Annotated in this window: 58 protein-coding genes, 1 tRNA gene and 3 riboswitches (1 of these 62 running past the window's edge); of the genes, 49 read left to right on the plus strand and 10 right to left on the minus strand. The window is 58.9% G+C overall.

The features are described from left to right. A partial coding sequence (locus GKG34_RS08655; RefSeq protein ID WP_154256007.1) for a helix-turn-helix transcriptional regulator occupies positions 1–516 on the minus strand: 516 nt, incomplete at its 3' end. Positions 517–763: 247 nt separating this feature from the next. On the opposite strand from GKG34_RS08655, the gene GKG34_RS08660 reads away from it, so the two are divergent. The 4 genes from GKG34_RS08660 (at position 764) to GKG34_RS08675 (ending at position 4597) form a co-directional block, all read left to right on the plus strand. Continuing rightward, complete coding sequence (locus GKG34_RS08660) at positions 764–1372, plus strand: CHC2 zinc finger domain-containing protein (protein ID WP_154256008.1); 609 nt, start codon at positions 764–766, stop codon at positions 1370–1372. Between the two features lie 72 nt (positions 1373–1444). Next, the gene (locus GKG34_RS08665; RefSeq protein ID WP_154256009.1) at positions 1445–2761 is read left to right on the plus strand and encodes a phage/plasmid primase, P4 family; all 1317 of its coding nucleotides are present in this window, start codon (positions 1445–1447) and stop codon (positions 2759–2761) included. Between the two features lie 376 nt (positions 2762–3137). Then, the gene (locus GKG34_RS08670) at positions 3138–4403 is read left to right on the plus strand and encodes a plasmid recombination protein (RefSeq protein ID WP_154256010.1); all 1266 of its coding nucleotides are present in this window, start codon (positions 3138–3140) and stop codon (positions 4401–4403) included. A 17-nt stretch (positions 4404–4420) separates the two neighbouring features. Then, positions 4421–4597 carry a hypothetical protein gene (locus GKG34_RS08675; RefSeq protein WP_243139235.1) on the plus strand — a complete coding sequence of 59 codons (177 nt, stop codon included), beginning with the start codon at positions 4421–4423 and terminating at the stop codon, positions 4595–4597. 97 nt (positions 4598–4694) lie between these two features. Here the strand turns inward: GKG34_RS08675 and GKG34_RS08680 are convergent, their stop codons facing one another. From GKG34_RS08680 to GKG34_RS08690, 3 genes are all read right to left on the minus strand, one after another. After that, complete coding sequence (locus GKG34_RS08680; protein ID WP_154256012.1) at positions 4695–4946, minus strand: DUF6061 family protein; 252 nt, start codon at positions 4944–4946, stop codon at positions 4695–4697. Between the two features lie 152 nt (positions 4947–5098). Continuing rightward, a tRNA-Tyr gene (locus GKG34_RS08685) sits at positions 5099–5183 on the minus strand. A gap of 44 nt (positions 5184–5227) precedes the next feature. Further along, positions 5228–5557 carry a hypothetical protein gene (locus GKG34_RS08690; RefSeq protein ID WP_154256013.1) on the minus strand — a complete coding sequence of 110 codons (330 nt, stop codon included), beginning with the start codon at positions 5555–5557 and terminating at the stop codon, positions 5228–5230. Between the two features lie 25 nt (positions 5558–5582). Here GKG34_RS08690 and GKG34_RS08695 point away from each other — a divergent pair, with 25 nt between their 5' ends. From GKG34_RS08695 to GKG34_RS08800, 22 genes are all read left to right on the plus strand, one after another. Next, positions 5583–5903 carry an Hpt domain-containing protein gene (locus GKG34_RS08695; RefSeq protein ID WP_338428051.1) on the plus strand — a complete coding sequence of 107 codons (321 nt, stop codon included), beginning with the start codon at positions 5583–5585 and terminating at the stop codon, positions 5901–5903. 105 nt (positions 5904–6008) lie between these two features. Continuing rightward, a riboswitch (cobalamin riboswitch) is annotated at positions 6009–6221 on the plus strand. Between the two features lie 167 nt (positions 6222–6388). Then, positions 6389–7621: a sirohydrochlorin cobaltochelatase gene (locus GKG34_RS08700; protein ID WP_154256014.1), complete on the plus strand. Its 1233-nt coding sequence runs from the start codon at positions 6389–6391 to the stop codon at positions 7619–7621. Positions 7622–7738: 117 nt separating this feature from the next. Next, a complete protein-coding gene (locus GKG34_RS08705) occupies positions 7739–8590 on the plus strand; it encodes an iron transporter (protein ID WP_154256015.1) in 852 nt (283 codons plus the stop codon). Between the two features lie 107 nt (positions 8591–8697). Next, entirely contained in the window at positions 8698–9837 is a 1140-nt protein-coding gene (locus tag GKG34_RS08710) for an ABC transporter substrate-binding protein (protein WP_154256016.1), read from the plus strand. A 30-nt stretch (positions 9838–9867) separates the two neighbouring features. Then, positions 9868–10884: an iron ABC transporter permease gene (locus GKG34_RS08715; protein WP_154256017.1), complete on the plus strand. Its 1017-nt coding sequence runs from the start codon at positions 9868–9870 to the stop codon at positions 10882–10884. Then, positions 10881–12830, plus strand: coding sequence for a cobalt-precorrin-5B (C(1))-methyltransferase CbiD (gene cbiD, locus GKG34_RS08720; protein ID WP_154256018.1), 1950 nt, complete (start codon positions 10881–10883; stop codon positions 12828–12830). Before GKG34_RS08715 ends, cbiD begins: the two co-directional genes overlap by 4 nt. Next, a complete protein-coding gene (cobI, locus tag GKG34_RS08725) occupies positions 12818–13522 on the plus strand; it encodes a precorrin-2 C(20)-methyltransferase (protein WP_154256019.1) in 705 nt (234 codons plus the stop codon). The genes cbiD and cobI overlap by 13 nt, the downstream gene beginning before the upstream one ends. A 4-nt stretch (positions 13523–13526) precedes the next feature. After that, the gene (gene cobM, locus GKG34_RS08730; protein ID WP_005943270.1) at positions 13527–14288 is read left to right on the plus strand and encodes a precorrin-4 C(11)-methyltransferase; all 762 of its coding nucleotides are present in this window, start codon (positions 13527–13529) and stop codon (positions 14286–14288) included. Then, the gene (locus GKG34_RS08735; protein ID WP_347563446.1) at positions 14285–15280 is read left to right on the plus strand and encodes a cobalamin biosynthesis protein; all 996 of its coding nucleotides are present in this window, start codon (positions 14285–14287) and stop codon (positions 15278–15280) included. Before cobM ends, GKG34_RS08735 begins: the two co-directional genes overlap by 4 nt. Beyond that, positions 15273–16040 carry a precorrin-3B C(17)-methyltransferase gene (gene cobJ / locus GKG34_RS08740; RefSeq protein ID WP_154256020.1) on the plus strand — a complete coding sequence of 256 codons (768 nt, stop codon included), beginning with the start codon at positions 15273–15275 and terminating at the stop codon, positions 16038–16040. The genes GKG34_RS08735 and cobJ overlap by 8 nt, the downstream gene beginning before the upstream one ends. Beyond that, positions 16037–16783 (plus strand): precorrin-6A reductase, encoded by a 747-nt coding sequence (gene cobK, locus GKG34_RS08745; RefSeq protein ID WP_097781490.1) that lies wholly within the window; start codon positions 16037–16039, stop codon positions 16781–16783. Before cobJ ends, cobK begins: the two co-directional genes overlap by 4 nt. Next, a complete protein-coding gene (gene cbiE, locus GKG34_RS08750) occupies positions 16771–17967 on the plus strand; it encodes a precorrin-6y C5,15-methyltransferase (decarboxylating) subunit CbiE (protein ID WP_154256021.1) in 1197 nt (398 codons plus the stop codon). Before cobK ends, cbiE begins: the two co-directional genes overlap by 13 nt. Next, the gene (locus GKG34_RS08755; RefSeq protein WP_154256022.1) at positions 17964–19301 is read left to right on the plus strand and encodes a cobyrinate a,c-diamide synthase; all 1338 of its coding nucleotides are present in this window, start codon (positions 17964–17966) and stop codon (positions 19299–19301) included. The genes cbiE and GKG34_RS08755 overlap by 4 nt, the downstream gene beginning before the upstream one ends. Before the next feature lie 5 nt (positions 19302–19306). Then, entirely contained in the window at positions 19307–20371 is a 1065-nt protein-coding gene (cobT, locus tag GKG34_RS08760) for a nicotinate-nucleotide--dimethylbenzimidazole phosphoribosyltransferase (RefSeq protein WP_097781493.1), read from the plus strand. Continuing rightward, entirely contained in the window at positions 20365–20886 is a 522-nt protein-coding gene (locus GKG34_RS08765; RefSeq protein ID WP_154256023.1) for a bifunctional adenosylcobinamide kinase/adenosylcobinamide-phosphate guanylyltransferase, read from the plus strand. The genes cobT and GKG34_RS08765 overlap by 7 nt, the downstream gene beginning before the upstream one ends. Continuing rightward, the gene (locus GKG34_RS08770; RefSeq protein WP_154256024.1) at positions 20883–21635 is read left to right on the plus strand and encodes an adenosylcobinamide-GDP ribazoletransferase; all 753 of its coding nucleotides are present in this window, start codon (positions 20883–20885) and stop codon (positions 21633–21635) included. The genes GKG34_RS08765 and GKG34_RS08770 overlap by 4 nt, the downstream gene beginning before the upstream one ends. Beyond that, entirely contained in the window at positions 21632–21952 is a 321-nt protein-coding gene (locus GKG34_RS08775; RefSeq protein ID WP_005943245.1) for a bifunctional adenosylcobinamide kinase/adenosylcobinamide-phosphate guanylyltransferase, read from the plus strand. Before GKG34_RS08770 ends, GKG34_RS08775 begins: the two co-directional genes overlap by 4 nt. Next, positions 21946–22545: a histidine phosphatase family protein gene (locus GKG34_RS08780; RefSeq protein ID WP_005943240.1), complete on the plus strand. Its 600-nt coding sequence runs from the start codon at positions 21946–21948 to the stop codon at positions 22543–22545. Before GKG34_RS08775 ends, GKG34_RS08780 begins: the two co-directional genes overlap by 7 nt. Beyond that, the gene (cbiB, locus tag GKG34_RS08785) at positions 22542–23495 is read left to right on the plus strand and encodes an adenosylcobinamide-phosphate synthase CbiB (protein WP_154256025.1); all 954 of its coding nucleotides are present in this window, start codon (positions 22542–22544) and stop codon (positions 23493–23495) included. Before GKG34_RS08780 ends, cbiB begins: the two co-directional genes overlap by 4 nt. Further along, a complete protein-coding gene (locus tag GKG34_RS08790; protein ID WP_097775037.1) occupies positions 23492–24559 on the plus strand; it encodes a threonine-phosphate decarboxylase in 1068 nt (355 codons plus the stop codon). Before cbiB ends, GKG34_RS08790 begins: the two co-directional genes overlap by 4 nt. Next, complete coding sequence (locus GKG34_RS08795) at positions 24556–26052, plus strand: cobyric acid synthase (protein ID WP_154256026.1); 1497 nt, start codon at positions 24556–24558, stop codon at positions 26050–26052. Before GKG34_RS08790 ends, GKG34_RS08795 begins: the two co-directional genes overlap by 4 nt. Then, positions 26049–26723 (plus strand): precorrin-8X methylmutase, encoded by a 675-nt coding sequence (locus tag GKG34_RS08800; RefSeq protein ID WP_005943225.1) that lies wholly within the window; start codon positions 26049–26051, stop codon positions 26721–26723. The genes GKG34_RS08795 and GKG34_RS08800 overlap by 4 nt, the downstream gene beginning before the upstream one ends. Positions 26724–26885: 162 nt before the next feature. Here GKG34_RS08800 and GKG34_RS08805 read toward each other — a convergent pair whose 3' ends face one another. Continuing rightward, on the minus strand, positions 26886–27122 hold the full coding sequence (locus tag GKG34_RS08805; protein WP_154256027.1) for a hypothetical protein: 237 nt from the start codon (positions 27120–27122) through the stop codon (positions 26886–26888). A 186-nt stretch (positions 27123–27308) separates the two neighbouring features. Next, positions 27309–27416, plus strand: a riboswitch (TPP riboswitch). Positions 27417–27705: 289 nt separating this feature from the next. Here GKG34_RS08805 and thiW point away from each other — a divergent pair. The 5 genes from thiW (at position 27706) to GKG34_RS08830 (ending at position 33317) form a co-directional block, all read left to right on the plus strand. Beyond that, positions 27706–28221, plus strand: coding sequence for an energy coupling factor transporter S component ThiW (gene thiW, locus GKG34_RS08810; protein ID WP_005943210.1), 516 nt, complete (start codon positions 27706–27708; stop codon positions 28219–28221). 15 nt (positions 28222–28236) lie between these two features. Beyond that, a complete protein-coding gene (gene thiM / locus GKG34_RS08815; RefSeq protein WP_005943207.1) occupies positions 28237–29058 on the plus strand; it encodes a hydroxyethylthiazole kinase in 822 nt (273 codons plus the stop codon). Beyond that, positions 29045–29680 (plus strand): thiamine phosphate synthase, encoded by a 636-nt coding sequence (gene thiE / locus GKG34_RS08820; protein ID WP_154256028.1) that lies wholly within the window; start codon positions 29045–29047, stop codon positions 29678–29680. The genes thiM and thiE overlap by 14 nt, the downstream gene beginning before the upstream one ends. A 202-nt stretch (positions 29681–29882) precedes the next feature. Continuing rightward, the gene (gene thiC, locus GKG34_RS08825) at positions 29883–31193 is read left to right on the plus strand and encodes a phosphomethylpyrimidine synthase ThiC (RefSeq protein ID WP_044953845.1); all 1311 of its coding nucleotides are present in this window, start codon (positions 29883–29885) and stop codon (positions 31191–31193) included. Positions 31194–31931: 738 nt separating this feature from the next. Further along, positions 31932–33317, plus strand: coding sequence for an alanine/glycine:cation symporter family protein (locus GKG34_RS08830; protein WP_005943194.1), 1386 nt, complete (start codon positions 31932–31934; stop codon positions 33315–33317). 52 nt (positions 33318–33369) lie between these two features. Here the strand turns inward: GKG34_RS08830 and brnQ are convergent, their stop codons facing one another. Next, positions 33370–34650 (minus strand): branched-chain amino acid transport system II carrier protein, encoded by a 1281-nt coding sequence (gene brnQ, locus GKG34_RS08835; RefSeq protein ID WP_154256029.1) that lies wholly within the window; start codon positions 34648–34650, stop codon positions 33370–33372. 355 nt (positions 34651–35005) lie between these two features. On the opposite strand from brnQ, the gene GKG34_RS08840 reads away from it, so the two are divergent. Next, on the plus strand, positions 35006–35773 hold the full coding sequence (locus GKG34_RS08840) for an ABC transporter permease subunit (protein WP_005943183.1): 768 nt from the start codon (positions 35006–35008) through the stop codon (positions 35771–35773). Further along, positions 35767–36342 carry an ATP-binding cassette domain-containing protein gene (locus GKG34_RS08845; RefSeq protein ID WP_097781505.1) on the plus strand — a complete coding sequence of 192 codons (576 nt, stop codon included), beginning with the start codon at positions 35767–35769 and terminating at the stop codon, positions 36340–36342. Before GKG34_RS08840 ends, GKG34_RS08845 begins: the two co-directional genes overlap by 7 nt. 112 nt (positions 36343–36454) lie before the next feature. Here GKG34_RS08845 and GKG34_RS08850 read toward each other — a convergent pair whose 3' ends face one another. Beyond that, on the minus strand, positions 36455–37213 hold the full coding sequence (locus GKG34_RS08850; protein ID WP_173015240.1) for a M23 family metallopeptidase: 759 nt from the start codon (positions 37211–37213) through the stop codon (positions 36455–36457). A 329-nt stretch (positions 37214–37542) separates the two neighbouring features. Next, positions 37543–38253, minus strand: coding sequence for a Bax inhibitor-1/YccA family protein (locus tag GKG34_RS08855; RefSeq protein ID WP_097775049.1), 711 nt, complete (start codon positions 38251–38253; stop codon positions 37543–37545). Between the two features lie 111 nt (positions 38254–38364). Here GKG34_RS08855 and hemW point away from each other — a divergent pair, with 111 nt between their 5' ends. From hemW to GKG34_RS08905, 11 genes are all read left to right on the plus strand, one after another. Further along, positions 38365–39447: a radical SAM family heme chaperone HemW gene (gene hemW / locus GKG34_RS08860; protein ID WP_154256031.1), complete on the plus strand. Its 1083-nt coding sequence runs from the start codon at positions 38365–38367 to the stop codon at positions 39445–39447. An 86-nt stretch (positions 39448–39533) separates the two neighbouring features. Then, positions 39534–40826, plus strand: coding sequence for an NAD(P)/FAD-dependent oxidoreductase (locus GKG34_RS08865; RefSeq protein WP_154256032.1), 1293 nt, complete (start codon positions 39534–39536; stop codon positions 40824–40826). A gap of 346 nt (positions 40827–41172) precedes the next feature. After that, complete coding sequence (gene cmk, locus GKG34_RS08870) at positions 41173–41850, plus strand: (d)CMP kinase (RefSeq protein WP_097775052.1); 678 nt, start codon at positions 41173–41175, stop codon at positions 41848–41850. Then, entirely contained in the window at positions 41847–42458 is a 612-nt protein-coding gene (locus GKG34_RS08875) for a lysophospholipid acyltransferase family protein (RefSeq protein WP_154256033.1), read from the plus strand. The genes cmk and GKG34_RS08875 overlap by 4 nt, the downstream gene beginning before the upstream one ends. 3 nt (positions 42459–42461) lie before the next feature. Beyond that, positions 42462–44372 carry a bifunctional 4-hydroxy-3-methylbut-2-enyl diphosphate reductase/30S ribosomal protein S1 gene (locus tag GKG34_RS08880; protein WP_097775054.1) on the plus strand — a complete coding sequence of 637 codons (1911 nt, stop codon included), beginning with the start codon at positions 42462–42464 and terminating at the stop codon, positions 44370–44372. Between the two features lie 244 nt (positions 44373–44616). Continuing rightward, the gene (locus GKG34_RS08885) at positions 44617–45237 is read left to right on the plus strand and encodes a GtrA family protein (RefSeq protein ID WP_154256034.1); all 621 of its coding nucleotides are present in this window, start codon (positions 44617–44619) and stop codon (positions 45235–45237) included. Between the two features lie 59 nt (positions 45238–45296). Continuing rightward, positions 45297–45431, plus strand: a complete 135-nt coding sequence (locus GKG34_RS16070; protein ID WP_005944717.1) for a hypothetical protein — start codon at positions 45297–45299, stop codon at positions 45429–45431. A 15-nt stretch (positions 45432–45446) separates the two neighbouring features. Next, a complete protein-coding gene (gene deoC / locus GKG34_RS08890) occupies positions 45447–46112 on the plus strand; it encodes a deoxyribose-phosphate aldolase (RefSeq protein WP_154256035.1) in 666 nt (221 codons plus the stop codon). Between the two features lie 240 nt (positions 46113–46352). Then, positions 46353–47528 carry a GGDEF domain-containing protein gene (locus GKG34_RS08895; protein ID WP_154256036.1) on the plus strand — a complete coding sequence of 392 codons (1176 nt, stop codon included), beginning with the start codon at positions 46353–46355 and terminating at the stop codon, positions 47526–47528. A gap of 76 nt (positions 47529–47604) precedes the next feature. Then, positions 47605–47703: riboswitch (SAM riboswitch) on the plus strand. A gap of 118 nt (positions 47704–47821) precedes the next feature. After that, positions 47822–48976: a methionine adenosyltransferase gene (gene metK, locus GKG34_RS08900; RefSeq protein ID WP_005944710.1), complete on the plus strand. Its 1155-nt coding sequence runs from the start codon at positions 47822–47824 to the stop codon at positions 48974–48976. A gap of 459 nt (positions 48977–49435) precedes the next feature. Further along, on the plus strand, positions 49436–50578 hold the full coding sequence (locus GKG34_RS08905) for a ribose-phosphate pyrophosphokinase (RefSeq protein WP_044954082.1): 1143 nt from the start codon (positions 49436–49438) through the stop codon (positions 50576–50578). Positions 50579–50649: 71 nt separating this feature from the next. Here GKG34_RS08905 and GKG34_RS08910 read toward each other — a convergent pair whose 3' ends face one another. Both GKG34_RS08910 and GKG34_RS08915 read right to left on the minus strand, forming a co-directional pair. Then, positions 50650–51984 (minus strand): MATE family efflux transporter, encoded by a 1335-nt coding sequence (locus tag GKG34_RS08910; protein WP_154256037.1) that lies wholly within the window; start codon positions 51982–51984, stop codon positions 50650–50652. A 20-nt stretch (positions 51985–52004) separates the two neighbouring features. Then, positions 52005–52919 carry a pyridoxal-phosphate dependent enzyme gene (locus GKG34_RS08915; protein ID WP_097781517.1) on the minus strand — a complete coding sequence of 305 codons (915 nt, stop codon included), beginning with the start codon at positions 52917–52919 and terminating at the stop codon, positions 52005–52007. 224 nt (positions 52920–53143) lie between these two features. Between GKG34_RS08915 and GKG34_RS08920 the strand changes: the two genes are divergently transcribed. From GKG34_RS08920 to rimM, 5 genes are all read left to right on the plus strand, one after another. Further along, positions 53144–53524 carry a sigma factor-like helix-turn-helix DNA-binding protein gene (locus GKG34_RS08920; protein WP_097775061.1) on the plus strand — a complete coding sequence of 127 codons (381 nt, stop codon included), beginning with the start codon at positions 53144–53146 and terminating at the stop codon, positions 53522–53524. Positions 53525–53548: 24 nt separating this feature from the next. After that, a complete protein-coding gene (gene ffh, locus GKG34_RS08925; RefSeq protein WP_120080934.1) occupies positions 53549–54904 on the plus strand; it encodes a signal recognition particle protein in 1356 nt (451 codons plus the stop codon). Positions 54905–54996: 92 nt separating this feature from the next. Further along, entirely contained in the window at positions 54997–55239 is a 243-nt protein-coding gene (gene rpsP / locus GKG34_RS08930; protein WP_005944692.1) for a 30S ribosomal protein S16, read from the plus strand. Between the two features lie 17 nt (positions 55240–55256). After that, the gene (locus GKG34_RS08935; protein ID WP_005934928.1) at positions 55257–55490 is read left to right on the plus strand and encodes a KH domain-containing protein; all 234 of its coding nucleotides are present in this window, start codon (positions 55257–55259) and stop codon (positions 55488–55490) included. A gap of 60 nt (positions 55491–55550) precedes the next feature. Continuing rightward, positions 55551–55805, plus strand: partial view of a ribosome maturation factor RimM gene (gene rimM, locus GKG34_RS08940; protein WP_005944690.1) — the 5' portion only. The gene runs 282 nt beyond the window's last position; the window shows 255 of its 537 coding nt (coding positions 1–255); its start codon is at positions 55551–55553; its stop codon lies off the right edge, out of view.

Below are 55805 nucleotides of genomic sequence, written 5' to 3' on the forward strand. Positions count from 1 at the left end.
GTACACAGGCTTTCTCCGAAGGTTGATGTCTTTTGCAGCCTTGGCTGCTTCCGGGGTCTTGACCTTTGTGCGCAGCAGGGTGCTCAATGTCGTGAGCATGGCGTTCTGTGCCGCGATACCGGATGCAAAGGTATCATCAAAATACTGCGCTATGCGGTAAGTAAGCTCTGCAAAGCGGGCGTTTTCCAGCAGCAGATTGACCACCTCTGTATTGACACGCCCTGTGTAGAGGTTCTTTGCAGCCTCTACGGACAAGCCCAGTTCGGCAATGTCGTAGTTCTTGCGGTCGGGGATGTTGGTTTCTCCCAGCAGAAAATCCGTGGACACGTTGAACAGCCTTGCAATCTTCAGCACCTGCTCATGGGTCAGGGTTCCTTTCGCACCACTGATAAAACGGCTGATAGTGCTTTTGGAGCAGCCGATTTCCTTGGCAAGCTCCGGTTGGCTGATGTTGTGCTCTTTCATCAAGTCCGCAAGACGGACGTTGGACGGTGCAGGCAGATATTCCTGTGCCATGTGGTCGGCCCTCCTTTTTGAGTTTTTTCCTCATTATAATACGCTCTGCCGTTTTGTTCAATATACGGTTTCCTCTCCGCCCTTGCTGTTGCAGCCCTGCAACCAGTAAGGGCTTTTTTCTTTTTCCGTTGCAGTTCTGCCGCTTTTTCGCCCTTTCCGCAAAATTCTCCGTATATTCAGGCACAAGGCAAAAACACCAGAGTTCCCACTTTGGGGTCTCTGGTGCAACGCACGAAACAAAGGAGGAATGCCCTTGAGCCTGTATCAAACTGTCAAGTCCGCCATCACCGTTCGGCAGGTGGGAGAAATGTACGGCATGGAGCCAGACCGCCATGGCATGGTGTGCTGTCCATTCCATTCCGACAGCGACCCCAGCATGAAGCTGAACGACAACTATTATTATTGCTTTGGCTGTGGAGCCAACGGCGATGCCATCGACCTCACCGCCAAGCTGTTCGACCTGAACCCACGGCAAGCCGCCGAGAAGCTCGCAAGTGACTTCGGGCTTGACCCGGATAAGCCGCCCGCCAATGCCATCGCCCTGCCGCCGCCCAAGCGTGGCCTGACGGACGAGCAGTGGGCAGACATCGCCTACTGCCTGCGGGTGCTGACCGATTATCTCGACCTGCTGCACGACTGGCGAGAGCGTTACAAGCCCGCCACCCCGGAGGAACCGCATGACCCACGGTTTGAAGAAGCCCTCCACATGACCGAGACCATCGAGCACCTGACGGACTGCGTTGCATTTGGGACGCCCCAGCAGAAGGCCGATGCCGCTGCACGGCTGCTGTCCGGGTCGTACCTGCTGATGCTGGAGGAGCGCACCGACCGCCTTGCTCTGGCAAAGTGCGCCTAATAATTTATTCACCCGAAGTGGTGGGTCTCACCGTGAGACCCACCACTTCACTTTTCTAAAGGAGAACCCCCTATGAAGAAAAACATTTCCCGCAATCCCTTATGGCCGGACTGGTACAACGGTAAGAAGATCGATGAAGTCCAGTTTGGACGTGCCTTTCTGGAACAGTGGCCGCTGAAATGCGTCAACGGAACGCTGTACACGCTGGACGGCCCGGTGGAGGACGAGAGCGAGATCAAGCAGCGCATCTTGGAGAACATCGAGGAATATGTCACCTCCGGCCTGTCAAAAAAGGTCACCAACATTCTGGAGACCATCAAGCTGCTGGCCTTTTCCGACCCGTTTCCCATTGAACAGGACTGCATCCACCTCCAGAACGGCGTGTACCATCTGCCGGACGGCTCTTTTCAGGAGAGCCGCCTGTTCTGCCAGAACCGCCTGCCTGTGAGGTACGACCCCAAGGCAGCCAGCCCGGATCGCTGGCTGACCTTTCTGCACGAACTGCTGGACGATGCCGACATCCCCACCTTGCAGGAATATCTGGGCTACTGCCTGATCCCCAGCACCAAGGGACAAAAGATGATGCTCATTGTCGGCAAGGGCGGCGAGGGCAAGTCCCGCATCGGGCTGGTGCTGAAACGGCTCATGGGAGATGCCGCCAGCAATGGCAGCGTCCAGAAAGTCGAGAACAACCGCTTTGCCCGCGCCGATCTGGAACGCCGCCTGCTCATGATCGACGATGACATGGACATGAACGCCTTGCCCAAGACCAACTATATCAAAACGATTGTCACTGCCGAAGCCAAGCTGGACTTGGAACGCAAGGGTGTCCAGAGCTACCAGCGTGACATTTACGCCCGGTTCCTCTGTTTCGGCAACGGTGCGTTGACCTCGCTGTATGACCATTCGGACGGCTTCTTTCGCCGCCAGCTCATCCTGACCACCAAGGACAAGCCTGCTGACCGCACGGATGACCCCTTCCTTGTCGAAAAGATGTGCGCCGAATTGGAAGGCATCCTGCTGTGGTGTCTGGAAGGGCTGCACCGGCTGGTGCAGAACAACTTCCGTTTCACGGTCAGCGAACGAGCCGCTGCCAACGTGGACACCATCAAGCGCAGCAGCAACAATGTCATCGACTTTATGGAATCCGAGGGCTACTTCCGTTTCAAAGCGGACTACTCCATCAGCTCCAAGGAGTTCTACGACATTTATAAGCAGTGGTGCGAGGACAATGCCTGCCACAGCGTATCTGCTATCCGTTTCAGCGCCGAACTGCGCCAGAATGACCGCCGCTATAACCTTGAAGCCACCAACAACATCTACCTGCCCGGTGGCCGCAGGGTGCGGGGATTCGTGGGCATTGAGCCGCTTGTCCCCCCCTGCCCGTAAAAAGTGCATTTTTTCACAGAAGAAGTTCGTACAACCTGTACGGTCTGTACTTGTACGCACCTGTACGGTAGATTTTAAGAAAATCAAGCGTTTTATCGCTTGTATTTTGCTTGCCTGTACACCGTACGAACCGTACAGGTTATTTGAACTCCGTACGCAATTTTTTCAGATGCGTACGGAGCAATCAAGTTCGCATTGTGCGAACTTGATCGTAGCTCTCCCGCAGGAGACGTTCCCCCTCGGAGAGTCCTCGAAGAGCCCACTACACTTTGCAGCCCATAGGGATGAAAGTGTTATAGTGGGTTATTACACTTCCGAAGAAGTGCATCTTCGTTCCCCATCACCTCTCGATGAACCTTGAAAGGAGGGATGCCCTTTGGCAAGAAACGATGGCGTTGACCGCACCAGTGTCCGGAATCTCGCCGTTTCGGACAAGGCCGTTGGCAACACTCAGCAGCACAACGAGCGCGAAAAGGACAGCTATCGAAACCCCGACATTATCCCCCAGCGCACCTCATGGAACGTCCACTTCAAGAAGCCTGCCGCCAGCTACACTGACCTGTTCGCCCAACTGGAAGCCGTTGGAACCATTTCCACGCGCGGCCTGAAGCCGGATGCCACCCACTACTGCGAACTTGTCTTTGATGTCAACTCGGCCTACTTTGACAATCACGGCGGCTACGAGTTCGCCAAGCAGTTCTATGAGGATGCCTACAAAGCTGCTGTGCAAATCGTGGGCGGTGAGCAGTATATCCTCTCGGCAGTCATGCACGCGGATGAGATCAACCACGCCATGACCGAAGCACTGGGCCGGGAGGTCTACCACTACCACCTCCATGTGGTCTATGTGCCTGTGGTGGAAAAGCAGATCCTCTGGTCGAAACGCTGCAAGGACAAGGCACTGGTCGGCACCGTCAAGGAGACCGTCATGCAGGTCAGCCGGAGCAAGAAGTGGGCATCCAAACCTCTGCTGGACGATGCCGGAAAGCCTATCCTGCAAAAGAACGGCAAGCCAGTCCTGAAGAAGTCGTACAGCATCCTGCAAGACGATTTCTTCAACTATATGCGTGCTGCCGGGTACACCGATGTGGAGCGCGGCGAGCGCGGCAGCACCGAAGAACACCTGACCGTCACCCAGTTCAAAGTTCAACGGGAGCAGGAGCGGCTGGACAGCCTGACCACCCAAGCCGACCAGCAGGCACAATCGCTTGCTAAAACCAGTCAGACCCTCTCCCAAAAGAAGAAAGAACTTGCCGCTGTGCAGAAAAAGGCCACGCTCACGAAAGAAGCCCTCATTCATGTGCGCGATCTGGATTATATCGGCAAGCGCACCTTTCTCGGTAACTACTCGCTGACCGAAGAAGAATTTTCCAAGCTGAAAAAGCAAGCCGACCACGGCTATATGATGGACGTGGAGAACCGCCGCCTGAAAGAAGAACTTTCCACCGCCAAGAAGGAAGCTGCTCATTGGGGTCAAAAGTATCATGAGCTCTGGTATGAAGTGAAGCCCTATCTGGACGCGCTCTACCGTGCGCCTGAACTGGTGTGCAACTTTCTGGAAAAGATTCTCGCCCTCAAGCAGGAGCGCACCATGAATGTGCTGCAGAAAAACCGCAAGCGTGGGCAAGATATGGAACTTTGATTTTCGGAGGATACCATTTGAACAAAAAGAAGAAGTCAAACAAATCCGGCTACCCGGATGAAGCAATCAAGACCCTTGCACGTTGCTTTTATCCCTCCATAGTTGAGTTTTTCAACAGCGAGGAAGGCCAGCGTGAATATGAGGAATGGCTGAAAGAGCAGGAAGCTCTACAAGCCTTGCCTGTTGCAGCATAAAAACAGCAGGACGCTCCCGATGAAAGGAACGCCCTGCCTTACATAGATGTATCTCACCGAGGTGTGTCCAGTTGGGCACACCTCTTATTTTTTGTCTTTAATCTTCTAGCCCATGGCTCCCGGCTGCATTTTTCAAATATTCCTCCGGGTCACCGTTCAGAATCAAATCGGCATAGCTCAGCGGGTCATTGTAGATAAGGTAGTCCAGTTCGGTTTGCTGTGCCATGGTCACGTCCAGCGCATCCTCAACCCCGGTACAGTCGATGGAGATTTTTCTCCCATCTTGGAGAGTCATCTCCACACACCCGGTATCCATGTTAAACTTGCAGGCTCTTGCATCGTACTTCATAATCGCATCCTCCAAATCTTGTTAGTGGCTTACGGTCTATGACAAGGTATCGGAGTTTTGCGCCGTCCACAGGAACCTTCGTTGTTGTACCCGAAGAAAACGAAAAATCCGAACCCTTCTCCAATCGGAAATAGGTTCGGATTTCTCTTGTTTGGTGGGCGCGGGTGGATTCGAACCACCGAAGCTGAAAGCAGCAGATTTACAGTCTGTCCCCATTGGCCACTCGGGAACACGCCCATATTCACTTTTTGTGTCCTTCGCCGGACGACTTGTTTATTCTATCATGCAGAAAGGCTTTTGTCAACTGTTTTTTTACCTTTTTCTTCAAATGCGTTTTCCGTGCAGAGAAACGGCGGGAAAAGCCCTGCAGCCATGCAGGCACGGCAAAGTCGGAGAAAAAAGCCAGCCGGAAGAAATTGATAGGCAAATTGCAAGAAAAACTCGTGACAATATGTGAAAAGTGCAAGACTTTTTGTCTCTGCATTGAAAAACGCAGGAAGGCGTGATATATTAAAAACGCAACAAAGTGCAACAAAATGGATGGCGCTTTTGTCACTCTGTGGCAAATCAGGCGGGATCAGTAGAAAAAGAAAGGCATAGCGACAAACCATGACGATTCAGGAATGTTATAGACAGATGGGCGCAAATTATGAGGATGTGCTCAAGCGGCTTTACAACGAAGGCATGATCTGCAGATTTACGCTGATGTTTTTGAACGACGACAGCTATCCGAAACTGGAGCAGGCATTGAAGGAAGGAAATGTGAAGGAAGCATTCCGTGCGGCACACACGCTCAAGGGCGTGTGCCAGAACCTGGGTTTTACCAACCTGTATCAGCCCACCTACGATTTGACCGAGGTGCTGCGCACAGGCACACTGGAAGGTACCAAAGAGCTGTTTGACAGCGTGACCTGCCAGTACAAAATCACCATCAATGCGATCCGTGCGCTCCAGTAAGCTCCGCATTTGGCTCGATCTCCAAACGGCATCCTTCCTTATAAAAAGGCAGGATGCCGTTTTTTATTGCATTCTGCGCAGTTTTATGATATAATGCCGGACGAACTGAACAGAAAAACAGCAGGTGCCTTTTGCCGATGCACTGCACGGCGGAAAGGGTAAAAGGGAAGCGGGTGCAGATCCCGCACGATCTCGTCACTGTGATAAGGGAGTCCGCATCAGGGTGCTTTGCACCAGCCACTGGAGCATTGCTCCGGGAAGGGGATGCCGGGCGGCGATCTTTCAGTCAGGAAACCTGCCTGCTGTTGGTACGGGGGTGCAAACCCCAGATCACGAGGAATTGGTTGTACCAAAAAGCCCTGAAACAACAGAGGTCTTTTTGTCATGCCATCCGCAGGACAGAAGGGCCTCTTCTTTCATCTTTCTTTCCTGTACCCTTTGTTTGGTTCAAACCGCAATTTATCCAGCAGGAAAGGACAAGAACAATGAGAAAGATCGAAACCAAAAAGCTGGCCGCAGCTGTTACGGCTCTGGCTCTGTGCGCCGGCGTGCTCACCGGCTGCGGCGGTGCTGCTTCCGGCACTGCATCCAGCACCGCTGCGCCTGCCGCTTCCAGCGAAGCGAGCAGCGAGGAGGCTGACGAAATGGCAGCAAAGAATGTGGCAGACCTAATCGATGCCATCTATGTGCAGGAGCGCAATGATGACACCGACGCTCAGTGCGAAGCTGCCAAGGCTGCATGGGATGCTCTGACCGACGCCCAGAAGGAACTGGTGGAAGGCGAGAACGCCGACCCCGACTACTTTGGCCGTGACACCGGCGATGCCTCCAAGGACGATGCCCGCAATCAGGACGACATCGGCGACAACGAGCTGCTGGTGGTCTCCTTCGGCACCTCCTTCAACGACAGCCGCGTGAAGGACATCAAGGGCATCGAGGATGCCCTGCAGGCCGCATACCCGGACTGGAGCGTGCGCCGCGCCTTCACCGCACAGATCATCATCAACCATGTGCAGGCCCGTGACGGCGAAAAGATCGATAATATGCAGCAGGCCATGGACCGCGCTGTGGCAAACGGCGTGAAGAACCTTGTCGTCCAGCCCACCCACCTGATGCACGGCGCTGAGTATGACGAAATGATGGAAATGATCGACACCTACCGCGACAAGTTTGAATCTGTCGCTGTGGCTGAGCCCCTGCTGGGCGAGGTCGGCTCCGATGCCACCATCATCAATCAGGACAAGGAAGACGTTGCCAAGGCTGTCACCGCTGCTGCCGTGAAGGAAGCCGGCTACGACAGTCTGGATGCCGCTGCTGCGGACAAGGTCGCCTTTGTCTTTATGGGCCACGGCACCTCGCACACCGCAAAGGTGAGCTACAGCCAGATGCAGACCACTATGCAGACTCTGGGCTACGACAATGTGTTCATTGGCACCGTTGAGGGCAAGCCGGAAGAGACTGCCTGCGAGAACGTGATCGAGGCTGTTAAGGCTGCGGGCTACACCAAGGTCATCCTGCGCCCGTTGATGGTGGTTGCCGGCGATCACGCCAACAACGATATGGCCGGTGAGGATGCCGACTCCTGGCTGAGCCAGTTCAAGGCTTCCGGTGCTTTCGACAGCATCGACTGCCAGATCGCTGGTCTGGGTGAGATCGAGGATGTCCAGAAGCTGTATGTCGCCCACACCAAGGCGGCGATCGATTCTCTGAACGGTTGATCAAACGAACCCTCTCCGTCTCGCGGCCGCTTTGCGGCATCCGGTGGAGAGGGTTCATTTTTTATCTGAACAATGGTATAATAAAAGCTGATTTCTTATAATGTAGAGGTATTTCCTATGAAACGCGTTTTTTCCTGTGTTGTCGCTGCTTCTCTGGCACTGAGTCTGCTGGTGGGCTGCGGCGCTTCTTCCACGGCATCTTCTGCAGCTTCCAGTGCTGCTTCTTCCGAGGCGGCATCCTCTGTGGCTTCTTCTGCCGCTGAGACCGCCGCTTTGCCGGATGGTGTGTATACCGCCGAGTTTGACACCGACAGCAGCATGTTCCACGCCAACGAAGCCTGCGACGGCAAGGGCACCCTGACCGTGGAGAACGGCCAGATGACCTTCCATGTCAGCCTTGCTTCCACCCATATCGTCAACCTGTATCTGGGCAAGGCTTCCGATGCCGCCGACCACGAGGCCGACTGGCTGCAGCCCACCACAGATACCGTCACCTATTCCGACGGCACCTCGGAGGAGGTGTACGGCTTTGACATTCCGGTCACTGCTGTGGATACGGACTTTGATCTTGCCATTCTGGGCACCAAGGGCAAGTGGTACGACCATGTCGTCAGCGTGCGTGATGCCGTGGAAAAGGCTGCGGAAGCCGAGACCCCGGCAGACGGCACCTACACCTGTGAGGTGACGCTGGAAGGCGGCTCCGGCCGTGCCACCGTGGAGAGCCCCGCCGCCCTGACCGTGGCAGACGGCAAAATGACCGCCACCATCGTGTGGAGCAGCCCGAACTATGATTATATGATCGTGGACGGCGAGAAGTATCTGCCCACCAACACCGAGGGCAATTCCACCTTTGAAATTCCGGTATCGGCGCTGGATACCGCACTGGATGTCACCGCCGACACCGTTGCCATGAGCACCCCCCACGAGATCGAGTATACGCTGACCTTTGATTCTGCAAGTCTGAAGTGACTCCCCCAGTCACCTTCTTTGGCAAAAAGATAAACTTTACCGTACTGCCAAAGCCTCCCTCTATGAGGGAGGTGGCACGGCGTAAGCCGTGACGGAAGGAGTTACCTATGAAAATCACTCGCAACCAATTTCTGAAACTGATCCCCGCTACGGCGCTGACGCTGACCGGCTGCGGCAGCAAGGCTCAACCTGCCAATACGAAAAGTCTTATTTTCTCCCATCATTACCAGCTGGACTATGCACAGCAGTTCACAGCGGACTGCTATGAGGGCGGCTATACCATGCTGACCATCGCGGAGTCGGATGCACGGTTCCTTGTTGTGCCGGAAGATGCCGCGGAGGTGGACGGTCTGCCTGCTGATGTGACTGTGCTGCGCCAGCCGGTGGAGAATATTTATCTGGTCTCCACCTCGGTGATGGATCTGCTTTTGCATCTGGACGCACTGGACAGCGTGGCCTTTTCCGGCACCAAGGCCGAGGGCTGGTATCTGCCCGCGGTGCAGCAGGCCATGGAAGAGGGAAAAATCGCGTATGCAGGCAAGTACAGCGCCCCGGATTACGAGCAGATCCTGGCAGCGGGCTGCTGCCTTGCCATTGAGAATACCATGATCCTTCACACGCCGGAGGTAAAGGAGCAGCTGGAGCACTTTGGCATCCCGGTGCTGGTGGAGCGTTCCAGCTACGAGAGCGACCCGCTGGCCCGCATGGAGTGGATCAAGCTTTACGGCATCCTGCTGGGCAGGGAAGAACAGGCCGAGCAGGTGTTTTCCGCGCAGGAGACAGCCGTTCAGCCCATCCTCTCGCAGAAACCCACGGGAAAAAGCTGCGCCTTCTTCTCGCTGACCACCAACAACCTTGCCACTGTGCGCAAGGGCAGTGACTATGTGGCCCGCATGATCGAAATGGCAGGCGGCAGCTATGTCTTTGCGGACCTGACGGACAATGGTAACAGCCTTGCTACCATGAACCTGCCGCTTGAGGACTTCTATGCAGGTGCAAAGGATGCCGATGTGCTCATCTACAACAGCGCCATCGAGGGCATGATCGCATCGGTGAGCCAGCTGACCGAGCGTTTCCCACTGTTGAACGAGTTCAAAGCGGTGCAGAACGGTCAGGTGTGGTGCACCACCCAGAGCCTGTTCCAGCAGAGCATGGAGCTGGCAGACTTGATCGTGGATATGAACCGGGTGTTTACCAAGGGCACACCTGCCGCCAGTACCCTGAAATTCCTCACCCATGTGGATTAAAGAAGGAAAATTTTACAGAAAGGAAAGCCTATGACCCGTACCAGACGCCTCGCAGCCGCCTATATTGCCCTTGCGGCAGCCGTAGCTGTGCTCTTTGCGCTGAACCTGTTCTGGGGCAGCGTATCCCTTGCACCGGGTGCGGTGCTGACGGCGCTGCTGGGCAAGGGCGGCGATGCGCTTGCGGGGAATATCATCCTGCAACTGCGCCTGCCCCGCGCGGTCATGGCGGCGCTGTTGGGGGCAGCCCTCAGCGCGGCAGGCTACCTGCTGCAGACTTTTTTTGCAAACCCCATTGCCGGGCCATTTGTTATGGGCGTTTCCAGCGGCGCAAAGCTGGCGGTGGCCCTGACCATGGTGGTGTTTCTGGACCGCGGGATGCTGACCAGCTCGGCCACGATGATTGCGGCTGCCTTTGCGGGTGCCATGGCTTCCATGGCCTTTGTGCTGGCGGTGGCCCGGCGGGTGCAGCGCATGAGCATTCTGGTCATCTGCGGTGTGATGATCGGCTATATCTGCTCCGCCATCACCGATATCGTGGTGGCCTTTGCGCAGGATTCCAACATCGTCAACCTGCACAACTGGTCGCAGGGCAGCTTTTCCGGCGTGACATGGGCCAATGTGCAGGCTGCGGCACTGGTGGTGCTGCCTGCGCTGGCGGCATCCTTTCTGCTTTCCAAGCCCATGGCCGCCTACCAGATGGGCGAAGCATATGCCCGCAGCGTGGGCGTGAAGGTCAAGCCTTTCTCGGTAGCGCTGGTGCTGCTATCCAGCCTGCTGGCGGCCTGTGTCACCGCCTTTGCGGGGCCGATCTCCTTTGTAGGCATCGCGGTGCCGCACCTTGTCAAGCAGCTGCTGGGCAGCGCAAAGCCGCTGTATGTGCTGCCGGGGTGCTGCTTGGGCGGTGCGGCTTTCTGCCTGTTCTGCGACTTGCTGGCCCGCAGTCTGTTCGCGCCCACGGAGCTGTCCATCAGCTCGGTCACGGCGGTGTTCGGCGCACCGGTGGTCATCTGGCTGCTGGTGCGGCGCAGTCAGGAGGGTGCACGATGAAGGAACATTTTTTGTGCGGCGCACAGGGTCTTGCCATCGGCTACGGCAAGACACCGCTGCTCTCGGATATTTGCCTCGGGGTGCAGCCGGGGCAGATCCTGACCTTGATCGGGCCCAACGGCGCAGGCAAATCCACCTTACTGCGCACACTGGCGGGCCAGCTGGCCCCCATGGGCGGCACGGTGCTGCTGGAAGGCAGAAACCTTGCCGATTACACCGGTACCCAGCGGGCGCAGAAGCTGGCCCTCATGGCCCCGCATAGCCGCCGGATGGAGCTGACCACCTGCTTTGACTTTGTTTCGGCGGGGCGCTATCCCTACACCGGACGGCTGGGCATTTTGTCTGCCGAGGACAGGCAGCAGGTGCACAGAGCTTTGGAGCTGGTGGGCGCGGCACACCTTGCAGACCGGGATTTTAACCGCATCAGCGACGGCCAGCGCCAGCGCATCCTGCTGGCCCGGGCACTGTGCCAACAGCCGGAAGTGATCCTGCTGGACGAGCCGACCTCTTTTCTGGATATCAAGGGCAAGATCGAGCTGCTCACCATTTTAAAGGAGCTGGCCCATACCGGTCAGCTGGCGGTGATCCTGAGCCTGCACGAGCTGGAATTGGCTGAAAAAATAGCGGACACGGTGGTGTGCGTTTCGCCCGGTGGTGTTTCCGGCGTGCTGACCCCGGAACAGGCGTTTCAGCCGGAGAACATCCGCACCCTGTACGGCCTGACCGAACAGCAGTACACGGCTCTGTTCGGCACACCGGAGCCGGAAGCCGAAAAGGCACCCGCCGGAAAACCTCAGTTTGAGCATTACGTCCGCAGCGGGCAGAAGTTGCTGCGCTGCGGCTATACCACCGGCACCTGTGCCGCGCTGGGGGCTGCAGGGGCGGCGCGTCTGCTGCTGACCGGCCGCGAACCGGAAACGGTGGCTCTGCGCACGCCCAAGGGCATTGTGGTGGAGGTGGCTCCCCTCTGGTGCCGCAGCACGGACACAGGTGCCGCATGTGCCATCCGCAAGGACGGCGGCGACGATGTGGATGTGACTACGGGCCTGCCGGTGGTCGCATCAGTGGTACTGGAACCGGATGCCCCCGGCGTGCGCATCCTTGGCGGCGAGGGGGTGGGCCGGGTGACGAAGCCCGGCCTTGACCAACCCGTAGGCGAGGCCGCCATCAACCATGTGCCCCGCCAGATGATTGCCGAAGCGCTGGAACGGGAAGCTGAAAATGCTGCCTACACCGGCGGCTTTGCGGTGACCATCTCTGTGGAAGGCGGTGCCGAGACGGCAAAGCGCACCTTCAACCCGCACATCGGGGTGGAGGGCGGGCTTTCCATTCTGGGCACCAGCGGCATCGTGGAACCCATGAGCCAGCAGGCCATTCTGGATACCATCCAGCTGGAAATGAATCAGGCCGCACTGCGCGCAAAAAATGCCCCCGGCCCCCGGCGGCTGGTGCTGGCCCCCGGCAACTACGGGCTGGATTATCTGGCCAGCGCTCTGCCGCAGTTCGAGCGGTTCCCGGTGGTCAAGACCTCCAACTTCATCGGGGATACGCTGGATATGGCTGCCACGGCCAAATTTGAGGAAGTGCTTCTGGTAGGCCACGTGGGCAAGCTGGTCAAACTGGCGGCAGGGGTCATGAACACCCATTCCCACACGGCGGATGGCCGTGCCGAGGTGTTCTGTGCCCATGCGGCGCTGTGCGGGGCCCGGCGCGAAGTGTGCGCTGCCCTGATGGATGCCGCCACCACGGATGCCTGCCTTGACATTCTGGACGGCGCACAGCTGCGCGGCCCGGTGCTGGAAAGCATCCTTGCCGCCATCCAGATGCATCTGGACCGGCGGGCAGGCGGGGCCTTCCGGGTGGGCGTGGTGCTGTTCTCCAACCAGCACGGCCCGCTGGGCGAGACAAAAACGGCAAAGGAGCTGATGCAGGAATGGCAGAACTGAAAGGTACATTTTACGGTGTCAGCGTCGGCCCCGGCAACCCGGAGCTGATGACGCTGCAGGCTGTGCGGCTCATCCGGCAGTGCCCGGTGCTGGCCGCGCCGCAGACTGCTTCCGGCCAGATGCTGGCGCTGGACATCGCCCGCAGTGCGCTGGGAGAAGCGCTGGACGGCAAGACCATCGTCCCGCTGTACTTTGCCATGAGCCGTGACCCGGCTGCGCTGGCGGCTTCGCACGAAAAAGCCGCCGCCGCGGTGCGGCAGTATCTGGATGCCGGGCAGGACGTTGCCATGCTGAACATCGGTGATGTTTCCATCTATGCCACCTTTGGTTACCTGCAGGAGATCTTGCAGGCCGGGGGTTATGCCACCGCCATGGCGGCAGGCGTGCCCAGCTTTTGTGCGGCGGCGGCGCGGCTGAATGTGCCGCTGACCGGCGGCATGGATACGCCGCTTACCATTGCGCCCGGCGGCTGGACAGACCGCGTGCTGGAAATGCCCGGCACCAAGGTATTGATGAAAGCCGGCAGGCAATTGCCTGTCTTATTGGATACCCTGCAGCAGGCAGATAAGCTGAAAAAAAGCGCACTTGTGTGCAACTGCGGTCTGCCGGACGAGCGGGTCTACCCGGATCTTTCCCTTGAGCGGCCGCAGGAACAGGCCGGTTATTTTGCCACCGTTTTGGTAAAGGAGTAACGTTATGGTACATTTTGTTGGTGCAGGCCCCGGCGCACCGGACCTCATCACCCGGCGGGGCGCGGCCCTGCTTCAGAAAGCCGACTGCATCATCTATGCGGGCAGTCTGGTGAACCCGGCCCTGCTGGGCCTTGCAAAGGCAGACTGCGCCATTTATAACAGCGCTGAAATGACGCTGGAGCAGGTGCTGGATGTGATGCGGCAGATGGAAGCTGCGGGTAAGATCACCGTGCGCCTGCACACCGGCGACCCCTGCCTTTACGGTGCCATCCGGGAGCAGATGGATGTGCTGGATGCCGAGGGCATTCCCTACGATGATACCCCCGGTGTGTCCAGCTTCTGCGGTGCAGCGGCGGCACTGAATGCAGAGTACACGCTGCCCACCGTGAGCCAGACCGTCATCATCACCCGCATGGAGGGCCGCACCCCGGTGCCGGAAAAAGAAAAGCTGGCAAGCCTTGCCGCCCACGGGGCAACGATGGTCATTTTCCTATCCATCGGCCTTGTGGACAAAGTACAGCAGGCACTTCTGGAAGGCGGTGCCTATACGCCGGATACCCCGGCAGCGGTGGTGTATAAGGCCACATGGCCGGAAGAAAAAACGGTTCGCTGCACCGTAGGTACGCTGGCGGAAAGCGTTCATGCAGCGGGCATCACCAAAACGGCGCTCATTGTGGCAGGCGGCTTTCTGGGCCGGAATTATGAGCGCAGCAAGCTCTACGACCCGGCCTTTACCACCGAGTTCCGCAAGGGGACAGACCAGTGACCCGGGCCTACCTTGCCTTTACGGCAAAGGGCCTTGCACTGGCCCAAAAACTGGCGGCGGCATATCCCGGCAGTGTGACCCGCTGCGGCCATGAAGCCGGGCAGGTGCACCTTGCCGATTGGACGGCCCGCCAGTTTGCCGGGAGCGATGCTCTTGTTTTTGTAGGTGCTGTGGGCATTGCGGTGCGGGCCATTGCGCCCCACTGCCAAAGCAAGGCGCAGGACCCTGCCGTTGTGGTGCTGGACGAATGCGGCCGCTTTGCCGTGCCCATCCTCTCAGGCCACCTGGGCGGTGCCAACGACCTTGCCCGGGCGCTTGCCGCTGTGTGCGGTGCGGTGCCGGTGATCACCACAGCCACCGACGCAAACGGTGTGTTTGCGGTGGACGAGTGGGCAAAGCACCAGAACTGCACCGTGCTGGAGCCGGAGCGCATCAAGCTTGTCAGCGGTGCACTGCTGGCGGGCAAAACGGTGCAGTTTGCATCCGACTGGCCCATTGCGGGTGCACCGCCTGATGGGATCACGGCGGGAGATGCCCCGGACTTTGCCCTCACCCTCTGCCCGGCGGGGGATGCGCTGCATCTGGTGCCGCGCATCGGCGTGCTGGGCGTGGGCTGCAAACGCGGCACCAGCACCGAAACGCTGGCCGAAGCCTTTGCAGCTTTCTGTGCCCAGAACCGCCTTGCGCCGCAATGCATCACGGCGGCGGCAAGCATCGACTTAAAACAAAACGAGACGGGCCTGCTGACCTTCTGTAAGAGCCACAGCTGGCCGGTGCAGTTTTTCACAGCGGAACAGCTGCGTGCCGCCCCCGGCAGCTTTACGCCTTCGGCCTTTGTGCAGAGCGTTACCGGCGTGGACAATGTCTGTGAACGGTCGGCAGTGCTGGCCGCAGACGGGACACTCGTTTTTCACAAATATGCCCATACCGGCGTGACCTTTGCGCTGGCCGTGCGGCCCTATGCCCCGGACTGGAGGTGGCAGAATGTTTGATCCGATGAAATTTGAAATCGACGAACCGGAAAAGGTAGTCTACGTGGTGGGCATTGGCCCCGGAGATGTTTACTACCTGACGCAGGAAGCCCAGAACGTTCTGGAACACGCAGATGCCATCTGCGGCTATAAACTTTATCTTGATCTGATCGAGCCGGAGTTCCCATGTGAGGAATATTATTCCACCGGCATGACCAAGGAGATCGACCGCTGCCGCTGGGCGCTGGAAAAGGCGAATACCGGTAGGCGCGTGGTGATGGTGTGCAGCGGCGACGCAGGCGTTTACGGCATGGCCAGCCCTGTGCTGGAACTGGCGCAGGATTACCCGGACGTTGCCGTAGAAGTGGTGCCCGGCCTTACGGCCGCCCTCAGCGGCGGGGCTGTGCTGGGCGCGCCGCTGGCCCACGATTTCTGCGTGATCTCCCTTTCCGACCGGCTTACCCCGTGGGAGGTCATCGAAAAGCGGCTGGCCTGCGCAGCGCAGGGAGATTTCTGTGCTGCACTCTATAATCCTTCCTCCAAGGGCAGGCCGGACTACCTGCAAAAGGCAGTGCGCATCCTGCGCGCAAACGGCAAGGCGGATGATACCGTCTGCGGCCTTGTGCGCAACATTGGCCGCGAGGGCCAGAGCGCCCGGGTGCTGACGCTGGCCGAGCTGGAAAACACGCCGGTGGATATGTTCACCACCGTGTATATCGGCAACAGCAATACCCGCGCCCTTTCGGGCCGGATGGTCACGCCGCGGGGGTACCGTAAGTGAAGGCGGTCGTGTTCAGCGGCACCACCGAGGGCCGTCGCTTTTCCAAAAAGCTGGCAGAGCTTGGCGTTGCGGTAACGGTGTGCGTGGCAACGCCGCTGGGGGCCGAGGAGCAGGGCGAAATGGCGGGCATCACGGTGCACGCCGGGCGGCTGCAGCCGGATGCCATGGCGGCATTGCTGGCGGGAGCTGATCTCTGCGTGGATGCCACCCACCCTTATGCAGTGGATGCCACCAGGAATATCCGCGCTGCAGCGGTGCAGGCGGGCGTGGAATACCGCCGCCTGCTGCGTGCGCAAAGCCCCTTGCCGCCCGGCTGTGCGGTGTTTGAAACAGCAGCGCAGGCTGCAGAATATCTGGCCGGGACAGAGGGCAATATCCTGCTTGCCACCGGTGCCAAGGAGCTGGCTGTGTTTGCCGGGCTGGAACCGGCGCGGCTTTACCCGCGCGTCCTGCCCACGCCGGAGGGCATTGCCGCCTGTGAAGCAGCCAATGTCCCGCACCGGAACATCATTGCCATGCAGGGACCGTTCAGTCTGGCGCTGAATAAGGCGTTGATAACACAGTTCCAGATCCGGTACCTCGTCACCAAGGACGGCGGCGCAGCGGGCGGCTTTGCCGAGAAGGTGCAGGCCGCTGCCGATACCGGCGCACAGCTGGTGGTGCTGCGCCGCCCGCCGGAAACTGGCGAGACGGAAACACAAATTTTAGCGTATTGCAAGGAGATTTTGCAATGGTCACACTGATCGGCATGGGCAGCGGAAAATGGGAAGCCCTTTCGGCGCAGGCACAGCAGGCTGTGCGCAGCGCGGGCCTTGTGTTCGGTGCAAAGCGGCTGCTGGCGGGCCTGCCTGCAGACTGCACGGCCCGGCAGTTCGCGCTCTACCAGCCCGCTGACATTCTGGAAACGCTGGCACAAAACCCTGGGCAGGATGCTGCCGTGCTTTACAGCGGCGATACCGGATTTTACTCCGGTGCGTCCGGTCTGCTCACGCCGCTGCGGGTGCTGGGCATCCCCGCGCGGGTGTATCCGGGCGTTTCCAGCATCCAGCTGCTTTCAGCGGCGCTGGGCCGACCGTGGCAGGACTGGAAGCTGGTCTCGGCCCATGGCTGCGCCTGCGACCCGGTGGCCGAGTGCATGATGAACCGTTCGGTGTTCTTCCTCACCGGCGGCACTGAAACGCCCGCCTCTCTGTGCCAGAAGCTGACCGATGCCGGTATGGGCGAAGCCCACGGCGTGGTGGGCGAAAACCTTGGCACCGAGGCGGAAGCCATCCGCTACGGCTCTGCTGCAGAGCTGGCGGGGCAGAGCTTTGCACCACTCAGCGTGCTTCTGGTGGAAAACTTTGATCTGCCGCAGCTGCGTGCGCCGGGCTTCCCGGACGAAAGCTTCATCCGGAGCGAGGTGCCCATGACCAAGCAGGAGGTGCGCGCTGCTGCGCTGGCAAAGCTGGCGGTAATGCCCACCGACACTCTGTGGGATGTGGGTGCAGGCACCGGCAGTGTGAGCGTGGAGCTTGCGCTGGCGGCACCCAAAGGCCGCGTTTACGCCGTGGAGTGTGAACCGGATGCCTGTGAACTGATCCGTAAAAACCGGGCAAAGTTCCATGCTTGCAACCTCATCCTCATCGAGGGCCGCGCACCGGATGTGCTGGCAGACCTGCCTGCGCCGGATGCCGTGTTCATCGGCGGCACCAAAGGCGGCATGGAAGCCGTGCTGGATGAAGTGCTCGGCAAGAATCCGAACGCACGCATCTGCATTTCGGCCATTGCGCTGGAAACGCTGGGCGCTGCCATTGCCGCCCTCACGGCCCGGGGCCTGACCGCAGAGGTAACGCAGATCGCCGTCAGCCGCACAAAACCGGCGGGCCGACTGCACCTGCTCATGGCCAATAACCCCATCTTCCTCATTACGGGTACACGCAAATGATGCAATTCCTCATCGCAGCGCCTTCTTCCGGCAGCGGCAAGACCACTGTTGCCTGTGCAGTGCTGGCGGCGCTGAAAAAGCGCGGGGCCGACCCCTGTGCGTTCAAAAGCGGGCCGGACTACATCGACCCCATGTTCCACCGCTCGGCTCTGCAGGTGGACAGCCACAATCTGGATCTGTTTCTTTCCAACAGGGATATGGTGCGTGCCATTTTTGCCCGTTATGCCGCCGGGCATGGTGCCGCCGTGTGCGAGGGCGCTATGGGCTTTTATGATGGTCAGGGCCTGACCACCCGTGCCAGCGCTTGGGAACTGGCGGATACGCTGGGCCTGCCGGTGCTGCTGGTGGTACAGCCCAAGGGTGCCAGCGTGACGCTGGCCGCACAAATTCAGGGCCTTGTGAACTTCCGCAAAAACAGCCATGTTTCGGGCATCCTGCTCAATGATTGTTCCGAAAAGCTGTATAAAATGCTCAAGGCCCTGCTGGAAAGGGAGACCGGCCTGCCAGTGCTGGGCTATCTGCCCCATTTGCCGCAGGCAGCGGTAGAAAGCCGACACCTCGGCCTGAAGACTGCAGATGAAATTGCCGACCTGGAGGAAAAGATCGCCCTGCTGGCCGATGCACTGGTGCTGGATTGGCAGCGCCTTGCCGTGCTGACCGAAAAGCCTGCGCCGGAAGCTTTGCCGGGAGCAGCTGCACCCACATCCGTCCGCATTGCGGTGGCAAAGGACGAGGCGTTCTGCTTTACCTATGCCGAAACGCTGGACACACTGCGGGATGCCGGGGCGGAGCTTGTGCTTTTCAGCCCGGTGCAGGATGCGGTTTTGCCGGAAAATATAGGTGGGCTGTATCTGCCCGGCGGCTACCCGGAGCTGTACGCCAAAACTCTGAGCGAAAACAAAACCATGCTGGCTTCCATCCGGCAGGCCGTGCAGGCGGGCCTGCCCACAGCGGCCGAATGCGGCGGCTTTTTGTATCTGGGCCGGAGCCTTGAGGATGCCGACGGTAAGGCGTGGCCCATGGCAGACGTTCTGCCGGGCGATGGCATCCGGGTGGGAAGGCTGGTGCGCTTTGGCTATGCCGAAATGACCGCCAAGGCGGACAGTATGCTCTTCTGCGCCGGAGAAACGCTGCCCATCCACGAATTCCACCACTGGGATTCCACCGCAAACGGCACTGCATTTACCGCCTGCAAAAACGAAAAAATGCAGTGGGAATGCGGCTATGCAAACGAGAATTTCTATGCGGGCTTCCCGCATTTATACTGGGCGGGCACGCCCCTGCCGGGCCGCTTTGTGCGCGCGGCAGAACGATACAGCAAAACAAAAGGATGACCAAAATGACCGAAACTGAACTGAATGCACTTTTGGCGGGTATCACCCCGGCCAACGAAGCCGCCCGTGCGGCGGCACACGCCCACTGGGCCAGCCTTGCAAAGCCTCTGGGCGGGTTGGGCCGGCTGGAGACCATGCTGGAGGATGCCGCCGCCCTTACCGGCAGTGCGGAGCTTGATCTTTCCCGCCGGGTGGTGGTGGTGCTCTGCGCGGATAACGGCGTGGTGGCGCAGGGCGTGAGCCAGACCGGGCAGGAAGTGACCCGTGCCGTGGCCGAAAACCTTGCCATGCGGCGCACCAGTGTGTGCCAGATGGCCCGCACGGCCCACTGCGATGTTCTGCCCGTGGATATGGGCATGGCAGGCGAACCGGTGCCCGGCGTGCGCAGCTGCCGCATTGCCGCAGGCACGGCGGATTTTACCCAAGGCCCTGCCATGAGCCGGGCCGAGGCCGTGCAGGCCGTTGGGGAGGGCATTGCCCTTGCCCGGGAACTGGCAGAGGATGGCTACAGGCTCATCGCCACCGGTGAAATGGGCATTGGCAATACCACCACCTCCAGCGCGGTTGCGGCGGTGCTGCTGGGCCAGCCCGTGGAGCTTATGACTGGGCGCGGTGCGGGCCTCTCGGACGAAGGGCTTGCCCGCAAGGTGGATGCCATCTGCCGCGGCATCCTTTGCAATGAGCCGGACCCGGAAGACACATTGGATGTTCTTGCAAAGCTTGGCGGCTTTGATATCGCGGGCCTGTGCGGTGTGTTTCTGGGCGGTGCACTGGCCGGTGTGCCGGTGCTGGCAGATGGCTTTATCAGCGGGGTGGCCGCGCTGTGCGCCGTGCGGCTGTGTCCGGCGGCGGCAAAGGCTGTGTTTGCAAGCCACTGCTCGGCAGAGCCTGCCGCGCGCATCGTGCTGGAAGCACTGGGCAAGGCACCCATCATTACGGCGGGGCTGCATCTGGGCGAGGGCACCGGCGCGGTGGCCAGCATCCCGCTGTGGGATATGGCGCTGGCCGTATACGGCGGGTGCTACTCCTTTGCGGAGGGCGGCATTGCGCCGTATACGCCCCAATGCTGACGCTGGTTCTGGGCGGTGCAGCCAGCGGCAAAAGTGAATACGCCGAGAGCCTTGTGCTGAAAACCACCGGCCCGCGCTACTATCTTGCCACCATGCAGGTGTGGGATGCCGAGTGTGCCGCCCGGGTAGAAAAGCACCGCAAAATGCGGGCCGCAAAGCAGTTTGAAACGGTGGAGTGCCCCTTGCATCTGGACAATGTGCGCCTGCCTGCGCGGGGCACCGCCTTGCTGGAAGACCTTGGCAACCTTGCCGCCAACGAGCTGTACGACCCGGCGGGAGCAGGGGAAAACGCGGCCAAAGCCATCCTGCACGGGCTGGAAAGCCTTGCAGCCCAGTGCGAAAACCTCATCGTTGTTTCCAACGAGGTGTTCAGCGGCGGGGCCGACTATGCCGGTGACACAGGCCGCTATCTGCTGGCACTGGCGCAGGTAAACAATGCCTTTGCCGCCCGGGCAGATGCGGTGGTGCGGGTGGTATGCGGCATCCCCGTGTACTATAAAGGAGTGGAAAAATGATCGTTTTGCAGACCATTGCGGTGGCCTTTGCCATGTTTTCGGCCATCCCGGTGCCGCAGTTCGACTGGAACGAAAAAAATATGCGCTACGCCATGTGCGCCTTCCCGCTCATTGGTGTCGTTATTGGTGCGGCGTGGTGTGTGTGTGGCGCGTTGCCCCTGCCGGGCCTTGCCAAGGCGGCAGGCTTTGCGCTGATCCCGGTATGGATCACCGGCGGCATCCATCTGGACGGCTATGCCGACACCTGCGATGCCCTTTCCAGCTACGGCGACCGAGAAAAGAAGCTGGAAATATTAAAAGACCCCCATTGCGGTGCCTTTGCGGTCATCCGACTGTGCAGCTATTTTCTGGCCTATTTTGCCCTGTGCACCTGTGTGAGTTTTACACCCCGCGTGGGTGTGCTGTGGGTTCTGGCACTGGTGCTGGAACGGGCGCTTTCGGGCCTTGCGGTGGCATCGTTCCCCATGGCAAAAAACACCGGTCTTGCACACACCTTTGCCACTGCAGCAGACAAAACTGTGGTGCGCCGAGTGCTGGCGGTGCTGGCCGCAGTGCTGTGCGTGGGTATGGCGGCGCTGGGCGGCTGGGCGCTGGTGCTGGCAGCGCTGGCGGTGCTCTGGCGCTACCATGCCGTGAGCCGGAAACAGTTCGGCGGCATCACCGGCGACCTTGCCGGGTGGTTTTTGCAAAAGGCCGAGCTCTGGATGCTGGCGACACTGTGTGCCTGCCAGTGGGGAGGGCTGCTATGATCTTTATTACCGGGCCGCTCTACAGCGGCAAGCGCACCTTTGCGCAAACACTTCCCGGCAAGCGTCTTTCGGATGTGCAGGTATTGGCTGCCGATGCCGCCGACCTGCCTGCCTTGGCAGACAAGCTTGCCCATGAATACGATATCCTCATCGCCACCGAGGTAGGCGGCGGTGTTGTGCCGATGGATGTCAAACAGCGCGCAGACCGCGAGGCGGCGGGCAGGCTTGCCTGCCTGCTGGCCGCACGGGCAGAGTGCGTGGTGCAGATGTTCTGCGGCATCCCCACGGTTTTGAAAGGAGAATTGTCTCAATGCTGATCTATCTTCTGCGTCATGGCCAGACGGAATACAACGCCCAGAAGCGTTATCAGGGCCAGCGCGACATCCCGCTCTCACCCGAAGGCGCTGCTCAGCTGCGCCGGGCAGATTTTGACCCCGATGTGGTCTATGTTTCCACCCTGCAGCGCACCAGCCAGACGGCGCGCATCCTGTTCCCGGAGGCAAAGCTTGTGCCGGTGGACGGCCTGAAAGAGATGTGCTTTGGCAGCTTTGAGGGCCGCAATTTCATCGAGATGGAAAAGGACCCCGAGTATCAGGCATGGGTGAAGGCCAACTGCGAAAGCCCCTGCCCGGATGGAGAGCGCAAGACGGATTTTTCAGACCGCATCTGCCGCACCGTGGCAGAGCTGATCGATAAAGCTCTTGCCGCAGGCGAAGAACGGCTGGTCATTCTGGCCCACGGCGGCACCCAGATGGCCGCCATGGAGCGGTTTGCCGTCCCCCACAGGGACTATTACGCATGGTGCGGACCTAACGCGGGCGGCTTTGTGCTGGATGCAAAGGACTGGACGGAAAAGCATCTGCTGTATCTCGTGAAGACCGTCCAGTACACAAAGGAGAGCAGGGCATGATCCTTCAGGCAGTTGTCGGCGGTTTTGTGCTGGACGCGCTCTTCGGCGACCCGGCGTGGCTGCCGCATCCGGTGGTGCTTATGGGCAGATGCATCTCCCGGCTGGAAAAGTTCCTGCGCGCCCGCCTGCCCGGCACCCCGCAGGGCGAGCTGCTGGGCGGTGCCGTGACGGCGTTCTGCCTGCCGGTGGGCACCTTTCTGGTCACGAGCCTTGTGTGTCTGGCGGCGGCAAAGCTCAGCCCGTGGCTGGGCCTTGCGGTGCAGATGTTCTGGTGCGGGCAGGCGCTGGCGGCAAGGGGCCTTGCGCAGGAGAGCACAAATGTGTATAACGAGCTGGTCCGGAACGACCTGCCCGCCGCTCGCAAAGCCGTGAGCCGCATCGTGGGCCGCGACACCCAGAACCTGACCGCAGAGGGTGTGACCAAGGCTGCGGTGGAAACGGTGGCCGAAAATGCCAGCGACGGCGTCATTGCGCCGCTGCTGTATATGCTCATCGGCGGGGCACCGCTGGCGCTGACCTACAAGGCTATCAATACCATGGACAGCATGCTGGGCTACAAAAACGAGAAGTATCTTTACTTTGGCCGCGCAGCCGCGAAGCTGGACGACCTTGCCAACTACATCCCCAGCCGCCTTGCCGCCCTTTTGTGGGTGGCGGCTGCGGCCTTTACCGGCAACGATGCCAAAGGCGCATGGCGCATCTGGCGGCGGGACCGGCGCAACCACGCCAGCCCCAACAGCGCCCAGACCGAAAGCGCCTGCGCCGGTGCACTGGGCGTGCAGCTGGCCGGCCCGGCTTACTATTTTGGTGAATATTACCCCAAGCCTACCATCGGTGATGCCCTGCGCCCCATTGAGCCGCAGGACATCCTGCGCGCCAACCGCATGATGTATGTGGCAAGCGGCTTTGCGCTGGCATGGGGTGCAGCAATACGGGGGTTCCTTGCATGAAACAATTGACCCATGGCGGCGACTGGGCGGGCTATCGCGCCGAGTTTGGCCGCGACCCGCTGGATTTTTCGGCCAATGTCAGTCCGCTGGGGCTGCCGGAAGGGGTGGCAAAGGCCATTACGGCAGCGCTTGCCACGGCCGACCGCTACCCCGACCCGCTGTGCCGTGCCCTGCGTGAAAAACTGGCGGTGGCTGAGGGAGTGCCCGCCGAATGGCTGCTGTGCGGCAACGGCGCGGCAGACCTCATCTTCCGGCTGGCGCTGGCTGCAAAGCCCCGCACTGCACTGGTAACGGCCCCCACTTTTGCCGAGTATGCCACCGCCCTTGAAACGGCAGGCTGCACGGTGGAACGACATTTTTTGCGGGAAGAAAACGATTTTGCGGTGACGAAAGATCTCCTGAACGCGGTGCACCCGGGTACAAATATGGTATTCCTCTGTCAGCCCAACAATCCCACCGGCCAGCTGGCAGAGCCTGCCCTTGTGGAAGCGCTGCTGCGCAGATGCGAAGCCGTGGGTGCGGTGCTGGCCGTGGACGAATGCTTTCTGGATTTTCTGCCGGAGGGCGAAGGCCTTTCGGCAAAGCATCTGCTGAAAAACAGCAAAAAACTGATTATTTTAAAAGCCTTCACCAAGCTTTACGGCATGGCAGGCGTGCGTCTGGGCTATTGCCTGTGCTCTGATACAGAGCTGCTTGCCCGGATGCGGGCAGCGGGCCAGCCGTGGGCGGTTTCCAGTCTGGCACAGGCGGCGGGCATTGCTGCGCTGGACGAGACGGAATATGTGGCGAAGGTGCGTGCATTGATCGAAGCACAGCGGCCTGTGCTGGCAGACGGCCTGCGGGCGCTGGGCCTGCGGGTGATCGAGGGCCGGGCTAACTATCTGCTGTTCCGCGCGCCGGAAGCGCTGGGCGAAGCGCTGCGCCGCAAGGGTGCGGTACTGCGCAGCTGCGGCAATTATCCGGGCCTTGATGCCAGCTGGTACCGCACCGCCGTGCGCACCGAGAATGAAAACCGGCAGCTGCTTGCACTGCTGGCCGAAACCCTGCCGGAGGTGGCACAATGAGCAAGGCAAAATGCATTATGGTGCAGGGCACCATGAGCGGTGCGGGCAAAAGCCTGCTGTGCGCGGCGCTGTGCCGCATCTTTGCGCAGGATGGCTACCGCGTGGCCCCTTTCAAAAGCCAGAACATGGCCCTGAACAGCTTCGTCACCCGCAACGGTGCAGAGATGGGCCGTGCTCAGGTGGTGCAGGCACAGGCTGCAGGCGTGGAGCCGGATGTGCGCATGAACCCCATCCTGCTCAAGCCCAGCAGCGATGTGGGCAGTCAGGTGATCGTGAACGGTAAGGCCCGGGGCCAGATGCCTGCCGCCGCCTACTTTAAAATGAAGCGCAGCCTTATCCCGGACATTCTGGAAGCCTACAACAGCCTTGCCGCCGAGAACGACATTATCGTGATCGAAGGCGCGGGCAGCCCGGCGGAGATCAACCTGAAAGCCGACGATATCGTGAACATGGGCCTTGCAAAGCTGGTGGATGCGCCGGTGCTGCTGGCGGGCGATATCGACCGGGGCGGCGTATTCGCCCAGCTGTACGGCACTGTGGAGCTGCTGGAAGCCGACGAGCGTGCCCGCATCAGGGGCCTGATCATCAACAAGTTCCGGGGCGATGTGGAGATCCTGCGGCCCGGCCTTGCCATGCTGGAAGAAAAAACGCAGTTGCCCGTGCTGGGCGTAGTGCCGTATCTGTGGGTGGAGATCGAGGACGAGGACTCCCTCTCCGACCGGCTGGATACAAAAGCTGCGGTCAAGCCGCTGGATATCGCCATCCTGCGCCTGCCGCATGTGTCCAACTTCACCGACTTTATCCCGCTGGAACAGCACCCGCTGCTGGGCGTGCGGTATGTGCAGCGCACCCGCCAGCTGGGTGCACCGGATCTCGTCATCCTGCCCGGCACCAAGAACACCATGGACGACCTGCGCTGGCTGCGGGAAAGCGGACTGGAAGCGGCGGTGCTCAGGCTTTCGGCAGCCGGTACGCCGGTGCTGGGCGTGTGCGGCGGCTATCAGATGCTGGGCGAACAGCTCTGCGACCCGGCAGGGGAGGAGAGCGGCACCCCCTGCACCCTGCGGGGCCTTGGCCTGCTGCCCACCACGACGGTGTTCGGCACCGAAAAGCACCTGACCCAGACCGCAGCCTGTGTGACCACAGAACCCTTTGCAGGCGCAAAGCTGACGGGCTACGAGATCCACGCAGGCCGCACCGAGGTGCGGGGCAGTGCGTTCTGCATCCTTGCAGACGGCACGCCGGAGGGCTGTGTGCAGGACGGTGTATTCGGTACCTACCTGCACGGCCTGTTCGACACCGGCGAACTGACCGAAAAACTGACCGCATTTTTGTGCAAACGGAAGGGCATCGATCCGGCAGGGGCCGAGCTTATCCCCATGGAGCAGTACCGTCAGCAGCAGTTTGATCTGCTTGCCGATGGTGTGCGCGCGGCACTGGATATGCCCGCCATCTATGCCGCCATGGGAATGCAAAAAGGAGACAACACATGACACCGCAGCATCATCTGCCCGCCGACATTGAACGGACGAGCATCTCCATTATCACAAGGGAACTGGACGAGCTGGGCCTGACCCCGCCGCCGGAGACGGCTGCGGTGGTCAAGCGGGTCATCCACACCACCGCGGATTTCGACTATGCCAAAAATCTGCGCTTTACACCCGGCGCGGTGGAAGCCGCAGTCAAGGCCCTGCACGCGGGTGCTTTCATCGTTACCGACACTAATATGGCGCTGGCGGGCATCACAAAGCCGGGCCTGAAAAAACTGAACGGTGAAGCCATCTGCTACATGGCAGACCCCGCTGTGGCCGAAGCCGCAAAGCAGGCGGGCACCACCCGTGCCGTTGCCGCCATGCACCGCGCTGCCCGGGAGCACCCGGGGGCCATTCTGGCCATTGGCAATGCGCCCACGGCCCTTTTGACCATTGCGGAGGAAATGGAAGCCGGTCTGCGGCCTGCACTGGTCATTGGCGTGCCGGTGGGGTTTGTGAATGTGGTGGAAAGCAAGGAAGTACTGTTTGCCGCCTGCGAGCGATACGGCGTGCCTGCCATCGCCGCCATGGGCCGCAAGGGCGGCAGCAATGTGGCTGCAGCCATCTGCAACGCCCTCATTTACTCTGCCACCGAAATGCTGGACCCCTCTGCCAGAGGGTGGAACGGATAAGGCGGAAACAGCATAACATCAAAAACCCGGAACCCTTTTTGAGCCGTTTTGGCCGAGAAAAGGTTCCGGGTTTTGTTCATGATTTTTTCAGAGAGCTATTTTGCAACAGCCCCATTTTCACGGAAAAGGTCCGAACCGAGCACGGCATCCACACTGCCGGCATCAGGCTGCGGGGAACGTCTTGTTCCACACTTCGATCACCTTGAACTTCGGGGTCCAGCCTTCGGGCTCAAAGCGGTCGCCCTTGGCACCCATGGTGCCCTGCTCGGTGCACCACTGTGCGGCCTTGGCCATATCAGGGTCGGTCACATCCGCAAAGGCGGGTGCGCACACGCTCAGCACCATGCACAGCGCCACGAGGGCTGAGAGCAGCCTTTGGGTCAGGGTCGTCTGCTTCATACGGAATTCCTCTTTTTTGCTTACGGGGGGGGTATGCGTCCACCTTGAAAATACCATAGTTCACCTTCTTTTTCAATAAAACCTGCGTGAAACGCCCCAAAACCTGCGTGAAAAACGTTTTGCAACGCTGTGCGCGCCTTTGCCCCCTCTTGCAATTTGTGCGCAAAGGGTGTAAAATACAGTCACAATCAAATACAGGGGAGCTTGTGAAGCAGGCTGAGAGGAAGTACTTAAACTTCGACCCTTTTACCTGATGCGGATAATGCCGCCGTAGGAAGTCAGAATGGATGATTTTTTGCAGGAGGCACCGCGGAAGGTGTCTCCTGTTTTTTGTTGTGTACCTATTACCATTAAGGAGGATACCTTGTACTTTTCTGCGGAAGTGCCGCAGCGGGCTGAGGGGGAGCGCCCTGAGCTTTGTGACCGTCAGCGATGGGAAGCCGTGTTCCGGCGTGAGAGGAGACCAGAAAGTCTCGACCGCTTCTTATAGTTCCTGCGCCGGGTCTGGCACCGGGTGCGGGCTGTTTGCGGAGGCGCTGTATGGTTTTGCTGCTTCCGCAGGTTTGGAGAGGAGCCTTGCCTTATGAAAAAAATCTCTGTGAAAAAGCTGGCGCTGGCCGGCATGCTGTGCGCTCTGTGCGTGGTGGGCAGCGTATTCAGCTTCCCCATGTTCGGCAGCAAATGTGCACCCATCCAGCACATGGTCAATGTGACCTGCGCGGTGCTGCTTGGCCCGTGGTGGGGCGTGGGCGTGGCCTTTGTGGCCTCGCTGCTGCGCAATCTGCTGGGTCTGGGCAGCCTGATGGCCTTCCCCGGCAGCATGTTCGGCGCACTGCTGTGCGGCCTTGTGTACCATAAGACCAAAAACATCCTTGCCACCATGGTGGGCGAGGTGTTCGGCACCAGCATTCTGGGCGGCCTGTGCGCTTACCCGGTGGCCATCTTCCTCATGGGCAAGAGCGCCGGCGACATCGCGTTCTATGCCTACATCGTGCCGTTCCTCATCTCCACTGCAGTGGGTTCCATCATTGCGGGCGTGCTGGTGTACAGCCTGCAGCGCTCCGGCGCTCTGCACAGCATGCAGAAGAGCCTTTCCTGACGGAGGGGCACCCGAATGTTCAAAACAGAATTCGAGAACCTGCGCCGCACCTGCCCGCTCATCCATAACATTACCAACTACGTCACCGTGAACGACTGCGCCAACATGGTGCTGGCCTGCGGTGCTTCGCCCATCATGGCCGACGATGCCGCCGAGGTGGAGGACATCACCACCATCTGCGGCGGTCTGAACATCAACATCGGCACCCTGAACAGCCGCACCATCACCAGCATGCTGCTGGCGGGCAAAAAGGCAAACCAGCTGGGCCATCCTGTGGTGCTGGACCCGGTGGGTGCGGGTGCATCCCGCCTGCGCACCGACACGGCTTTCCGCCTGCTCCGGGACGTAAAGTTCACCGTGATTCGCGGCAACATCTCGGAGATCAAAACGCTGGCCTCCGGCGCGGGAACCACCAAGGGCGTGGATGCCGATGTGGCCGATAAAGTTACTGAGGAAAATCTGGACAGTGCCGTGGCCTTTGCCAAGGCCTTTGCAGCCCAGACGGGTGCCGTTATTGCCATTACCGGTGCCATCGACATCGTGGCCGATGCCGAAAAAGCCTACTGCATCCGCAACGGCAATGCTATGATGAGCAGCATCACCGGTACGGGCTGCCAGCTTTCGGCCCTCACGGCGGCGTTCGTTACCGCCAACCCCGGACATCCGCTGGAAGCCGCTGCAGCCGCAGTGTGCGCCATGGGGCTTGCGGGCGAGATCGCCCACAAGCGCCTGACCCCGCTGGACGGCAACTCCACCTACCGCAATTATATCATCGATGCCATTTACAATATGACCCCGGATCAGCTGGAAGAAGGAGCAAACTATGAAGTGCGATAAGCAGAACATGCTTCTGTATGCCGTCACCGACCACGCATGGGTGGGCAAACAGACCCTCTATGAACAGGTGGAGAGCGCCCTGAAGGGCGGTGTCACCTGTGTGCAGCTGCGTGAAAAAGAGCTGGACGACGAAGCTTTTCTGAAAGAGGCTGTGGAGATCCATGCTCTGTGCCAGCGCTACGGCGTGCCGTTCTTTGTGAACGACAATGTGGACATTGCCATCCGCTGCCACGCCGAGGGCGTGCATGTGGGGCAGGAGGATATGGCCGCAGCGCAGGTGCGCGCCCGTGTGGGCGAGGGAATGATGATCGGCGTTTCCGTCCACAGTGTGGAGGAAGCACTGGAAGCCGTCAAGCACGGCGCAGACTGCCTTGGCGTGGGCGCAGCCTTTGCCACCCACACCAAGACCGATGTGGATGTTCTGCCCCACGAGACCCTGAAGGCCATCTGTGATGCCGTGGACATCCCGGTGGTGGCCATTGGCGGCATCCACAAGGAGAACATCCTGCAGCTCAAGGGCACCGGTGTGGATGGCGTGGCCCTTGTGAGCGCCATCTTTGCAGCAGACGACATCGAGACCGAGTGCAAAGAGTTGAAAGCCCTGTCGGAGCAGATCATCTGACCGATCCCGCGGCAAACCGGGGACACCACCTTGGGCCGCGTTATAAAATTCATGGAGAAAACCAACATGAAAAGCGTATTTTGCGCAGGTGCCGGCATCCAGAACGTTCTGTTTTTTCTGAATGACGGCTGCCTTTCCCTACCCTTGTATGACCAGCACCCTGCTGTTCAGAGATAAACTGTCATTTGGAGGAACAGAGCGTATGCAGACTTATACCACTCAGATGGATGCTGCCCGCAAGGGCATCATCACGCCGCAGATGGAGATCGTGGCTAAAAAAGAGTATCGCACCACCGAGGAGATCCGCCAGTGGGTGGCCGAGGGCAAGGTTGCCATCCCGGCCAACAAGCACCACGAGTGTTTGAACCCCGAGGGTGTCGGCTCCATGCTGCGCACCAAGATCAACGTGAACCTTGGTGTCTCCCGCGACTGCAAGGACTACAACGTGGAGATGCAGAAGGTGATGAGCGCCGTCAACATGGGTGCCGAAGCCATTATGGATCTTTCCAGCCACGGCAACACCCAGCCCTTCCGCCAGAAGCTGACCCACGAGTGCCCGGTGATGATCGGTACCGTGCCGGTGTACGATTCGGTCATCCACTATCAGCGCGATCTGGCTGAGCTGACCGCACAGGACTTCATCGATGTGGTGCGCCTGCATGCAGAGGACGGTGTGGACTTTGTTACCCTGCACTGCGGCATCACCCGCAAGACCATCGAGCAGATCCGCAAGCACAAGCGCAAGATGAACATTGTCAGCCGCGGCGGCTCTCTGGTGTTTGCATGGATGAGCATGACCGGCAACGAGAACCCCTTCTACGAGCACTTTGACGAGATCTGCGAGATCTGCGCCGAGCACGATGTGACCATCTCGCTGGGCGACGCCTGCCGTCCCGGCTGTCTGGCTGACGCCACCGATGTGTGCCAGATCGAGGAGCTGGTGCGTCTGGGCGAGTTGACCAAGCGCGCATGGGCACACAACGTGCAGGTGATGGTGGAAGGCCCCGGCCATGTGCCCCTGAATCAGGTGGCTGCCAACATGGAGGTGCAGAAGAGCATCTGCATGGGCGCACCCTTCTATGTGCTGGGACCCCTCGTCACAGATATCGCCCCCGGTTACGACCACATCACCGCTGCCATCGGCGGCGCTGTGGCTGCAGCCAGCGGTGCAGCTTTCCTGTGCTATGTGACCCCCGCCGAGCATCTGGCTCTGCCCAATGTGGACGATGTGAAGCAGGGCATCGTGGCCTCCAAGATCGCTGCCCACGCCGCCGATATTGCCAAGGGCATCCCCCACGCCCGGGACATCGACGATAAGATGGGCGATGCCCGCCGTGTGCTGGACTGGGATGCACAGTTCGCCTGCGCACTGGACCCGGAGACCGCAAAGGCCATCCGCGATGCCCGCCTGCCGGAGGACGACCACAGCGACACCTGCAGCATGTGCGGCAAGTTCTGTGCTGTGCGCAGCATGAACAAGGCGCTGGCCGGTGAGTACATCGACATTCTGTAAAAATCTTCTGTTTTGCGCGCAGCAGCGTGCATCTTCCTCCGCCGCCCGGTATGACCGCCGGGCGGCTTTTGTGTTGTAATTCCAAAAAGATTGTGTTAAAATAACAATAAGGCGCTGATTGCAAAATTGGTGGTCATGCTTTCTATCCCGTATCGCTGGTTTTTCTATTTCTACATAGAACAAGCAGAGGTCCGGGAGGAAACTTTTTTGAAAGTACCCTGCCCGGAGCCTTGAAGGCGAAGAGCAACGGCAACGACCGCCGCCAGTGGCGGAAACAGGGAGTTGCTGTTGGGGCCGCGGCCTGCAAGATGCGAGTGCCGCCCAAGGCACGAAGCAGATGCAGGGAGCCGCAACCCGGATATATCGAATGAATCTGCTGGAGACTCTCGCATTGCTCACGTTCATTCTCGCGTTGTTGAGCTTGGTCGTGGATGTGATCCGTCTGACCGTTGAGGTCATGGCAAAGTTTTCCCAGATGAAAAGCGATGATAACAAAAAAGATTGACCGCCTCACAGTTCCCCAACTCGAGCGGTCAATCTTTTTGACTAACGGGATGGAAAGCTGACCTTTGCAGTCAGCGCCCCTTCTGTTTGTAGTATAATCGAAGCTATGTGATTTGTCAAGTTATCCTGTTCCATCGATTATTTCTATCAATATTTTAGATTTTACAATTCTTCTGTACTGTACTATAATGAAGTTATCGTCTTCATTCCATTGATCTACAGGAGGAATCTGCCTTGCTGGTAAATCTTATCGAATCCGTCTATCGCCTGCTGTGGGGCGACCTGTTCACCATCCCGCTGGGCGGCGGCATCGGCATTTCCTTCATGGTGGTGCTGCTGTTCACGGCGGGCATCTGGTTCACCTGCCGCACCCGTCTTTTGCCGGTGCGGCTGTTCCGGGATATGATCGCCGCCGTGTGCGAGAAAAAGCAGGGCAGGGACGGCCTTTCCTCCTTCCAGACGCTGGTCATTTCCACCGCCACCCGCGTGGGCATGGGCAATCTGGTGGGCGTGGTGGCCGCTGTTTCTGCAGGCGGTGCCGGTGCGGTGTTCTGGATGTGGGTCACTGCCATTCTGGGTGCGTCCACCTCCTTTATCGAATCCACCCTTGCCCAGAAATACCGCCAGCCCGACCCGCTGTACGGCGGCTGGCGCGGCGGCCCGGCCTACTATCTGCATGTGCTGGCGGAGCGCAGGCGCGGCAAAAAGCTCAAACGCTCTGTGGTAGCGGCGCTGTTTGCGGTGTCTGGTCTCATCTGCTGGTGCGGCATCAGTCAGGTGATCTCCAACTCGGTCAGTTCTGCGTTTGAAAATGCGTTCCATATTCCGCCGCTTACTACCACACTGGTGCTCACGGCCATTGCGGCGGTGATCGTGCTGCGCAAGAATGCCACCGTGAAAAGTCTGGACGTGATGGTGCCCATCATGGCGGTGTGCTATTTTGTCATCACCGTGGGCATCGTGCTGTTCAACCTGCCCAAGCTCCCGGCGGTGTTCGGGCGCATCTTTGCGGAAGCGTTCGGTCTGCGGCAGGCCGTGGCTGGCGGCTTTGGTGCTGTGCTGATGAACGGTGTCAAGCGCGGCCTGTTCTCCAACGAAGCGGGCAGCGGTTCGGCACCCTGTGCAGCTGCCGCCGCAGAGTGCGACGACCCGGTCAAGATGGGCTTTGTGCAGGCACTGGGCGTGCTGATCGATACGGTGGTGATCTGCAGCTGCACGGCTTTTTTGATGCTGCTGGTGCCGCAGGAGATCACAGAAGGACTTGCGGGCATGGACCTTTTGCAGACTGCCCTGCAGTACCATCTGGGCGGCTTTGGTGTCGTGTTCATTGCGGCCACGCTGGCGCTGTTCAGCTTTTCCACCTTTCTGGGCGTTTTGTACTATGCCCGCGGCAATGTGGCCTATCTGTGCGGCGACAACTGGTGGAGCCAGACCGTGTATAAGCTGATCGCGTTGGCCATGCTGGTGATCGGCGGTATGCAGGCCTACACGGTGGTGTGGGATCTGGGCGACGTGGGCATTGGCCTGATGACCATTTTCAACATGATAGCCTTGGTGCCCATGGCAAAGGAAGCGCTTGCCGCCCTGAACGACTACGAAAAACGCAAAAAACTGCAGTAAATAGCAAAGGCCCGGCTCCCTGTAACATGGGAACCGGGCCTTTCAGGTTATTTTATTGCAGATCAGATTTGTTTAAAAGCAGCCCGCCTGCAAGCCCGGCCAGCGCAGGCAGCACCCAGCCAAAGCCCATGCTGCCCAGCGGCAGAGCGTTGGCGGCGGCAGATACTGCCCCCAGCGGCAGCGCAGCGGCGATGCTCTGCAGGGCGGTCAGGCCCATGCACAGCGGATACACCGCCCGGTGCTTTTCAAGGCCCGGCATAAAGGAAAGCAGGATCAGCACGATGGCTGCGGGATAAATGGCGTTCAGCACCGGAGTGGACAGCCGGATGATGGCAGCAAGGCCGAGGTTCGATACCAGCATACTGGCCACAGCAAAAAAAGCTGCGATGGCAGGGTAGGGGATGCGGGGCAGAAGCTGATGAAAATACTGCCCCACACAGGCGATCAGGCCCACGCAGGTGTTGAAGCATGCGATCACAAAAATGGCCGCAATAAGCACAAGGCCCGCCCGGCCGAACAGTGTTTGTGCCAGAGCGGTGAGCACCTCGGCACCGGTGGCAAGGCCCGGATACACCGTGCCGGTCTCGGCCCCGGCGTGGCCCAGCATGGCGTAGACCACCAGCATCAGCCCGCCTGCAATAAAACCGGCCCGGATGGTGCCGCCCTCCACGGCACGGCTTTCTGTGACACCCCGGGCGCGGATGTTCAGGGCAATGACCGCGCCAAAATTCAGCCCGGCCAGCGTGTCCATGGTCTGGTAGCCGTACAGGATGCCCTGCACAGCGGGCAGGGCTGCGTACTCTGCACTGGGTGTGCCGTAGTGTGCCGCCAGCGGATGGATGAGACACCCGGCAAACAGCACCACGATGAGCACGATCAGGCAGGGGCAGAGGATGCGGCCCAGCCAGTCGGTAAGCTTTTCCGGCCGCAGCGCCACCAGAAAGGCCGCTGTAAAAAACAGCACCGAGTAGGCCAGCTGCAGCCCGGTACCGCCGCCTATCAGCGGCACCAGCATCTGGAAGGAGGTACTGGCGGTGCGGGGAATGGCAAGGCAGGGCCCGATGGAAAGATACACCAGAATGGTGAACACCATGGCAAACACCGGGTGCACCCGGCTGGCAAGCTTGTCCAGACCGCCTGCCTGTGCCACGGCCACCACGCCCGCAATGGGCAGGCCGACGGCGCTGACGGCAAGGCCCGCAAAGGCGGGCCAGAGGTTCACGCCCGCCTGCGCGCCCAGATGCGGCGGGAAGATCAGGTTCCCGGCTCCAAAAAACATGGAAAATAGCGTAAAACTGACCAAAAGCAGGCTTTTGCCGGAGAGCTTCTGCATAGGACAGACACCTCATTTCTTTCTTTCTTGCATCAAAGATGACAGAGATTCATACAGTTCAGTTTATCGTTTTATTGATTTCATGTCAAGAAAGAAAAACATGAAGAAAAGTAATGGCAGGCATGATAAGCTCTTATGCATCATGATGCACGGGTCATTGGCGTTTGGAAAGAGATATGGTATTATAATGTATAATGTAGAACTGAGCAGGCCATCAGGGCGCTTTCTCCGCGAAATTCGGGGCTTCCAGTTCCCGCCCTGTTGCCTTATGGCAACAGGGTCCTATCCTCGGATCATTCGCTGAAGAAACACCCTGCCGTCCTGCATTTATTTGTAATCAGGAGCAGGTAAGTTTATGAAGCGACATAAACAATTTTTTCAGCGGCTGGGCGCTGCGGCCTTCTGGCTGGCGGTGTGGCAGTGCGCCGCCATGGCGGTGGGACAGGAGGTGTTCCTTGTTTCGCCGGTGCAGGCGGTGCGCACTCTTTTGCAGCTTTTGCCGCAGGCAGAGTTCTGGCAGCGGGTGGGTTTCAGCTCCGGGCGCATTCTGCTGGGTTTTGGGCTGGGCGTGGCCGTAAGCATCGTGCTGGCTGTGGCCGCACAGGCGTGGCACACGGCAGATGTGCTGCTTGCTCCGGTGCTGCAGCTGGTCAAAGCCACGCCGGTGGCAAGCTTTATCATTCTGGCGCTGGTGTGGGTGCGGGGGGCATCGCTTTCGGTGCTCATCAGCTTTTTAATGGTGCTGCCGGTGCTGTACGGTGCGGTGCGCACCGGCATCCAGAGCGCAGACCCACAGTTGTTGGAGATGACGAAGGTGTTTCGCCTTCCGCTGGGCCGACGGCTGCGGGCGGTGTGGCTGCCTGCGGTGCTGCCGGCCTTCCGGCAGGGATGCAGCGTGGCCCTTGGCATCTGCTGGAAGAGCGGTGTTGCCGCTGAGGTGATCGGCCTGCCCAATGGCAGCATCGGCGATGCACTCTACCGGGCCAAGATCACCCTTTCCACCGGAGAGCTGTTCGCATGGACGTTTGTGATCATCCTGCTCAGCGCCGGGTTTGAAAAGCTGTTCCTGCTGCTTCTGGACTGCGTGACCCGCGCCGTGACCGGGGAGGTGCCGCAATGCTGACCATCGAGCATCTGACAAAACAGTTCGGGGAGAAAACGCTGTTCCGGGATCTCTGCCTCACGGTGGAAGGCCCGGCGGTACTGTGGGCACCCAGCGGCTGGGGCAAGACCACATTGCTGCGCATCCTCATGGGGCTGGAAGAACCCACTTCTGGCATAGTACAGGGCGTTGGCCGGGTGGCAGCAGTGTTTCAGGAAGACCGGCTCTGCTCGCAGCTGACAGCTGTGCAGAACGTGACGCTGGTATTGCCCGGCAGTGCAGAACAATACAAGGAGCAAATCATAAAAGATTTTCAACAGTTTGGCATGGATGCTGCCGCACTGGCCCTGCCTGCAGCACGGCTTTCCGGCGGACAGAAGCGCCGCACGGCTCTGCTGCGGGCTTTGTGGGCCGCCAGCGATACGCTGCTGTTAGACGAACCCTTTACCGGCATGGACCCGGACACCCTTGCCGCTGCTGCGGCGCTGCTGCGGGAGCGCTGCGGAGAAAAGCCTGTCTTGCTGGCTACCCATGACCGCGAAGCCATCCGCCTTCTGGGCTGGCCGGTGGTTGAGCTGGAAAATGCCTGAGCCTGCATCTATCCTATAGAATGAAAAATCGGAAAGACCAGAACGGCCTTTCCGATTTTTTGCTGCTTGGAATATTTTACTGAAAAATACGCAGGGGATACGGAAAACTGCATCAGTTCAGCAGCTTTGCCGGGTCAAGGTACTGCTCACCCTGCAGTACTTCCAGATGGATATGCGTCTCCTCGGCGCATTCGTTGGGAATGCTGCCTGCACGGCCAAGTATCTGGCCCACACTCACTTCGTCGCCGGTCTGCACCGTGGGGTCGGCTGTGCCGCACACCCGCCACAGGTGCCCGGCGCTGTCCTCGATGCACACCACACTGCCCCAGCGGCTATCGGTGTCCACGGCGGTCACCTTACCGGCGGCGGGAGCACACACCTGTGCATCCTGCGCACAGGCGTAGTCCACACCGTTGTGGGTGCGCCAGTCGCCAAGGGTGCTGCTGTACACCAGCTCATCGCCGCTGTAGACGTTCAAGACCCTGCCCGAGACGGGCTGCGTGGAGGCAGGCGCAGCTGAACTGCTGGCAGGCGAGGATGCGCCCTGCAGTGCGGAGGGTTCGTGCACCAAACCAGAGCCAGACTGCGCCCCAGAAGAGGACGCAGAGGATGCGGGCTTGGGTACATTTGCCGCAGATTCTGCGGCGTCGGTCACGGGCTGCTGCCATACATCGTCCTCCTGTGGGTCAAGGGTGAGCTGCGGCTCCGGTGCAGGTTCTTCCTGCGGGGTCGTTAGGTCGTCGTAGCTCTTTTTCAGTTCATCCCGCACGGTGCGCACTGCCCACACGCCCGCCGCTGCGGCTGCGACGAGACAGGCCAGCAGTGCCAGTGTAAAGCCCCTGCTGCGCAAAAACTTTTTGATCTGCTCCATTGTCGTTACTCCCATCTGCTGCATTGTGTACGCATTGCTTCTGGGCTTAGTGTGGGACAGCAGGGCAGGTTTTATGCATTCTTTTATTTAAATGCCCTCCGCGTTGCTCTGGGCATATTTAGAGGAAATGATATTTTGTAATATAGCAGCCTAGCCAGACCTGCGGGTCTGGCTGGGCTGCACTTTCACAGGAAGGGCCGCAGCCGGAAAATGCATCTTCCCTCTGTGGCCTTCTGTGTTGATGCCCAGAGCGAAGCGGAGGATATTCTAAATGATATTACCAAACAAAAAGGCCCTCCCTTTTCGGGAGAGCCTTTGCGGATCAAAAATCAGTTGCGGCGGCGGCTGTTCATGCCCAGCAGGCGCACAACATACAGGAAAATGTTGATGAAGTCCAGATACAACGTCAGTGCACCGTAAATGGAAGCCTTCTCGGCCAGCTCGCCGTCATAGGCGTAGTAGGAGAACATCTGGCTCAGTTTCTGGGTATCATAGGCGGTCAGCAGCATGAACACTACCAGACCGACAGCGCTGTACAGCACCGTGGTAAGGAAGCTCATGCCGAACAGCATGCCCACAAAGCCGGTGATGATGAGCGCGAACAGGCCCATCATCAGCTTGGGACCCCAGCCGGACAGATCCTTGTGGGTAGTAGTGCCGTAGACCGCCATCAGGCCGAAGTACAGCGAAGTGGCAAGGAAGGCCAGCACCAGAGTGCCCAGATCAAATATCAGGAAGTAGTAGCTCAGCACCATGCCGTTGAGCAGTGCATAGGCAAAGAAGGTGGCTCTTGCACCGCCCACCGACATGTTCTGCACGCGGGAGCTGAGCACATACACCAGCACCAGCTCTGCGATGGTGAACACCAGATACAGCGAGTTGACGACGTACAGCAGCGGGGTAGCGGCTGTAACGAACGCCGCTGCAAAGGTGATGAGCAGGCCTACCGCCATCCAGCGGTAGGTGCGGTTCATATAGTCAGCCGAGGTCATGGCAGGCTCCGTGTAGCCTCGATCGTAACCATTGTAATTGTAATCCATATGGGACTCCTCCAGTCTCTTTCTGCCGGAACACTTTTTCCTTGCTCCGGTCTACGGAATATAGTATACTGCATAGAAATGAACGTTTCATGAAAAAGGCTGTGATATTGTATGTCTCTTGGGCTTTATTTACACATACCCTACTGTTTTTCCAAATGCAGATACTGCGATTTCTATTCCCATCCCGGTGAGCGCGGCGTACCGGAAGCTTATGTGGATGCGCTTTTGCGGGAGCTTTCCCGCTTTGCGCCGGAAGCACCTCTGCAGCCGGACACCCTTTATTTTGGCGGCGGCACGCCCAGCCTGCTGCGCCCGGAGCAGGCAAAACAGCTGATCGATGCGGCCCGGCCGATGCCGGGGGCCGAGATCACACTGGAAGCAAACCCGGAGACGGTGACGGAAGAAAGCCTTGCAGGCTTCCGGGAGGCGGGCGTGAACCGCATCTCTTTCGGGGTGCAGTCTGCCCGGGATACCCAGCTGCGCACACTGGGCAGGCCGCACACGGCAAAGCAGGCGCGGGCTGCATTTGCCGCCGCGCGGCGCGCAGGCTTTGCGAACATCAGCGGCGACATCATGCTGGCACTGCCGCACTACACCGAAGCCGAGTTTGACGAAACGCTGGAACTGATCGAGGGTGGTGGGGCTACCCATATTTCGGCATATCTGCTGAAGATCGAGCCGGATTCGGCCTTTGGTAAACATCCGCCCGAAGGCCTGCCCACCGGCGATGAAGCCGCCGATTTTTACCTTTATGCAGTGGAACAGCTGGAACACCACGGCTACAAACAGTACGAGATCTCCAACTTTGCAAAGCCCGGCTATGAGGGCAGACACAACCTCATTTACTGGGACTGCGGCGACTATCTGGGCCTTGGCCCGGCGGCGCACTCCTGCATGGGCGGCAGACGGTTCTACTACCCGCCGGACACCGCCGCTTTCCTGAACGATGCCGCCGCCCCGGTGATGGACGGCAGCTGCGGCGCAGAGGACTACCTTATTTTACAGCTGCGCCTGCGCAAAGGCCTTTCGCTGGATGCATACAAAAAACTTTACGGGAAAGAATTTTCCACCGCACAGCTGGCCTTTGTGCAAAACTGCGTCCGGGCGGGCTATGTAAGCTTTGATGGCCGCACCCTTGCCCTGACCCCGGCGGGTCTCATCGTGCAGAACAGCATCCTTGCCCAGCTGTTGTAATTGGCAGAAATACGGCAACACATTGCTTTTGTGTGTCGATTCTGGTATGATATACTCGTATTATTAGGCGATGGGAGAGAAAACGGATGGCGAAAGTATTGATCGTCGGCGCAGGCGCGGCAGGACTGATGGCGGCGGGTGCCGCCGTGCGGCAGGGGCATCAGGTGACGGTGCTAGAACACATGGACAAGCCCGGCCAGAAGATCCTTGTCACCGGCAAGGGCCGCTGCAATGTGACCAACGACTGCCCGGCAGAGGAATTTCTACGCCATGTGCGCACGAACCCGCGCTTTCTGTATTCGTCGCTGGGGGCCTTTCCACCGGAAAAGACCATGGAACTGTTCGAGGGCCTTGGCGTGGAGCTGAAGGTGGAGCGCGGACGCCGGGTGTTCCCGGTATCCGACAAGGCCGAAGAGATCCGGCAGGCTCTTTTGCGCTATGCGCAGGATGCTGAACTCGTGCATGACGGCGCGAAAAAGCTGCTATTGGAAGAGGTAACACCGGAGCCGGAAGCAGCTCCCGCCGCACCGGAAAACCCGCGCCACCCCAAAAAGAAAAAGGCAGGCCCGGCACTGCGGTGCATCGGTGTGCGGGGCACCTCCGGCCGGGAGTACCGGGCGGATGCCGTGCTGGTGGCCACCGGCGGCGTGAGCTACCCCACCACCGGCTCTACCGGCGACGGCTACAAACTGGCCCAGCAGGCCGGGCACACCCTCATCGAGCCGGTGCCCAGTCTGGTCAGTCTTGTGAGTCATGACGCGGACTGCAAAAAGATGATGGGCTTGGCGCTGAAAAACGTCACCCTGACCCTGTTCGAGGACAGCAAGGCCATTTTTGACGAGCAGGGCGAAATGCTGTTCACTCATTTTGGCATCAGCGGCCCGCTGACTTTGAGCGCATCCAGCCATCTGGGCGACATGAAAAAACACAAGTATCATGCGGAGATCGACCTCAAGCCCGCTCTCAGCGAGGAACAGCTTTACGACCGCATCACGCGGGATTTTGCCCTGCTGGCAAACCATGCGGCGCAGGGCGCGCTGGTAAAGCTTTTGCCGTCCAGTATGCAGCCGGTGATGGTGGCGCGCTGGGGCATCGACCCGGCTACTAAGGCAAACCAGATCACCCGGGAGCAGAAGAGGGAGCTGGTGCAGCTGATGAAGCACTGGCGGGTGTCCATTGATGCCCGGGGCGATCTGGCCCACGCGGTGATCACCAGCGGCGGCGTGTCCGTGCGGGAGGTGGACCCCAAAACCATGCAGAGCAAAAAGGCGCTGGGCCTTTACTTTGCAGGCGAAGTGCTGGATGTGGATGCCTATACCGGCGGCTACAACCTGCAGATCGCCTTCTGCACTGCACAGGCGTTTGCAAAAAATCTGTAATTACAGATAAAACAATTTTAAATGCCCTCCGCGCTGCTCTGGGCATATTTATTAGAATAGATTTTTTTGATTTGTATTTTGAAAACGACTGCGGTCGTTTTCAAAATACGTTTTCACAAAAAGAGTTATTGCCGGGATAGTCTCACAGACCGCTGCGCAACTGTTCCTGAAGGGAACGAGCAGCAATGCAGTTCTCCGTTACGACCCCACTTGTGAAAAATCAAATCTGGAAAATCCGCAGATTTTCCAGATTTGTAAATATTTAAAATAATTTTCCGTTGAAGATGGCCACAGCGAATGCGGAGGCCATTTTAAATTGTTCAGTTTAAAAAAGGAGAGATACAACATGGTATCTGTTGCGATCGACGGGCCTGCAGGTGCAGGCAAATCTACGCTGGCACGCCGTCTGGCGGCTGAAATGGGCTATATTTATGTGGATACCGGTGCCATGTACCGCGCCATCGGCCTGTATGCCCTGCGCGCAGGCAAGGACCCTAAGGACAACGACGCAGTGAACGCGCTGCTTCCCCAGATCGAGCTGCGGCTGGCCTCCATTGAGGGCGAGCAGCACATTTATTTAAAGGAAGAGGATGTGAGCACCGCCATCCGCACCGAGGCCGCAGGTATGGCTGCCTCTGCCGTGGGCGCAAACCCGGCTGTGCGCGCCTTTCTGCTGGAACTGCAGCGGGATATGGCCAAAAAGCAGGACGTGCTGATGGATGGACGCGACATCGGCACGGTGGTGCTGCCGGATGCCACGGTGAAGATCTTCCTCACCGCCACGCCGGAAGCCCGCGCCACACGCAGGTGGAAAGAGTATCAGGCCAAGGGCATCGATACTCCCTATGAAGAGGTGTTGGCCGACGTGAAGCAGCGGGACTATCAGGACACCCACCGTGCCGCTGCACCCCTGAAGCAGGCGGACGATGCCGTGCTGCTGGACACTTCGGAGCTGGATTTTGAACAGAGCCTTGCTGCAATGAAGAAGATCATTGCGGAGAAAGTGAATAAAACGATAAAATGATATTATATTACATCTTAGTGCCCTTTGCGTGGCTTTTGTGGCATATCGGTTTCCGCATCCATGTAGAGGGGCGCGAAAACCTGAAAAAGGTGCAGACCAAAGGCTGCATCCTTGCGCCCACCCATGTCTCCGCCATCGACCCGGTGTTCATCGTGGTCACCCGGTGGAGCAGGCGGATGGTCGTATTTGCCAAGAAGGAACTGTTCGAGATCAACGGCTTCCTGACATGGTTCTTCCGGTGCTGCGGCGCGGTGTGCGTGCGCGGCACAAAGGATGAGATGGCTGCCATCGAGCAGACCGTTGAAGCCTGCAAAAACGGCAAGACCCTGCTCATCTTCCCGGAGGGGACCCGCGAAAAGGACGGAAAGCTTCTGCCGCCCAAGAGCGGACTGTTCGTCATTGCGGCGGGGGCCGGGGTGGACGTAGTGCCCTGCCGCATCCTGTACGATACGCCGGATGGAAAAATGCACCTGTTCTGCAAAGTACGGGTGATCTACGGCGAGCCGATGCCTGCAGAGCAGTTTGCCATGGAGAGCCGCCGCGACACCAAAAAGCTGCGTGCCAACAAGCAGGCCCTACTGGATGCGTGGGAAAAGATGGGGGCGTAAAAGATGGAGATCCGAGTTGCCAAAACGGCGGGGTTCTGCTTTGGTGTCAAGCGGGCGGTGGATCTGACCTATGGCCTGCTGAACGAAGGCTGCAAGGTGGCCACCCTCGGCCCGCTGATCCATAACCCGCAGGCTGTGGAGGATATGCAGAAAAAGGGTGCCCTTGTGGCGGATGCCATCGCCGATGTGCCCGCCGGGTACGAGGTGGTCATCCGCAGTCACGGCGTGCCGCGCACCGTGTACGACGAGCTGGATGCGCGCGGCATCACCTACCATGATGCCACCTGTCCCTTCGTGCAGAAGATCCAGCGCATTGCCGCCGAGGCCGAAAAGGCGGGGGCAGTGCTGCTTGTGGCAGGCGACAAGACCCATCCGGAGGTGCAGGGGATCGTGGGCCACACCCGCGGAGAGGTGTTCGTTTTTGCCGATCTGGCCGAGTTGAAGGCATGGAAAGGCCCCTCTGACCCGCAAAAACCCCTGTTTGCAGTTGCACAGACCACATTTCAGGTTACAAAATGGCAAGAAAGTTCGGAGTTTCTCAAAAAAGCCTATACAAACGCCCGAATTTTTGATACAATATGTAATGCGACGTGGGCGAGGCAACAGGAAGCGGAAGACCTCAGCCAAAAATGCGACATCATTGTTGTCATTGGCGGTCATCATTCTTCCAATACCCAAAAGCTGGTACAGGTCGCCGCAAAACACACGCGTGCCGTAACGGTCGAGACAGCGAGCGAACTTCGGCCGGAATGGTTTGCAGATGTTAAAGTGGCGGGCGTGACAGCCGGGGCTTCAACGCCATCGTCTATTATTGAGGAGGTACTTAACAGTATGAGCGCAGAAATCAATGACAGCATGAGCTTTGAGGAGATGCTGAATGCATCCGAGGAAAAGCGTGTTCATGCAGGCAGTATTGTGAAAGGAATCGTGACCAGCATCTCTGCCAACGAGATCCAGGTGGATATCGGAGCGAAGCAGACCGGCTTTGTCAAGCTGAGCGAGCTGACCGATGATTCCTCCGCCAAGGTCGAAGACCTGGTGAAGGTTGGCGATGAGCTGGACCTCATCGTCGAGAAGGTTATGGATCAGGATGGCGTCATCCAGCTCTCCCGCAAGAAGCTCGCATCTCGCAAGGGCATGGAAGAGATCGCTAAGGCCGCTGAGTCCGGCGAGGTCGTCGAAGGCGATGTCACCGAGTTCAACAAGGGCGGCGTTGTGGTCAACGTCAAGGGCGTCAAGGTGTTCGTTCCTCGTTCTCAGGCTACTATGCGCCGTGATGAGGACTACACCGCTCTGGTTGGCCAGCACGTTCAGCTGGTTGTCACCGAGTGCTCCGGCCGCAAGATCGTCGGCAGCATCAACAAGGTGACCGCTGAGCAGAACAAGGCAAAGCGTGAAGAGTTCTGGGCAAACGTTGAGGTGGGCAAGACCTACACCGGCGTTGTCAAGAGCCTGACTTCTTACGGTGCATTCGTCGATATCGGCGGTGTGGACGGTCTGTGCCACATCAGCGAGCTGAGCTGGAACCGCATCAAGCATCCCTCCGAGGTCGTCTCCGTTGGCGACACCATCGAAGTGTATGTGAAGGACATCGACACCGAGAACCACAAGGTCTCTCTGGGCTACAAGAAGGCCGAGGACAACCCCTGGGAGCAGCTGAAGAACAACTACCCCATCGGCAGCACCTTCCATGCTCCGGTCGTCTCCCTGACCAAGTTCGGTGCATTCGTCCGCATCCTGCCGGGTGTTGATGGTCTGGTCCACATCAGCGAGATCAGCAATGACCGCGTTGAGAAGGTCTCTGACGTACTGAAGGTCGGCGATATGGTCGATGTGAAGCTGCTGGATGTCGACTTCGACAAGAAGCGCATCAGCCTGTCTATGAAGGCCCTGCTGAACGACGACGCTGAGTAATCAGCCTTTCGTTCGGAAGAAAAGCTTCTGACACAATGCGATCAACAGCCCCGTTGCCGGGAAAACGGCGGCGGGGCTGTTTTTGTTAAGGAGAGAACCCTCTCAGTCACCTGCGGTGACAGCTCCCCCGAAGGGGAGAGCTTTTGGCAAAAGAGGGCAGGCTCGCCGCGCCCGCAATAAAACCTCGCCCTTCGGGAGAGGTGGACGCGAGCAGCGCGAGCGGACGGAGAGGGTTTGACGAACTATGATAAATTTTTTCAAGAAACACTGGGAAGTGCTGAGCTATCTGGTTTTCGGCGTGCTGTGCACTTTGCTGAACATTGTGCTGTATGCGCTGTTCAACAAGCTGTTTGGCTATACAGCCGCCAACAGCTGGGGCAATGTGCTGGATAACATCATCTGCATCCTGTTTGCCTACTGCACCAACCGCGCCTTTGTGTTCCGCAGCAAAACGCATGGCAAGGCCATGGCGAGGGAATTTGGTGCATTCGTCACCTGTCGTCTGGGTACAATGCTGCTGGACACTGCAATTATGCTGGTGCTGGGCAATCTGCTGGCTGCGCAGGGTGCAGCGCTGATGGACGAGCTGATGCAGGGGGTGCTGAGCGTGGTGGCCCACTGGCTTGGCCCGGATACGGCCATCCAGATGGCAGCCTCCTATGCAGGCACACCGGCGGGGGTCACGGATGGCTCTGCCGCTATTGCCGTCATCGGCGGTGCAGACGGCCCCACGGCGATCTTCGTTACCAGCCGCTACAATGCGCAGGCACTGTGGGGCTTTGCCGTGAAGGTCTTTTCCAATGTACTGGTGATCGTGCTGAACTATGTGTTCAGCAAGCTGATCATCTTTAAAAATCGCAAGTGAGATATTTTCTCCGCCGCAGGCGGAGAAAATATCCAATATAATTTAGGAGGTACGGTTTTATGAAGCGTGGTCTGAAAGGTTTTGCATTTCTGGTCTCCGGTCTGGTGCTGGGCATCATTGGTGCAACGGTCTCAGCAACTGCAATTGCCCTGAGTGCTGTCGGCATGGCGAAGGTGCGCCGTGCCAGCAAGTAAAAAGGAGAAACAAACATGACTCGTGAAGAAATTCTCTCCCATGTCGATCACACCCTGCTGAAGCCGGAGGCCACCTGGCCCCAGATCCGGACCCTGTGTGACGAAGCCATTGCAAACCACACCGCATCCGTCTGCATCAACACCTGCTACGTCAGGCAGGCGGTGGAGTATATGGCGGGCCGCATCCCGGTATGCTGCGTGGTAGGCTTCCCTCTGGGTGCCATGGATACCGCCAGCAAGGCGTTTGAAGCCAAGACAGCCATTGAGAATGGTGCCGCCGAGGTGGACATGGTTATCAACATCGGTCGCCTGAAGAACAAGGAGTACGATGCCGTGCGCGAGGACATCCGCGCCGTGAAGCAGGCGGTGGGCGACAAGGTCCTGAAGGTCATCATCGAGACCTGCCTGCTGACCGACGAGGAAAAGGAAAAGATGTGCGATATCGTCTGCGAGGCAGGCGCGGACTACATCAAGACCAGCACCGGCTTCTCCACCGCAGGCGCAAACTTCCACGATGTGGAGCTGATGGTCAAGGGCGTGCATGGCCGCTGCAAGGTCAAGGCTGCCGGCGGCATTTCTACCGTGGAGGACATGGAAACCTTCCTTGCGCTGGGTGCTGACCGTCTGGGAACCTCCCGCGCTGTCAAAATTCTGAACGGCGAGCAGGCAAAGGGCTATTGATCTTTCTGCGAAAAAAGCAATTATAAATAATATTTCCGCAGAACAGAACCAGAGCGCACGCGGAGGCTGTTCTGGATCGTCTGGTTTTCCCAAGGGCCGCTGCACAAATTGCTGTGCAGCGGCCCTTTTTGATGCCAAGCCTTGCAAGCAGAGCGCGGCAGGGTATATAATACAGATAGATACTGTATAAAACAGGGGCTGTCTGCCTTGTGGGATAAGGCGGGCAGGGGAGGAAATGCAATGAATATACCCGAGATCCTTGTGGCCAATGGCACAGGGGCGGTGCTGGTATGCTTTCTGTTTCTGCTGCGGGTGCGCGGCGAGAGTAAAAACAGTGTTGGAAGTGAGTTGTTCTGCCAGATGCTGGTGGTGACTCTGCTGGCACAGGCGACAGAGACGATCAGCTTTCTGCTGGACGGCGTGCCCGGCGCGGCAAGCCGGTTCTGGCTGTACCTCATGAACACCGTCTGCACCGGCGCTGCCGTGAGCGTGGGCTTTGCGTGGTGTTTGTATGTGGACTTCCGGGTCTACCGCAGCACCGGACGCCTGTGCAGAAGGCATCTGTTCCTGGGCGCGCCGCTGCTGGCTGTTCTGGCGCTGCTGGCGGCGAACCTTTTCGGCACAGGATGGATCTTTACCATCTCCGCGGACAACGTTTACCATCGCGGTCCGCTGAACAGTTTGCTTTACCTGCTGCTGTTCGGCTATTATGCCGAGAGCGTGTGGCAGGTGCATAAGGCCAAGCGCGATGGCGTTACGGTGGAGTTTTTCTCGGTGTACTACTTTGTGATCACCTGTGCGGTGGGCACGGTGCTGCAGGGTGCGTTCTACGGTATGGCCTTCGGCTGGCTGTCGGTGGCCATCGCCTTTGTGTTTGTGGACAGTCAGCTCCGCAGTCTGCGCAGCTATATCGACGAGCTGTCCGGCCTGTTTGGCCGTAAGTACATGAACTACTGTCTGGAGCGCATCCACGCCACGCAGGAAAAGGATGTTTACGGCATCATGATGGACGTGAACTGCTTCAAGGAGATCAACGACACCTACGGTCATGGTGCGGGCGACCGCGCCATTCAGGAGATCGGTCACATCCTGTCCGGGGCGCTGGTGGCAAACTCGGTAGCTATCCGCATAAGCGGCGATGAGTTCATGGTGCTGATCCGGCACGGCTCGGAGGAGATCCTGAATAAGGTCTGTGCCGCCATCGAGCAGCGGGTGCAGCGCTATAACGCCGCCGCCCCGGCGGGCAGCTTTCAGCTGTCTTTCTCCACCGGTGTGGCAAAGTATGAGGGCGGCAGCGTGGAGAAATTTCTGGTGGAACTGGACGAGCGGATGTATGCGGAAAAGCGCGCTTTCCACGCCGCCCGGAACGGCCATGCCGTACCGGAGCAGGGGAATGCTCCATCAATTTCAGAATAATGTCTAAAAAGAGTGATACTCTTCTTGACAATCTGACGAAGCAATGATAGAATACTGAACGTACCAACTGAATACCGACTTATCAAGAGCGGCTGAGGGGACAGGCCCTGTGAAGCCCGACAACCTGCGCGTGAGCGCAAGGTGCCAAATCCTGCGGGAAACCGAGAGATAAGAGTGCAACGCTCAGAGCTTTCGGGCTCTGGGCGCTTTTATTTTTCGCGCAAAAAAGCTTGAACGGAATGTTGGAGCAAGAAATACACACCCTGCTGTAAAAACTTTAGGAGGCAAAACAAATGGCAAGACACCTGTTTACTTCTGAGTCCGTCACCGAAGGACATCCCGACAAGATCTGCGACCAGATCTCGGATGCCATTCTGGACGAAATTCTGACCCACGACCCCGATGCCCGTGTGGCCTGCGAGACCTGTGCATCCACCGGCCTTGTGCACATCATGGGCGAGATCACCACCAACTGCTATGTGGATTTCCAGAAGGTCGTCCGCGAGGTGGTGGCAGATATCGGCTACACCCGCGCAAAGTTCGGCTTTGATGCCGACACCTGTGCCGTCATCTCCAACATCGACGGCCAGAGCCCCGACATCGCACTGGGCACCAACGATCAGGTGGGCGGTGCAGGCGATCAGGGCATGATGTTCGGCTATGCCTGCGATGAGACCCCGGAGCTGATGCCTATGCCCATCAGCCTGGCTCACAAGCTGGCAAAGCGCCTGACCGAGGTGCGCAAGAACGGCGAGATGGACTATCTGCGTCCGGATGGCAAGAGCCAGGTCACTGTGGAGTACGATGAGAACAACAAGCCCGTGCGTGTGGATGCTGTGGTCATCTCCAGCCAGCACAGCGACAGCGTGAGCATGGAACAGCTGCGTGCAGACGTGATGGAAAAGGTCATCAAGGCCACCATCCCTGCCGAGCTGCTGGACGAGAACACCAAGTATTACATCAACCCCACCGGCCGCTTCGTTGTGGGCGGCCCGCAGGGTGACACCGGCCTGACCGGCCGCAAGATCATCGTGGACACCTACGGCGGCTATGCCCGTCACGGCGGCGGCGCCTTCTCCGGCAAGGACCCCAGCAAGGTGGACCGCAGCGCAGCCTATGCGACCCGCTGGGTGGCAAAGAACATTGTGGCTGCGGGTCTGGCAAAGCAGTGCGAAGTGCAGGTGGCCTACGCCATCGGCGTGGCAAAGCCTGTGTCCATCATGGTGGATACCTTTGGCACCGGCACCGTCTCGGATGAGAAGATCGAGCAGGCTGTGGAAAAGGTCTTTGACCTGACCCCCGCCGCCATCATCCGCGAACTCGACCTGCGCAAGCCCATCTACCGCAAGCTGGCCGCATACGGCCACATGGGCCGCGAGGATCTGGGCGTGAAGTGGGAGAACACCGACCGCGTGGATGCCCTGAAGGCTGCGGTTGCTGCCCTGTAAGCGGAACACAAAGCACCTATCGCAATCATATAAAATAAGAAGGCATCTGCAACGATCGCTTCTGAGCTTCTGAAGCTCAGCAAATTTGCTGCAGATGCCTTTGTTTTTGCGGCTCTGCCGGGGAGGGCGAACGAGCGAAAACAGCAGCATCTCTGCTGCCCGGCACACTGCATTTTTATCTCCCGGAAGAGCGATCCCGGCAGACTGCTCAGACAAAGAAAAGTCTTACTTTTCCACGAAAATCGGCCGAAATTTGCGAAATGGCAAAGAATCGGCTGTCTTTTTGTCGAAAACACACATTCTCTTTGAGAAAAAAGAAAAACAGCTGTGCAAGGCGCAGAAAATCCTGACATGAAACAAATTGATATGGCAGAATCGACGAAATGTGATAAAATAAAACCAGATATGCGCTCTTGTGTGCATGATACGGATCGTAAACAGCAATAAGGAGTTATGACTATGTCTATTGAAATTTCCCCGAAGTCGTTCTTTGAGCAGCCCAGCGTGGCAGATATGCGGCTGATCTCCTGCCCCGGTGCAGAGGAACTGACCGGCCTGATCGACAAGCATCTGGTCCGCTGGGCCAAGGCTGCCGGAATTGACAAAGAGACCTTCATTATTCCTTGCGACTGCCCCCGCTTCCAGAGTGGCGATGCCAAGGGTCTGGTGAAGGAGTCGGTGCGCGGCGACGATATCTTCATCGTGGTCGATCCCGGCAACTACAGCGTGACTTACAAGCTGTTCAACTACGAGAACCACATGTCTCCGGACGATCACTTCGCCAACCTGAAGCGCCTGATCCAGGCAGTGGCCGGCAAGGCACACCGTGTGTCGGTCATTATGCCCAGCCTGTACGGCGGCCGTCAGCATCGCCGTGTGGTGCGCGAAAGTCTGGACTGCGCTGTGGCCCTGCAGGAGCTGCAGACCATGGGTGTGCGCAACATCATCACCTTTGATGCTCATGACCCCCGCGTGCAGAACGCTGTGCCGCTGATGAGCTTTGATAACGCAATGCCCACCTATCAGGTGCTGAAGAGCCTGCTGAAGAAGGACCCGGATCTCTCCTTTGATAAGAGCAAGTTTACCGTGGTCAGCCCGGACGAGGGCGCCATGAACCGCAACATGTACTTCTCCAGCGTGCTGGGCTGCAATCTGGGCATGTTCTACAAGCGCCGCGATTACACCCGCGTGGTGAATGGCCGCAACCCCATCGTTGCCCACGAGTATCTGGGCGAGAGCGTGGAAGGCAAGACCGTCTTTATCGCAGACGACATCATTGCTTCCGGCGAGAGCATGCTGGAGGTCGCCAGCAACCTGAAGGAGCGCGGCGCTGCCAACATCATCGCCAACGCCACCTTCCCCCTGTTCACCAGCGGTCTGGAGAAGTTCGACAAGGCTGTGGCCGAGGGCAAGCTGACCTATGTTGTGGGCACCAACCTGACCTACCGTATGCCTGAGCTGCTCACCCGCGACTGGTATGTGGATGTGGATGTTTCCAAGTACGCTGCATACTTTGTGGTGGCTCTGAACCACGACATGTCTGTTTCCAGCATTATCGACCCGCTGAAGAAGATCGAGAATCTGCTGGCAAGCCGCAAGTAAGTTTAATACGAAAAAGGCTCTGCATCCTTGCGATGCAGAGCCTTTTTCGTATCACAAATCAAATAAAACGATTATAATTCCTCTCCATGGCTGCGCAGATACCGAACCAGCATGGGCAGCTCGTAGAGCAGCATGACGACCCAGCCCACCGCATAGCTGTAAGGCAGAGCTTCGATCTCCATTTTCCACACCAGCACGAACACCGCAGCTGCCGCCACACGGAACACCATGTTGAAGGTGCTGGACACCAGCGTGACCTTCAGATCGCCAATGCCGCGGAAGAAGCCCTGAATGCCGTTGGTGAAAGCGGGCATCAGGTAGAACAGGGAAACCGTGCGCAGGAAGCGCACGCCCAGATGGACGACCTCCGGGTCGGTGACGAACAGCTTCATGATAAAGGGCGCACCGGCAAAGCATACAACGGCGATCAGCACGCCGTAAGCGGCCTCGATGCGCATACCGCAGTGGAAGCCCTGCTTCACACGGTCGTGCTTGCCGGCACCCCGGTTCTGCGCCATGAGGGTGGTCATGGCGTGGCCGATGTTCTGCTGCGGGGTATAGGCAAAGTCGTCAATGCGGGAAGCAGCGGTAAAGGCAGCCATAGCGTTGACACCCATGGTGTTCACGATGGCCTGCACAGCGATCTTGCCAAGCTGCACGGTGGCTTGCTGCATGGCGCTGGTCCAGCCGTAGCTGACCGTTTTGCGCAGCAGCTTGCCGTCAAACACCAGCCAGCGCCTGCCCAGCTGCAGGATGGGCACCTTCCAGCGGATGTACAGTACGCACAGCACGCAGCACAGTGCTTCGCTGACCACGGTGGAAAGGGCGCAGCCGTTGCTGCCCCAGTTCAGCACCTGCACAAAGAACAGGTCGCCGCCGATGTTCAGCACAGAGCTGATCATCAGGAAATACAGGGCACTCTTGCTGTCGCCCAGTGCACGCATGGTGGCGGCAAGGAAGTTATAGAAGAAGGTGAAAATCAGGCCTGCAAACACGATGCGCAGGTAGCTGACCGCAATGGGCAGGATATCGGCGGGCACCTGCATCAGCTGCAGCAGGGGCGTGGCCAGAATGACGCACAGCGCCGAGAATGCCAGCGAGAACACGGTGCCTGCAATGGCGGTGGTGGACACCTGATGCTCCATCAGCTGGGTATTACCGGCACCGAATGCGGTACTGACCAGAATGCCGGCACCCAGACACATGCCGTTGATAAACAGGATGGCCAGAGTCATGAGCGGGTTGGAAGTGCCGACGGCGGCAAGAGCTTCCTCGCCCACGAACTTGCCCACGATGATGCTGTCGGCGGCGTTGTAGGTGAGCTGGAACAGGTTGCCAAGTACCAGCGGAATGGTAAAACGGATCAGGAGCGGAGTAATGGCTCCCTTTGTCATGTCGTTTGTCATGGGAACTCTATGATTTCTCCTTATAATGTATTTACGATCTGCCGTCCGGGCAGGATGGCAAGGGCAGAGCGGCTGGCACCTACATGGATGAGCTGTGCGGCCGCCTGCAAAACGGCACCGGATGCCACCGAAGCCGGGATGGCATCGGTGCGCAGCACCTTTTGCGCGGCCCGCTGCGCGTCGGTGGTGTTCACCGCCACCACGTTGTCCACCACATAGGCGTTGAAGTTTTCCGGCACAAAGCCGTAGCCCAGATCGCTGATGCCGTGGGGGCCGGTCAGGCCGCCGCCCAGCGCCTGCGATTCGTAAGGCTCCACGGCGGCGATGCGCACATCGTTCGTCCATGCCTTGATGGTCTCGCCCACGCCGGTCACGGTGCCGCCACTGCCCACGCCGATCACGATAGCGTCCACGGCACTTTTGCCCTCCCGCGCGATGCTCTGCACAATGGCAGGGCCGGTAACGCGGCGGTGGTACTCCGGGTTATCATCGTTGGCAAGCCAGTCCATGTAGTACCAGCCGTTGGCGGCGGCGGTCTGTGCCGCCAGACGGCGGGCACCGTTCACACCGCTGCGGGCCGGGCTGTGGCGGATCTGCGCACCCAGCCGCAGCAGGGTCTCCTGCCGCAGGGCGGGGGCATCTTCCGGCATCACCAGAACCACCGGGTGACCGGCGGTCAGGCCCGCCAGCGTGAGCGCAGCGGCAAACGGGCCGGAGGCCGCTTCAATGATGGGCTGACCGGAGATCAGCTTCTTTTTTTCAATGGCAAGGGCCAGCATCCCTTCGGCAAGGCCGTCCCGGGCCGTGCCGGTGGGGCCTGCAAAGTCCAGATAGGCATACAGCCGTCCCTTCAGCCCGCAGGCGGCAGCATAGCCGCGCAGCTCCACGATGGGGCAGGCGCTGAGCGTCTGGTAAAAATTGGGGTAGATCGGCACGAAGACCCTCCTTTCATGGGATACAACAATATTATCCTAACGCAAAAGGACTGCGCGCGTCAAGATGCGTTTTAGCAAAAACGGCGAATTTTTGGCGGATTTTCTGGAAAAATCTCCGAAAGGCTCTTGACAGGATGCGGTGCATCTGCTATACTTCATCCGTAAAGCAAATGAACTTTACATCACTTCTCGAAAGTACAGGCACAAAACCGGGGGATCAGAGGATGGCAAAAGATCTGGAAATGGGCTATCTGCTGGACTTTTACGGTGAGGTGCTCACTGAGAAACAGCGCGAAATGCTGCGCCAGTATTACAACGATGACCTTTCGCTGAGCGAGATCGGCGAGAACTTCGGCATCACCCGTCAGGGTGCGCGGGATGCCATCAAGCATGGCGAGAACGCGCTGAAGGAGCTGGAGGAAAAGGTCGGCTTTGCGGCGCGTTACCGCCGCGTGCAGCAGAAGCTGGAAGAGCTGGAGCAAATGGTGATCGATGCACGGTTCGAGTGCACCGGTCCGCAGGGCCTGACCACCACCGAGTACGAACACCAGCTGACCAAAATGTTAAAGCTCATCCGCTCCATCGACGAAGCAAACGAGAGCTGAAACCTGTGAAAGGAGCACCGTACAATGGCATTTGAATCCCTTACCGACCGCCTTGCCGGTGTGTTCAAAAAGCTGCGCGGTCACGGTAAGCTGACCGAGGCAGATATCAAGGCCGCGATGCGTGAGGTGCGCATGGCCCTGCTGGAAGCCGATGTCAACTACAAGGTTGCCAAGGACTTCTGTGCAAAGGTATCCGAACGCGCCATGGGTCAGGAGGTCATGGAGAGCCTGACCCCGGCACAGCAGGTGGTCAAGATCGTCAACGAAGAGCTGGTTGCCCTGATGGGCGGCAGCGAAGCGGCCCGCCTGAACATCAAGAACAAGGGCCAGACGATCATCATGCTCTGCGGCCTGCAGGGCAACGGTAAAACCACCCACGCCGCAAAGCTGGCAAAGTACTTTATCAAACAGGGCCGCCGCCCTATGCTGGTGGCCTGCGATATTTACCGCCCTGCGGCCATCGATCAGCTGCAGGTGGTGGGCAAACAGGCGGGCGCACCGGTGTTCACCCTGCCGGGCGCAAAGCCGCCGGAAATTGCAAAGAAGGCGCTGGCACACGCCAAGGATTACGGCAATGACATCGTGATCCTGGATACCGCCGGTCGTCTGCAGATCGACGATGTACTCATGCAGGAGCTGGTGGACATCAAGGAAGCCGTTCCTGTGGACGAGACCCTGCTGGTGGTGGACGCCATGGCCGGTCAGGACGCTGTGAACGTTGCCAAGACCTTCAACGAGAAGGTGAGCATCGACGGCATCATCCTCACCAAGACCGACGGCGATACCCGCGGCGGTGCGGCACTTTCGGTGCTGGCCGTTACCGGCAAGCCCATCAAGTTCCAGGGCACCGGCGAAAAGCTGGACGATCTGGATGTGTTCCATCCCGACCGCATGGCAAGCCGCATTCTGGGCATGGGCGATGTGCTGAGCCTGATCGAGCGTGCGCAGGAGACGGCCGACGAAAAGGCAGCCGAAGAGACCGCCAAGCGGATGATGGAGAACAAGTTCGACATGAACGACATGCTGGACCAGTTCGCACAGATCCGCAAGATGGGCGGTGCAGGCGCGATGCTGAGCATGCTGCCCGGCGGCAGCGGCATCGATCCCAGTCAGGTCGATGAAAAGGCATTCGACCGCATCGAGGCCATGATCTATTCCATGACCAAGGAAGAACGCGAGAAGCCCTCCATCATCAACCCCAAGCGCAAGCGCCGCATCGCGGCCGGCAGCGGTACTACCGTGGCCGACGTGAACAAGCTGCTCAAGCAGTTTGAAATGATGCAGAAGATGATGAAGCAGTTCAAGAAAAGCCCCAAGGGCTTTGCTCGCCGCCTGGGCGGCATGATGGGCAACCCCAATGCCTTCCGCGGTCTGAAATAATTTTTGTGATACAACCCCCTTGCGGGTTTGTACAATATAATCAACATGCGCCCGCAAGGGCCGCACAAAACAATTTTTGGAGGATATTTACCATGGCAGTTAAGATTCGTCTGCGCCGCGTTGGCGCCAAGAAGGCTCCCTTCTATCGTGTTGTTGTTGCTGACAGCCGCTTCCCCCGTGACGGCCGTTTCATCGAAGAGATCGGCACCTACGATCCCAACAAGGAGCCTTCCGAGATCAAGATCGACGCTGAGAAGGCAAAGCAGTGGATCGCCAACGGCGCACAGCCCACTGATACCGTTCGCGTCCTGCTGAAGAAGTCCAACGTTCTGTAAGTAGGGAGGGCTGACTCATGCAGGAGCTGTTGCTGGCAGTTGCCCGCGGTCTCGTGGAGGATAAGGAAGCCGTTAAGGTCACGGTGGACGAGCCTCGCGAGGACGGCACCATCGTCTACCACCTGAGCGTGGCAGAGGGAGATATGGGCCGTGTCATCGGCAAGCAGGGCCGGATCGCAAAAGCCATTCGTGTGGTGATGCGCGCGGCTGCTGTGCGGGTCGATGAAAAGGTCCTTGTTGAGATCGACTGAGCACCCTACAGGCCCTTTGCCCTTGCGGCAAGGGGCCTTTTTGATTATAGGAGCAAGATTATGCAGCAATATCTGGAAGCGGGCAAGGTCGTGACCACCCACGGCGTGCGCGGCGAAATGAAGCTGGAGCTTTGGTGCGACGGCGTGAATTTTCTCAAAAAGGTGGGCAGGCTGTACCCCTCGGCACAGGGCGGCAGGGCCTATAAGATCGTGTCCATCCGCGCACAGGGCCAGATGGCTCTGCTGCAGCTGGAAGGCGTGGACGATATGGATGCTGCCCGTGCGCTGCGGGGGCAGGTGTTCTACTTTGACCGC

The organism is Faecalibacterium sp. BIOML-A4 (assembly GCF_009679665.1).
Taxonomy (GTDB): domain Bacteria; phylum Bacillota; class Clostridia; order Oscillospirales; family Ruminococcaceae; genus Faecalibacterium; species Faecalibacterium taiwanense.

Bases quoted from the DNA above. Each gene is read 5' to 3' on its own strand.
- GKG34_RS08660 (WP_154256008.1), top strand. From the start codon at position 764: ATGCCCTTGAGCCTGTATCAAACTGTCAAGTCCGCCATCACCGTTCGG.
- GKG34_RS08665 (WP_154256009.1), top strand. From the start codon at position 1,445: ATGAAGAAAAACATTTCCCGCAATCCCTTATGGCCGGACTGGTACAAC.
- GKG34_RS08680 (WP_154256012.1), bottom strand. From the start codon at position 4,946: ATGAAGTACGATGCAAGAGCCTGCAAGTTTAACATGGATACCGGGTGT.
- GKG34_RS08690 (WP_154256013.1), bottom strand. From the start codon at position 5,557: ATGGTTTGTCGCTATGCCTTTCTTTTTCTACTGATCCCGCCTGATTTG.
- GKG34_RS08695 (WP_338428051.1), top strand. From the start codon at position 5,583: ATGGGCGCAAATTATGAGGATGTGCTCAAGCGGCTTTACAACGAAGGC.
- GKG34_RS08700 (WP_154256014.1), top strand. From the start codon at position 6,389: ATGAGAAAGATCGAAACCAAAAAGCTGGCCGCAGCTGTTACGGCTCTG.
- GKG34_RS08705 (WP_154256015.1), top strand. From the start codon at position 7,739: ATGAAACGCGTTTTTTCCTGTGTTGTCGCTGCTTCTCTGGCACTGAGT.
- GKG34_RS08710 (WP_154256016.1), top strand. From the start codon at position 8,698: ATGAAAATCACTCGCAACCAATTTCTGAAACTGATCCCCGCTACGGCG.
- GKG34_RS08715 (WP_154256017.1), top strand. From the start codon at position 9,868: ATGACCCGTACCAGACGCCTCGCAGCCGCCTATATTGCCCTTGCGGCA.
- cbiD (WP_154256018.1), top strand. From the start codon at position 10,881: ATGAAGGAACATTTTTTGTGCGGCGCACAGGGTCTTGCCATCGGCTAC.
- cobI (WP_154256019.1), top strand. From the start codon at position 12,818: ATGGCAGAACTGAAAGGTACATTTTACGGTGTCAGCGTCGGCCCCGGC.
- cobM (WP_005943270.1), top strand. From the start codon at position 13,527: ATGGTACATTTTGTTGGTGCAGGCCCCGGCGCACCGGACCTCATCACC.
- cobJ (WP_154256020.1), top strand. From the start codon at position 15,273: ATGTTTGATCCGATGAAATTTGAAATCGACGAACCGGAAAAGGTAGTC.
- cbiE (WP_154256021.1), top strand. From the start codon at position 16,771: ATGGTCACACTGATCGGCATGGGCAGCGGAAAATGGGAAGCCCTTTCG.
- GKG34_RS08755 (WP_154256022.1), top strand. From the start codon at position 17,964: ATGATGCAATTCCTCATCGCAGCGCCTTCTTCCGGCAGCGGCAAGACC.
- cobT (WP_097781493.1), top strand. From the start codon at position 19,307: ATGACCGAAACTGAACTGAATGCACTTTTGGCGGGTATCACCCCGGCC.
- GKG34_RS08765 (WP_154256023.1), top strand. From the start codon at position 20,365: ATGCTGACGCTGGTTCTGGGCGGTGCAGCCAGCGGCAAAAGTGAATAC.
- GKG34_RS08770 (WP_154256024.1), top strand. From the start codon at position 20,883: ATGATCGTTTTGCAGACCATTGCGGTGGCCTTTGCCATGTTTTCGGCC.
- GKG34_RS08775 (WP_005943245.1), top strand. From the start codon at position 21,632: ATGATCTTTATTACCGGGCCGCTCTACAGCGGCAAGCGCACCTTTGCG.
- GKG34_RS08780 (WP_005943240.1), top strand. From the start codon at position 21,946: ATGCTGATCTATCTTCTGCGTCATGGCCAGACGGAATACAACGCCCAG.
- cbiB (WP_154256025.1), top strand. From the start codon at position 22,542: ATGATCCTTCAGGCAGTTGTCGGCGGTTTTGTGCTGGACGCGCTCTTC.
- GKG34_RS08790 (WP_097775037.1), top strand. From the start codon at position 23,492: ATGAAACAATTGACCCATGGCGGCGACTGGGCGGGCTATCGCGCCGAG.
- GKG34_RS08795 (WP_154256026.1), top strand. From the start codon at position 24,556: ATGAGCAAGGCAAAATGCATTATGGTGCAGGGCACCATGAGCGGTGCG.
- GKG34_RS08800 (WP_005943225.1), top strand. From the start codon at position 26,049: ATGACACCGCAGCATCATCTGCCCGCCGACATTGAACGGACGAGCATC.
- GKG34_RS08805 (WP_154256027.1), bottom strand. From the start codon at position 27,122: ATGAAGCAGACGACCCTGACCCAAAGGCTGCTCTCAGCCCTCGTGGCG.
- thiW (WP_005943210.1), top strand. From the start codon at position 27,706: ATGAAAAAAATCTCTGTGAAAAAGCTGGCGCTGGCCGGCATGCTGTGC.
- thiM (WP_005943207.1), top strand. From the start codon at position 28,237: ATGTTCAAAACAGAATTCGAGAACCTGCGCCGCACCTGCCCGCTCATC.
- thiE (WP_154256028.1), top strand. From the start codon at position 29,045: ATGAAGTGCGATAAGCAGAACATGCTTCTGTATGCCGTCACCGACCAC.
- thiC (WP_044953845.1), top strand. From the start codon at position 29,883: ATGCAGACTTATACCACTCAGATGGATGCTGCCCGCAAGGGCATCATC.
- brnQ (WP_154256029.1), bottom strand. From the start codon at position 34,650: ATGCAGAAGCTCTCCGGCAAAAGCCTGCTTTTGGTCAGTTTTACGCTA.
- GKG34_RS08840 (WP_005943183.1), top strand. From the start codon at position 35,006: ATGAAGCGACATAAACAATTTTTTCAGCGGCTGGGCGCTGCGGCCTTC.
- GKG34_RS08845 (WP_097781505.1), top strand. From the start codon at position 35,767: ATGCTGACCATCGAGCATCTGACAAAACAGTTCGGGGAGAAAACGCTG.
- GKG34_RS08850 (WP_173015240.1), bottom strand. From the start codon at position 37,213: ATGGAGCAGATCAAAAAGTTTTTGCGCAGCAGGGGCTTTACACTGGCA.
- GKG34_RS08855 (WP_097775049.1), bottom strand. From the start codon at position 38,253: ATGGATTACAATTACAATGGTTACGATCGAGGCTACACGGAGCCTGCC.
- hemW (WP_154256031.1), top strand. From the start codon at position 38,365: ATGTCTCTTGGGCTTTATTTACACATACCCTACTGTTTTTCCAAATGC.
- GKG34_RS08865 (WP_154256032.1), top strand. From the start codon at position 39,534: ATGGCGAAAGTATTGATCGTCGGCGCAGGCGCGGCAGGACTGATGGCG.
- cmk (WP_097775052.1), top strand. From the start codon at position 41,173: ATGGTATCTGTTGCGATCGACGGGCCTGCAGGTGCAGGCAAATCTACG.
- GKG34_RS08875 (WP_154256033.1), top strand. From the start codon at position 41,847: ATGATATTATATTACATCTTAGTGCCCTTTGCGTGGCTTTTGTGGCAT.
- GKG34_RS08880 (WP_097775054.1), top strand. From the start codon at position 42,462: ATGGAGATCCGAGTTGCCAAAACGGCGGGGTTCTGCTTTGGTGTCAAG.
- GKG34_RS08885 (WP_154256034.1), top strand. From the start codon at position 44,617: ATGATAAATTTTTTCAAGAAACACTGGGAAGTGCTGAGCTATCTGGTT.
- GKG34_RS16070 (WP_005944717.1), top strand. From the start codon at position 45,297: ATGAAGCGTGGTCTGAAAGGTTTTGCATTTCTGGTCTCCGGTCTGGTG.
- deoC (WP_154256035.1), top strand. From the start codon at position 45,447: ATGACTCGTGAAGAAATTCTCTCCCATGTCGATCACACCCTGCTGAAG.
- GKG34_RS08895 (WP_154256036.1), top strand. From the start codon at position 46,353: ATGAATATACCCGAGATCCTTGTGGCCAATGGCACAGGGGCGGTGCTG.
- metK (WP_005944710.1), top strand. From the start codon at position 47,822: ATGGCAAGACACCTGTTTACTTCTGAGTCCGTCACCGAAGGACATCCC.
- GKG34_RS08905 (WP_044954082.1), top strand. From the start codon at position 49,436: ATGTCTATTGAAATTTCCCCGAAGTCGTTCTTTGAGCAGCCCAGCGTG.
- GKG34_RS08910 (WP_154256037.1), bottom strand. From the start codon at position 51,984: ATGACAAACGACATGACAAAGGGAGCCATTACTCCGCTCCTGATCCGT.
- GKG34_RS08920 (WP_097775061.1), top strand. From the start codon at position 53,144: ATGGCAAAAGATCTGGAAATGGGCTATCTGCTGGACTTTTACGGTGAG.
- ffh (WP_120080934.1), top strand. From the start codon at position 53,549: ATGGCATTTGAATCCCTTACCGACCGCCTTGCCGGTGTGTTCAAAAAG.
- rpsP (WP_005944692.1), top strand. From the start codon at position 54,997: ATGGCAGTTAAGATTCGTCTGCGCCGCGTTGGCGCCAAGAAGGCTCCC.
- GKG34_RS08935 (WP_005934928.1), top strand. From the start codon at position 55,257: ATGCAGGAGCTGTTGCTGGCAGTTGCCCGCGGTCTCGTGGAGGATAAG.